This window comes from Finegoldia sp. BIOML-A4 (assembly GCF_009679635.1).
GTDB classification, from domain to species: domain Bacteria; phylum Bacillota; class Clostridia; order Tissierellales; family Peptoniphilaceae; genus Finegoldia; species Finegoldia magna.
Window position 1 is genome coordinate 57,672 of sequence record NZ_WKZC01000004.1, and the last position, 57,671, is coordinate 115,342.

The following is a 57,671-nucleotide window of genomic DNA, read 5'->3' on the forward strand; positions in this document are numbered from 1 at the left end:
GCAAACCTAAAAGCTAACAAACCTAAAAAAGTTTACATTTTAGGTGGAGAAAAATCCGTTAGCAATTCTGTAGTAAATCAACTTAAAAGTTTGGGAATAATCGTTGAAAGAATTGCTGGACATGATAGATACGAAGTTAATTCTAAAGTAGCAGCAAAAACACATAATCCAAATACAAAACAAAAAACAAATATACTTATAACTTCAGGCGAAAATCATAGTGATGCTATATCATCTGCTGTTTTATCTCAAAACAAAAAAGCTCCTATACTTTTCGTTAGAAAAAATGAAGTTCCTACATCTATAAAAGGTTATTTGTTATCTTTAAAGAGAAACAATGCTATAGGAAGTATAACAATAGTTGGTGGTAACTTATCAGTATCTCAACAAGTAGAATCTTACTTAAGAACTTTTAGCAATAATGTAAGTAGGATTGCTGGTCGTGACAGATACACTACTAACCTAAAAGTTGCAAAACAAGTTAACCCTAACGCAAAAAGAGTAATCGTAGCTGAAGGTAATGGTTACAACGATGCATTATTAATGTCACCTGTTGCTACAAAGTTAAATGCTTCTTTAATATTGACAAAACCTAACGATGTAACAAGAACAAAAGATTATTCTTCAAACGACAAAAGCTCTACTATGGAAGCATTCTTTAAGAACAACAAATCCATAGACCAAGTTATAGTTTGTGAAGGAAATCATTCAATTTCCGATTTCGTATCATCATCTATATCTGATTTGTTAGCAGGTAAAAATCTTAAAACTGCACCAAAAGCAGATGCATTATACAAAAAAGAAAAAGCTGAACTAAGAAAAAGTAAAACTGAAAAATCTAAACCTGTAGATTCATTACAAGCTCAACTTGCAAAAGCAAAAAGAGTATTCACAGTAAGATCCACAGCTTACACTTCTGATCCTAGAGAAAACGGTGGATGGAATGTAACAGCAATCGGAACTAAAATTAGACGCGGTGTTATCGCAGTAGACCCAAGAGTTATTCCTTTGAGAACAAGAGTATATGTAGAAGGATATGGATTTGCTACAGCAGAAGACACTGGTGGAGCTATTAAAGGAAATAAAATTGATGTAGTTATGGATACTAAAGCTCAATCTCGTAACTGGGGAGTTAGAAACGTCAAAATCTACATCTTATAATAGAAACTATTAAGCACTGATGTATCAGTGCTTTTTTAATGTAATTTTTTACAATGATTTTGAGACACAATGTCAGTTTTCAGTCGTTACCAAATAAATTTTAAGCGATTTTTCATAAAAACCAGTAATTATTACATTTTTTTAATAATTAAGTTTTTCAGTGGCGTATTTCATCTTTTTCCCTAAAAGTTACAAATTGGTTACAAACTATTCCCTATTTTATGGGAAGTGTGATTTTCAAGTAATTCACAAATTTTTCAATTTGTAAATAGTTTTGAGCAAATTTTACATAAAATCTAGCACATTGTGCAAATTAAACCAATAAATGTCAAATTTGTTTGAAAGTTATGAAAAATTCTTGTAAACTATTAGAGTAATTTGAATAAGTTACAAATTGGTTACAAAAATAATGAGCAATTAAAATTAGCTCATTGAAGTATATTAGGAGGATACATGAATAATTTTAAGAAGCCACTTCTTGTAATGACTTTGGCTGTATCATTATCTTTGGGAGCAAATGTTTCATTTGCAGATAATGAAAATAACAAGTCAGAAACAAATGTTAAAGCTATATTAGATAATTCAAGTAAAACTGAAACAACAACTAAGATACAAGTAAAGCTAGATGAAAATAACAAAGTAATATCTAATAAAAATCAAAATAATACAGAAAAAAAAGAAGCTGAAGTCAAATCACAAAAAAGTGCAAAAACAGAAAGAATAGACGCAAAAAACAGATTTGAAACAGCTAAGAAAATCAAAGAAAAAGAATTCAAAAATGCAGACACTGCTGTAGTTGTGAATTCAAACGAATTTTCAGATTCAATCAGTGCAACAAACATTTCAAATGGTAAATCACCTATTCTTTACACTGATTCCAACAAACTAGACAACTTGACAAAAGAAGCTTTGAAAGGTGTCAAAAAAGTCTACATAACTGGTGGCGAAAAAACTATTAGTTCAAAAGTAGTTGACGAATTAAACGGTATGGGAATTGAAGTCATCAGAGTTAAAGGCAAAGACAGATACGAAGTCAATGCAAAATCAGCTACTACGTCTCAGCCAGTTTCTAACAAGAAACAAAACGTAGTTATCGCATCTGGTGAAAACTTTGCAGATTCTATTTCTTCAACTTCTTTAGCTAAGAAAAAGAACGCTCCAGTTCTTTTAGTTAAAAAGAATGAAGTGCCAAAATCAATCAAAGAATACTTAAATTCTTTCAGCAAAAAAGGCCTTTTGGGAGACATCACTATAGTAGGTGGACAAAATTCAGTTTCAAAAGCTGTTGAAAATGAACTTTCTAAACTTGCAAAAGTTACTAGAATTGCAGGATCTGACAGATACCAAACATCTGTAAAAGTTGCAAAACAAGTCGGTGTAAATTCTGAAAGAACAATTGTAGCTAGTGGAGAAAAATTTGTAGATGTACTTGCAGCATCTCCTGTAGCTCAAAAATACAACGCCCCAATAGTTTTGGTTAAGAAAATGGACGTTCCAAGAAACGAAGATTACAAAACACAAGAACAAAAATCAAACTCTGTGGAATCTTTCTTCAGACAAAACAAGTCAAACATCATGTACACAATGGTATTTGGTGGAAAAAACACTATCGATAATTTCGTAGTAAATGGAATTAAAGATTTGTTAGCTGGTAAATCACTACAAGCAAAACCAAAAGTAGATGCATTAGTAAATGTACCTAAAAAAGAACAACCAAAACAAACTAATAAATTAGACAAAATCGTAAATCTTGCTTACAAACAATTAGGTAAGCCTTACGTTTGGGGAACTCGTGGCCCTAGATCATTTGACTGTTCAGGACTTACATCTTACCTCTACAGACAAGCTTATGGAATTTCAATAAGCCCAAGTTCAAGAGCACAAGCTTCTTATGGACACAAAGTTTCCAAATCAAACTTGAAAAAAGGCGATTTGATGTTCTTTGCAACAGGTGGTGGCGGAATAAGTCACGTTGGAATTTACGTTGGTAACAACAAATTAATCCACGCTTCTACACCATCAACAGGAGTTATCTTATCAGATATCAACTCAAGATATTACCAAAGAACATTCGTTACAGCAAGAAGATTATTAGGTTAAATTCAAAAGCAATGGTTCATCGGAATCATTGCTTTTTTGATTGTCTATTTGAATTTTATTGTTTCATCATTGAAAACTCCAATTGAGTTTTTGATTTTCAAACTGTACACGCTATCACCTATTGAAACGATCATTGTATCATCTTTTGCATCTTCAAAAAATACGAGTTTATCTTTTTCTAGATTATAAGCAATCTTATTGTCCAACCAAGTCATATATTTCTTAGATACTTTAAATCTTTTCAATACATTTTCATAACCTTTTATAGTGGATTCCATTATCAACTTATCATTCTTGTACAACCTTGAATTTCCAGTTTTAAAATCGTACAAAGAATAGAAGACATCTTTATTATTCATCACAACATCAATCGGAAACTCATCTTCTTTCAAATCTCTACTGAAGATTTCCTTATCGTCCATATCTTTGACAGTTAATTTGTCCTTCTCATAATGCATATACATTACAGACTTATCGTTTTTGATTAATTTTCCAATTTTGCCAGTAGATTCAAATGCGTCATTATTATTCTTGAAAATCTCACATTCAAAAAATTTAATTGGAGAATCAGAACGCAAAACCATAGCATACACATTTTTATCCGATAACTTAGCATCACTAATATGCTCTGTTGATGTGAGGTTTTTCATTCCATCATCACTTTTAATCATCAACTTAGAAGCAAAAGATTCATCTGATTTATAAAGGAGATAATCTTTATTATCTACATCGTGGATTCCATATCCATCATCTAGTTGTACCAATTCGTCCTTGGAATCGTCGTAAATAAAGTTCTTGCCATCTTTTAACACGACAATTTTATCTCCATACAATTTCTGAATAAACTCAGAGTTCTTTAACTTATCTGTGTATTTGTTGTGAGAATCCATTTTTTTGATTCTATCTACTTTTACGCTGGATTCTACGCCCTTGTACACTTCTTTTTTCCCACACGATACAAGCATCATCATACATAATGCAACCATCAAAAATTTCTTCATAAATTCCCTCCCATATTAATAAAATATTTCTACTAATATTTATTAATTAATATATACCCAGAATTTACAAAAAAACGATTAGCGTAAATTTTTATAAAACTTTTCGGTTTCTTTTACAGTTGGGAAATTAAACACAAGGTTTTTATTATCCTTAGTCTTAATCCAAATTGCTCTTGGATTGTCATTATGAATGTACACATCACAGTTTCCAATTCCTTTTATTGAAAACTTTCCATAGGAATAGTGTTTCAATGATGTTCCATTTAACCTAACTCCATCTGTTTTGTTGACATCTTCGATTAGCTCAACTTTTTCGATTAATTTTTTGTCAATTACAGTGGTGTAAACAGATTCAGTGATTGTAAGAGTGCTTGGCGTGTTATCAACAGTATACGTTTTTGGTAAACTCATACTTATCATCAAAAATTCGATTGCAATCAATAATACAGCCGTCAATGCGTAGAGTATTTTGCCTGATAATTTTGCCCTGTTAAAAGTCATATTGCCATTTCTTACGCTAACATCTTCAACCATAAGCCTGTCATCTTTTGGATTGTAATAACCCCACGGATCGAAGAAATCTCCATTGTACAAGTCGCTATTAATCGCAGTTAAGTTTTTTGCTATGGTTTGATATTTAAAAAGAGCCAATATTATCGCTAACGTGTACAAAACAATGTATGAAAAAATCGGGAAAATTCTGTAAATATCTTTTGATGAGTAATAAGCTACAACAAATCCTAAAACGATAAACATAATATATATCGCATACATTGTTTGTTGCACTTTTATGATGCTTTCTTCATTCAACTTTAAGTTTTCATCAGAATTAGTCGAATAAACTTTGGTGTTTTTCCTTCCCAAAAACCATCCCGTTAATATCGTACTTACACTCATTGCTACCAGCAAAAAAATGTATACGAAAAACATCTCACTATTTTTGAAAAAAGCTACCAACAGTACGATTTGAACTACCAGCGGAATTATCCAGGCTTTTAGTTTGATTTTCTTTTTTTCAATATCTCTTGAAGTCTTCAAATCATACGTCAAAATACTACTCTCGGTAGATATATTATTGTCCTTTTTGTATTGTCGTATTTCTTTCATTGCGTTGTATTCGATAATATTTGCACTCACAAGATAAACAACTATTAAATTGTAATACACAAGCATTATCCAATCATAATCAAGTAACACAAGAAAAGATAAAACAATGCTCACCGCAAATAAAATATTCAATTTTTTCTTAGTTTTTCCCAGCAAATCGACGATGAACTCATCATCTTCATAACCTTTTGGAAAATTTGTAAACAACATAAATGTATCGTTTATTTTCAATGTATATATGTTAAATCTTCTTATGATGAACAAAATAAACACCAAACTAAAAAATAAAATAAATTGCAACATCATTTTATAATTTCCTCCACTATATTTTTAATATCCTTTTGTGATTTGCCGCGAATTTTCGCTTCCATCAACAGTAGTTTCAATTCATCTTCAAATGAATTTCGTGAATAACCTTCGTCCACGCAAATCTTCGCCCCAACTCTTCTATCTATTACAATTATTTTTTCATCCTTCAAAATATTGTAAGCTTTGCTAATCGTCATAGGATTAATTCCCAAATCATTTGCAAATTGTCTAACAGAAGGAAGTTCGTCGCCAGTTTGTAAGTTACCATTGGCAATTTCTCTAATAATCTCGTTTCGAATTTGAGTGTAAATTGGAACATCACTCGTCGTATTTATATTAATCATTCTGTCCTCCTTGTATTACTTATTATAATACAGATTAGACACAGATGCAATATTTTTTCAAAGAAAAAAGAGCGCATCGAAATGCACTCTAAATCATTACTCGTATTTAGTAGTAAACCAATCATACTAAGAATATCATACGGAAAAAATTGATTTGATTTCAAATCGAGAAATCCGTTAAAAATTGCACTGTTTGAGTGAAACGAGTTTGCAATTTTAGGATTTTGAGATTTAGAAATCAACAATTTTTGAAGTCTAGATATTCGTGTATGATGGTTTATTTACACAATAAATTTCTTCTATAAAACTACATCGCACCGATTAATTTGTTAAACGTATCCTTGTCGATTTCCCACACTCCTTCGTATGGTTTTTCAATGTAGTATTTTTTGTTTTGATACAAATACAACGTCATTTTTTCGTCTTTTCCGTAGAATATTTCCATTTTTCTAAAATCTTTTGTATTCGCAGGTGTGTCGTTGTTTGATTTTTTTCTAGTTGGTTTTGCTTTTTCTTTTATCAATTTGATTGTGTCTACGATATCTTTTTTCGAAGTGATGGATGCCGTTGGTCCTTCCTTGTTTTCTTCGATTTTTGTAACTGTGATTACTTGTGAATCATCTATATTTGGAAGTGTTATTGGATTTGCTTTTTTGCAAGATACCATCACCAACATCAACACCATAACTAACAATACTAATTTAAATTTGTTTTTCATAATTACCTCAATTCTAAAATTTGTTTTGATTTTTCTAATAATCTGTGTGCTTTTTCTTGTGGATTGTCGTCATTCATCAACGCTCTTACGACTGCTATCCCACTTGCACCACTGTTTTTTAATACATCTATGCTATCCTCATTTAAACCGCCAATAGCGACAGTTTTTATGCTTATGCTATTGTTGATATCTCTTAGAGTTTCAACCGATGTTATTTTCGTTTTAACGTGGGTTTTCGTCGGATAAATCGCCCCAACTCCAAGATAATCTGCGCCTTCTTTTTCACATTGTATAGCTCTGGCAACACTTTTAGCAGTTGCACCAATAATGTAATTATCTCCAAGAATTCTTCTTGCATCTTTTATTTCCATGTCTTCATCTCCAAGATGAACTCCTGCACACTCGCTTGCCAAGCAAACGTCAATTCTGTCGTCAATTAAAAGCGGCACATCAAACTTGTCACAAATTACCTTCACTTTTTTCGCCAAGTCTATGTATTCTCTTGTAGAGATATTTTTCTCCCTTAGTTGTACCAGTGTTACTCCACCTTTAAGAGAATCTTCAATTTTTGTTAAAAAAACTTCCTCATCTTTAACATTTGTCCTATCAGTAACCAAGTACAAGCTAAGATTCAACTTTTCTCGCATCTATCTTCTCCTTTATTTGTTCCCATTTTATTTTGGATAAATTATCATACAAACCGATTTTGAAAGAACTAAGTCCAACACTTTTATCCACCATTTCACAGCTAATATTCATCATGCTAATTGCTAGAACACATGCTTCTATCGATTGAGATACGCTAAGTGTACACGCTATCAAACTTCCCACAACACAACCTGTCGCAGTGATTTTTGAAAGCCTTTCATCGCCATTATTAAGCAGATAAATCTCATCTGAACACACAATATCCGTATGCCCTGTTGCCACAACCATTGAATGGTACTTTTCGTGCAAATTATTACAATAATTAATCACATCGTCTACTTCAAGCTTTCTTGAATCCACACCTTTTGTACTTAAATCTTTAATAACCAGTGATTTTATCTCGCTGTAATTTCCTTTTATGCAAGTTATTATGTATTTTTGCAAGATTTCTAGTGTGAAATCAAGCCTTAATCTTGACGCACTCACTCCAACCAAATCCAATGTAATTGGAATGTTGTTTTCATTTGCAATTCGTAGGGATTTTTTGATTGATTCTATTCTATAATCCGTGATGTTTCCTAAATTTACCAACAGAGAATCAGAATTTTTCGTAATATCTTCGACTTCTCGTGGATTATCTGCCATAAACGGACTTTGGTTAACACTCAGAACTGCGTTTGCCATATCATTGATTGAAATCGCATTCGTAAGGCAATGAATCAGATTATTATTGTTGTACAAATCAGAGTAAATCTCTGACATTTTTTGTATTAAATTATCCATTGATACTTTCCTTTAATTTATCTAGCATTTTATTTTTTTGCATAGCCTTTAAAAATGCGAATGCTACAGTCGCTCCCATTAAAGTCGCAAGTACAAATGATGGCGTGTAGAAAAACAAAGTCAAATTGCTTTTTCCGAAGAAAAACTTCATAACAGGAACGCTTACGATCGATCCTATTATTCCAGTTCCAATAACTTCTCCAATACAAGCCATAATCAATTTGTTCGTTCTTTTATACAAAACTCCCGACAAAAACGCCCCAAACACAGCTCCAGTCAGCGCTAACGGTGGAATTGCCATTAGTGACATTCTGATTATCCCAATCAACGTCGCACACAAAAGTGCATACCATGGTCCCAAAAACACCGCACACACGATATTTACAAAATGTTGTGTCGGACAAAATCCAACCACTCTCAAAATTGGAGATATCACAACTCCTATTGCGACAAATATTGAAAGCATTATCATTTTAATTAAAGTAGTATTTTTTCTTGTCATAAACCATCCATCCTTCACTACCTTATATATTACCATCAATCAATATTTCTTTACAATAAAAAATATAGCAAATTATTGCTTAAAATAATTTGCTATATTTTCTGCTGCTTTTTCATTCATTCCATCAACTTCGCAAAGCTCTTCTACACTGGCTTTTTTTATTCTGTCAAGAGTTTTAAAATGTTTCATCAAAGCTTTTTTCCTTTTTTCTCCGATTAAGGCTATATTGTCTAATTCAGATTTCTTGAAGTTTCTTTCGTGAAGTTTTCTGTGATAATTAATTGCAAATCTATGTGTTTCTTCTTGAATCGCAAACAACAACCTGTACAAAGGAGTGTTCACTTTCAATCTGATTTCGTCGTTTTCGTAAATTATTCCACGCGTCCTATGCTTATCGTCTTTTACAAGACCCAAAATCGGGATATCCAAGTTGAATTCGTCCAACACTTCTTTTGCGATGTTGACTTGACCTTTGCCACCATCCATCAAAATTATAGAAGGCATTTCATCAAAGCTGTTGTCTTTTTTATCAGAATCCAAAAGTCTTCTGAATCTTCTCGTCAATACTTCCCTGTGCGATGCATAATCATCGGCACCTTCTACAGTTTTTATTTTAAATTTACGATAATCTTTGGAAGATTTAGCCCCGTTTTTGAACACAATCATACTTCCCACAGAATCTACACCACTTGTGTTGGAAATATCGTAGCATTCAATTCTATCAATTGGTTTAACCCCTGTGATGTCTTGCAAATCTAAGATTGCATTCTCACGATTACGTTCTCTTTTCAAATGTCTGGAAATGTATTTGTCCAGTCCTTCTTTTGCGTTTATTCGAACCATTTCCAAAAGGTCAGTCTTGTTACCTCTTTTAGGAATTTTGATTTCGACCTTGGAACCTTTTTTCTCCGTCAGCATTTCTTCGATAAGCTCTCTGTCTTCGATTTCAATATCGGTTAGGATTTGTTTCGGAACGTAAGTCAAATCAATGTAGAATTGTTTGAAAAATTCTCCTACAATGTGTTCATTTGATTCTTCGTATTTATTGTCGATAATGAAATGTTGTCTTTCAATAATTTTGCCATTTCTCATGAAAAATACTTGAACGCATACAGTCTCCGCTTCTCTAGCCATGGATATCATATCCAAATCCAACCCCTTGGTGTTGGTGATGTTTTGTTTTTCCAAAATCACTTGAATATTTGCAATAGAATCTCTGAGTTTCGCTGCCAATTCAAAGTTCAAATTCTTGGATGCAGCCATCATTTTATCGGTCAATTTCTTAGTCAAGTCATCTTCACGACCATTCAAGAAATTTTCCACTTCTAACAATTCTTTGTTGTAATCTTCTTCGTTAACATCATAAACGCACATTCCGTCACAACGATTGATATAATAATTCAAACAAGGTCTCTTAAGCTTTTGACCCTTATCAAAATTCAAATTACACGTTCTGATTTTGTACGTTTCATGAATTAAATCTATAATATCATTAACTGCATAAGCATTAGGAAAAGGCCCAAAATACTTCGCCTTATCCTTCAAAACACGTCTAGTTTTCAAGACTCTTGGAAACTTTTCGTTCGTGATTTTGATGTATGGATATTGCTTATCGTCTCTTAAAACGATGTTGTATTTCGGGCTGTTTTTCTTGATTAAGTTTGATTCCAGAACCAAAGCTTCACATTCATTATTCACGATAATATATTCAAAATATTCTACGTGACTTACCATTGCAGCGACCTTTGCGAGTTTTTTTGATGAATCAAAATATTGACCCACACGTCTTCTCAAATCAATCGCCTTGCCAACGTAGATTATCTCGTCGTTTTTATCGTGCATAATGTACACGCCTGGTTTGTGAGGTACTTTTTGCAGTTCTTTTTTTATATCAAACATTTCTATATTGCTTTTGTTTGTTGTTCAAGATATTCTAAGTCAGATCCTTCCAAGTATGGTGATAATTTTTCGTAGCATTCCTTATTGTAATTGTTCAACCATTCTAATTCGAAAGGAAGTAATTTTTCTTTAATAATAGGTCTTGTGTCAATTGGACAAATAGACAGCGATTCAAATCCCAAGAATTCTCCAAATTCAGATTCTCCAACTTTGATGCAGTGCATAATATTTTCGATTCTAATTCCGTGTGAACCTTCGATGTAAATTCCTGGTTCGTCACTTGTAACCATTCCTTCGTCCATGTCGATATCATTATTTACGGACGAAATTCTTTGTGGTCCTTCGTGAACACCAAGGTAGAATCCCACACCGTGACCTGTGCCGTGTCTGAAATCCAACATTTCTTGCCAAATAGGTCTTCTTGCAATTGGATCTAAGCTCGATGATTTTGTTCCTTTAGGGAAGATTGTAGTCATTAAATTGATGTGTGATTTTAATGTTAAAGTATAGTGTAGTTTTTCATCATCAGTCAATTCACCAAGAGCAACCGTACGAGTAATATCAGTAGTTCCATCCAAATATTGCGCACCACTATCAACCAAGTACAATCCCTTCGGTTGTAAAGTCACTGGATGATCAACTGATGGTTCGTAATGAGGAAGTGCAGCATTTTCTCCATATGCAGATATAGTACCGAAACTTAAATCCATGAACAAATCGCCTTGTTCTCTGAAATATCTCAACTTATCTGCTGCACTCATTTCAGTAACATTTCCAGTTGGAGTACCTGTTTCTACCCAATTGAAAAACTTAACCAACGCAACGCCGTCTTTGATGTAAGCATTCTTTTGATTTTTAATTTCTGTTTCATTCTTATGAGCTTTCATCAAAGTTGTAGGTTGAATTCCTTTTGAAATTCTAATATTTGAATTAATTGAATTGTAAATTCTTACATTTGTCTTAGAAGGATCCAAGAATAAAACACTTTTTCCTGGAAGCTCACTCAAATCTTCGAAGACTTTTTCGTAAGCTTTTACAGTAACACCTTGTTCTTTTAATAATTCAATCAAATCATCGCCGATTTTTTCATCATCAATGTACAAATTAGCAAAATCTTTTCCAACCAATGCATAACTTATGATAACAGGATTGTACAATACATCGTTACCTCTAATATTGTAAAGGTAGCAAATATCATCCAAAGAGCCTATAAAATTGTAATCACAATCGTTAGAATCCATAAAATATCTTAACTCTTTTAATTTTGTCTTAGTATCCTTGCCACAATATTTTACATCAAATGCATAAGCCTTTGAGTTTGGTTTTTCTGGACGATCTTCCCAGATATCACCAACAAAATCCACATCAGTGATTATCATTCTATCGCCAAGATTTTCCAACCATTGATAATAATCATTGTAGTCCAAAGTAAGACCATCAACTCCTATTTTCCCACATTCGCCGACATTTTCATTCAAATATTCAATTAAAGTTGGAACCCCAGGTTCACCCATCTTCATCAATTCTACAGTAGACCCTTCAAGTTCCTTAGCAGCTTGAATAAAATATCTTCCATCAGTAAACAAAGCCGCTTTTTTCTTCAAAATTACAGCAGTTCCTGCACTACCACTAAATCCAGTAATATATTTTCTAGTTTTATAATAATCTGCTAAATATTCAGATGTATGAGGATCGCTCGATAATACAACATACGCATCGATATTTCTTTCACTCATTTTTTTTCTTAGCTTTTCTAATCTTTCTGTAATCATAAATTACCTCCTCGTAGTTACAATAATTATATCATAAAAAATAACGATGTTTATTTTCACGCTAACAAAAAAACTAGGTAAATTAATACCTAGTTTGTAAAATATGCTAATAAAAAAATCAAAACCAATTAGCACAAATATCTGTCTCCAAAAATAAACAAATTCAAAGCTTATGAAGCTAAAATCTCAAACTCGTGCTATGCACTCAAACAATGAGATTTTTTAACGCTTCATTTCGCTAGAATTTGTAATTATTTTTTACGAATGATATTCTTTGCTAATACGGTTTTGATTTATATTCTAATATATTACCAATACCTCTAACTGGTTTTTGATATTTATTACCAAAATTATCCGCAGTTAAACTCAATTGATGTTTTTTACTACATAAAAACTTTTCTATACATTAAATCTAAAATGAACTACATCTCCATCTTGCATCAAGTAGTCTTTGCCTTCCAATCTCATAAGACCTTTTTCTCGGACTGCAGGCATAGATTTTAATTCGATCAAATCATCGTAATTTACGATTTCTGCTCTGATGAATCCTCTTTGAATATCTGTGTGGATTTTACCAGCTGCTTGTACTGCAGGAGTATTTTTCTTGATAGTCCATGCACGAGTTTCATCTTCACCAGTTGTCAAGAAGCTCATAAGTCCAAGCAAATCGTAACTTTGTGTAATCAAATCATCAATCCCTGATTTTTCAAGTCCAATTGCTTCCAAAAATTCCTTCTTGTCTTCTTCGCTATCCAACGCAGAAATTTCCGATTCAATTTGCGCAGAGATTACAACTACTTTTGCATCTTCTGATTTGGCAAAATCTTTTACTTTTTGAACCATTTCGTTGTTTTCGTAAGCATCTGCTACTTCGTCTTCACTTACATTGCACACGTAAATTATTGGCTTTACACTCAAAAGATTGAAGCTTCTCATAAGTTTCATTTCATCTTCGTCCAAATCCAAGATTCTAATTGATTTTCCTTCTGATAAAACGTCGTAGATTTTTTCAAGAAGATCCACTTCTTCCTTCAAATCCTTATTACCTTTCAAAGCTTTTCTGGATTTTTCTAATCTTCTTTCAACCATTTCCAAATCAGACAAAATAAGTTCGTAGTTGATGGTGTCGATATCTCTAAGTGGATCCACTGAACCATCAACGTGAACTATGTTTTCGTCTTCAAAACATCTTAGAACTTCAACAATAGCATCGGATTCTCTAATGTTTTCCAAAAATTTATTTCCTAAACCTTCTCCCTTACTTGCGCCTTTTACAAGACCTGCAATGTCGTAAAATTCGATAGTTGCTGGAATAACTTTCTTGGAATTAAAAAGTTCTGCTAATTTATACACTCTTTCATCAGGAACATTTACAAGTCCGATGTTAGGATCTATCGTACAGAATGGATAATTCGCCATTTCTGCACCTGCTTTTGTTATCGCATTAAAAAGTGTGGACTTTCCTACATTTGGAAGCCCCACAATACCTAATTTCATATCATTCACTCCTTTTAACTAACTCAAATTTTACCATATACCATATTTTTTGTAAATTATACGCATTTAAAAAGAGCCCTTTTTCAGAGCTCTAATTTAAAAATTATTTAGTTTGGCATTTTTGATAATCTTTGGATAGTTTTTGTAGGAATAGTTCATGTCTACTCCGCCTTCTCCAGTATCTGGAACGCCTTTTATTTTTGATTTATTTGTGAATTGCCACATTCCATAATCTGGTGTGAAACAGTTAGGACTTGTAACGTGCCAATGTGCAATCCAAATATCGTAATCTTTCAATCTATTTTTTTCGAATTGGTTGTTAATCCAATATCCTGAGCTGTACAATCCTGTGTAGTATCCATTCTTTTCAAGAATACTCATAAAGGCAATCGCCATATCTGTTTTTGTTTTTGTTGGAATTCTACGTTGTGAAGGATCTTCGAAGTCCAAATATACTGGGTATTCGAATTGTTTTTTGCCCAATATTTTCAAGTATCTTACAGCTTCTTCCTTAGCTTCTTCAACATTTACAGCGTATGAATACCAATATGCTCCAACGTTTAATCCAGCTGCTTTTGCATTTCTGTAGTTTTGTTGGAATTTTGGATCTTCACCACTGTATCCGGAACCTGCTTTTAATATTACAAAATCCATTCCGTTTTGCTTAGCTAATTTCATATTTACATTGCGGTTGAATTTTGAAATGTCTGCTCCTTGTTGAAATACTAATCTGTATTTGTTAGGATTAAACATTCCAAAATCATCAATTTTTGCATATCCTTTAAATCCATTTATATCCAATTGCATCCATCCATTATTTAAAATATTTATAACTTGCATAACTGTTGAAGTGTTGATATCTCTTACAGATTTTGCAGAACTATTTGCAGCATTGTAAAGTTTTGTTGAGTGTTTTGCAACCACGAAATCGTGCAAACCTATCGCTTTATCTTCTTCGATAATATCTGATTGATCTTTTACAACTGGTGGCTTTGGTTGTGGTTTTGCTTGTGGTTTTTTAACTGGCTTTGCTAATACATTTTTTACTGTGCCATAAACATTATTGTCTATAGTTCTATATCCACCAACAATATATACATCCTTGATCGACTTTTTGAAGTTATTCAAGAATGCTATGACACTTGTGTCTAGTTTACTTCTTGAACTCAATAAAATCGGTGCATTTAATTTTTGAGCCAATGGACTTATAGCAAGTGCATCTGCAAAATCTTCACCACTTGCGATGAACACTTTGTCCTTGTTCATAGAATTAGCCACTTTTACAGATCCATCGTATCTGTTTCTGCCACTAATTCTACTAACATTTTTGCCAGTGACTGATTGAATATATCTAACTGTAGCTGATGAGATGGATTGTCCTCCACCAACAACTGTCACTTTTCCTATACTAGATTTATTTCTAAGTAAATAATCTCTTGTTTGTCTGGACAAAGTTTTTCCAGAACTCAACAAAATCTTAGCGTTATTTGAATAAGCGTAAGAAGATGCGTAAAGTGGGTCACTGAAGTTTTCTCCACTTGCAATAACTACGTTCTTTTTCTTGCTCATAGCTGCAACCTTTGCGCTAGTTTCGTATCTATCTCTTCCGGCAATTCTAGTAACTTTATTTGAGTATTTCTTTAATATGTTTTCAATTCCAGAACTAATTGATTGCTGACCACCAAGAAGATATACTTCTACAGGATTAAGCCTTTGAATTTCATTTCTTGTAGCTGTTGGAAGAGAATCTTTTTCTGTGTACAAAATAGAATATTTTCCATCAGACAAAGTCGTTGCACTCAATGCATCGGCGTATTTTTGTGCATTAACAACAATAACCTTCTTAGCATTAGTGAATTGTTCTCTTGAAATTTGTGCAGCAGATTCGTATCTGTTTTGACCTGCAATTCTAGAAGGAATGATTTGTCCAGCAGAATTTAATGCTTTTACTTCTTCATCTTGCGCTTTTTTATCATCAGCTTCTTCAGAAACTTGTTCTTCTGAATTTTCCTTTGATACAGATTTCTCAGGTTTAATAGGCGAATCTTCTAAGACTTCTTCTGTATCTTTTATATCTGATTTTTCAGATACAACTTCTTTTTCAGTCTCTTCTTCATCTTTTGTAGACTCTGAAGCTTCTTTTTTTTCTGATTTTTCCTTAATATCTTTATTTGAATCTGTTGATTTTAAATCTTCATGATTCAAATCACCATTTTCCTTTTTTTCATTTTGTAAGTTGTCTACGTTAGCGTATCCCAATTTAGCTTTCTTAGTCAACTTACTTTGATTATGTGTGCTAATTGATGTATATTTGGCACTAAGCTCGTTTTCTACATCTTTCTTATCATTTTCTGTTTGAGCCATAGATCCTGTTGAGATCATTAATGACACAGACAGTGCGACAAACGATACCTTAGCAATATCTTTTAAGTTCTTCATAGATACAACCTCCTAATATACATACATAATAACATAAAAAGTTACAAAATGGTATCAATTTTGATAATTGTTGACATTCAAAACGAATTAATAAAATTTCTTAACAATTTAATAGGATTTAAACAAAAAAATCCCCTGAGTAAAATTTACCCAGAGGAAAAATTCTTAGTCTAATTCAGCAATTGCTTCTATTTCGATTATTGCTCCTTTTGGAAGAGCTGCAACTTGAACTGCACTTCTTGCCGGCTTATGATCTCCGAAAAATTCTGCATAAACTTCGTTCATATCAGAAAATTGTGATAAATCTTGCATGAACACGCCAACTCTTGCGATGTTTTCAACTTTGCCGCCTTCAGTTTCGATAATATGTAAAATATTATCTAATGATGCTTTTGTAGCTTTTTTTATATCAGTTTGTAACTCTCCATCAACGATTGGAAGTTGTCCTGATACATAAATTGTTTTGTTAGCAGATGTTGCTTGTGAATATGGTCCAATTGCAGCAGGTGCTTTGTCTGAATGTAAAAATTTCATACTGTCCTCCTAATTCCACAATCTTTCTATGTCGTAGAAAGAACGTGCTTCTTCTGTAAATACATGTACTATAATATCATTAAGATCTAGCAAAATCCAGTTACCTTCGCTGTAACCTTCTTTTCCTAAAATCTCAAAACCATTTTCGTCGCACACTTTTTCCACTTCATCAATAATAGATTGAGCGTGGTTAGGTGCATTGGCAGTTGCAATCACAAAATAATCTGCAACAGCTGAATCTAACTTCAAAGTTACAATGTCTTTTCCAATCTTATCGTCTATTGCTTTTTGAACTAACTCTAATTCAGTCATCTATACTCCCTTCAATAAATAATTTCTGACATTAACACTAGTGATAGATATTTCCCTCTCACCTTCTATAAGATATTTTATCGTATCATCTAGTGATTTGACAATTGCTTTATTCAAATTTATTTTGGATAATCTTCTGATTTCATCAACGCCATCATAATCTCTCTTATCTTCGGTCTTATCAGCCAAGTAAATTATTTTTTCGAAATCAGTCATATTAATTCTTCCAGTTGTGTGAAATTCTATCGCATCCAAAATTTCTTCGTCATTTACGCCGTATTCTTTGCTAGCGACAATTCTACCCAAATAGCAGTGCAATAACTTAGGATTTTCCATATCAGAATTTTTCCCTCTCAAATCTCTAAGCTCTTCAAATTCTTTCTTGTACTTATCCAAATACATTTCTTCGTTGTTTTTTGCACAGTCGTGAAGAAGCGCCGCTAATTCTATTTTTGCATAGTCTTGATTGTAAAGCTTTGCTAATTCAATAGCTTTGTCCCTCACTCTCAAAACGTGTTCGTATCTTGTTTTTTTGAGCATTTTACTCAAATTATTTTCTATTTCTTTAACTTTCATATAATTTGTTTCTCACAATATATTCAAAAACTTGATTTGGCACGAAATACCTAAAATCCTGATTTGTTTGAGCTTTCTCTCTGATTTTTGTAGAAGAAATATCTATAAAACTTGTGGGAATTTTCTCCACAAAATATCCCTTTGATTTTAAATCATCGATTTTTATATCTAGTTTGGACATCTCTTCTTGTCTTCTAATACAAGACAAAATCTTAGTATTTTTCAAAAAATCTTCTGCATTCTCCCAAGTTTCCACACTCATCAGCGAATCTTCGCCCATTATGAAATAAAAATCATGATCGTAATTTTCTCTCAAATATTTCATAGTTTCCCATGAATATGTCACGCCTTTTTTGTTGATTTCATAATCACATACATTAAACTTCTTGTTATCTTGTGTGGCAATCTTCACCATTTCAAATCTTTTTTGTTTGTCTGTGACATTTTTATCTTGCTTAAAATTCGGATTACCAGTAGGAATAAACCACACTTCATCCAAATTTTTGTAATTAATAGCTTCCATAGCTAATATCAAATGTCCTATATGAATGGGATCAAAAGTCCCACCCATTATTCCGACTTTAATCATCTAAATCTATTACCTTGTTTTCAGATTCTCTGTAAATTGTTAGAATATTTCCCATATATCTTACAAATTCACAGTCAAGTTTTGTCAATATTTCGTCTATCAACATATCTCTATCGTCCAAATTATTGTTGAGAATTTTAATCTTCATGACTTCTCTCTTGTTCAAAGTATCATCGATTTGTTTCAAAGTATTTTCTGAAATTCCACCTTTGCCAATATTTACAAGTGGTTTGTAACCATGAGAAATCTTTTTTAATTTTGCTCTTTGTTTTGGTGTTATCATTTTATCTCCTATTCATAAAAATCAAATTCCACATCACCGATAATTACATTATCTCCATCTTGAATTCCAAGATCTTTTAATTGTTCTATAATTCCCTTGTCTTCCAAAACTTTTTGCAAGTGATTTACTGATTCGTACACTTCAAAGTTTGTTCTGTAAATTAAGTTTTCAATCAACGGACCTTCGACAATGTAGTTTTCGTTTTCTTTTCTAACTTTGAAATCAGGTTCTTTTTCCTCTTCAAAGTAAACATATTGTTCATCCAATGTAGAATAATCATCTTCTATGCTATCCAAAGTATCTGCAATCAAATACATAAGTTTGTCCACATTCTCAGTTGTAGCAGCACTTATTTCTACGATTTCATCAACTTTGTCAGAATATTTTTCTCTGAATTCTTTTATATTATCTTCTGCCCCTAGGTCAGTTTTATTCAAAACCACGAGCATTTTTTTATCATTCAATTTGATATTGTATGAAGCCAATTCGCTATTGATAAGTTCAAAATCTTCGATTGGATTTCTACCTTCGCTACCAGAAATATCCAACACATGAACTAAAATTTTAGTTCTTTCGATGTGCTTTAAGAAATCATGACCAAGTCCCAATCCTTCACTTGCTCCTTCGATTAATCCAGGAATATCTGCAAGTACGAAACTTTTTTCTCCGACTTTGCACACTCCAAGATTTGGCTCAAGTGTTGTGAAGTGATAATTCGCAATTTTAGGTCTTGCGTTTGACATTATCGACAAAAGTGTAGATTTCCCAACATTAGGAAGCCCAATTAATCCAACATCCGCTAAAAGTTTCAATTCTAACTTAATTGTTTTTTCTTCACCTTTTGTTCCAGGCTCTGCAAATCTTGGCGCTTGTCTTATAGATGATTTAAAATGAACATTTCCCTTTCCGCCTTTGCCGCCTTTGCAAATTACAAATTCTTCCTTATCGTGTTTTACATCGTAGATAACCGTATCTGTATCGTAATCTTTAACCAAAGTCCCAACTGGAACTTTAAGAATTAAATCTTCACCTTTTTTTCCAAATTGTTTTTTGTTTCTGCCGTCGCCGCCATTTTCAGCTTTGTAAATGGATTTGTAACTGTAATCCATCAAAGTTTTAATGTCTTTATCTCCGACAATTATAATACTACCGCCATCTCCGCCGTCGCCACCTGCAGGGCCTCCTGATGGTTCGTATTTTTCTCTTCTAAATGCAACAGAACCGTCTCCACCTTTTCCAGCTTTTAGTTCTATCTTCGCTACATCTATAAACATTTTTCACCTCTTTACTAATGCTCACTATACTTGTAAGTTTACATTATTTCCCACTAAAAAAGCAACACCTTACGATTATAAAAAGGAAATCCAATTTATAATCATAACAAAGGTGTTGCTAAAAAATTAAGCTTCTTTTGGATATACAGAAACTTGCTTTCTGTTTTTACCAATTCTTTCGAACTTAACTACTCCGTCAATTTTAGTGAAAAGTGTATCGTCTCCACCCTTTCCAACGTTGTTGCCTGGATGTATTTTTGTTCCTCTTTGTCTAACTAATATGTTACCAGCTAGAACGTATTGGCCGTCACCTTTTTTAGTTCCTAATCTTTTGGATTCGGAATCACGACCGTTCTTAGTAGAACTTACTCCCTTTTTACTAGAGAATAATTGTAAATCTAATTTTATCATCATTACACCTCCCGATAGTTAATTTTCAAGTGTTTTATATTTTCGTTTCGTATTGATTCCAGAGCGAATACCAATGATTTCATCAAAATATCCACCTGAATCATTTCAGTCTCATTTAGTAAGTCATAGTTTATTTCGAAGAAAGCATCTCCGCTTTCAAAATGAAATTTCAACTTATCAGAGTCAAGCTTAAGTATTTCAGTAAATGTGTTAACAGTATTAATCAGATAAACACTGATAGCGCTACAGACCACATCATTTCCATAGGATCCATGATCAGCATGACCAGTTGATTTGACTTTTACAAATTTTTCGTCTTTTCTAAAAATATCGACAGTTACCATTAAGCATCAATTTTTTCGATTTTAACTAATGTATATGGTTGTCTGTGACCTTTTTTCTTTCTGTAGTTTTTCTTAGCTTTGAACTTGAAAATAACAATTTTCTTGTCTTTCTTTTGATCCAAAACTTCAGCTGAAACCTTAGCTCCTTCTACTACAGGGCTTCCAACTTTAACATCGTCTCCAGCTACCATTAATACTTGATCAAATTCGATTTTATCGCCTGCTTCAGCTTCGATTTTTTCAACTTTAATGACATCTCCTTCAGAAACTTTGTATTGTTTTCCACCAGTTTTAATAATTGCGAACATTTAGTGCACCTCCTCATTTTTAAGACTCGCCAAATCTAGGTACTTTTGAAGTTTGAAAACCCGATTCGAGCGGTTACACACCAAATAATTGTACAGTAATTTCATTTATTTGTCAAGTTTTACTGTGAATTCTAATAGATTTAAATTGCTAAATCCATGAAAATTTATATTCGGTTCACAAAATTCATTTTCAATAAAATCTGATAACTTTTTGTTGTCACCTTCTCTGACACAATCCACAATAACCATTCCCACCATTTTCTTCAAATAAATCATCTGATGGAATTTCTTCAAAGCTTTTGTGTTTAGTTCGTGAAAATAATCCTCACTCATTATCATTTGAGAAGAATTCACATCCACAACCCACATCGCCTCAGTTTTCTGGATGACAATTTCTGCGTTATTGTCCAGTTTTATTATTTCTGAATTTTTATCTATTATATCACGACTTATCAAATTATCATAGGTATAATCGTAATTTTCATCAAATTTTACATTTAAAATCCCCTTGTACTGTCTGTAAACTATTCTGTCATTAGTTATCAAATAATCCACATCTTCTTCTTGAATTATTTTATCCACTGGATTTTTCTTGTACAAAAGTTTTGGAATCGGAAGGAATTTCTTCTCTGTTTCAATGTAACGTAATTTATTTACAATAAAATTCATTTCTTTTTCTTGTTGTGACTTTTCTTGTTTGAAGAAATCTTCTCCTACAATTCCTGTGAATGTGTATTTTTGCTTGAATTTATCGATATCTTTGTATTTTTGTTTTCCTTCAAATGTTAATTTGTCGCCGTTTGTGTATTTCAAATTTTCTGTTTTAATCGTAATTTTCGTTGTGAATTTGGGGTATTTGTCACCAATTGATTCTTTCGTCATCTGAACTATTATTTCATCAGATGGTTTCAAGTTTTTGGTGAACTTTGTATTATTCAGAAATCCTGTTTTCTTTTTGTCGTATTCTATAAAAAACGCGTCGAGTTTTTTATCGTATTTTGTGATTTTGGCTACGTAGATGTTACCAAGTTCACTGTCGTAATCTCCCAATAATTTAAGCTCATCATCATAATATCCCCAAGTGTTTTTGTCTATGAATAGATATTTCATCTTTTGAAAATCCTATCGAAAAATCCGATTTTCGCTTCTTTGTCTTGTTTGTAATTTTGGATAATTTCAGTTAGTTTTTCATCGACATTTTCAGAATAGGAATTAATTTTCTTCTCGTATTCTTTTGTGAACTCTAATTTTCCAATGTATTTGTAATCAGATTTCCTTTTGGATGATGAATCCGTAATTTGAAATAATTTTTTTGCGTGAGATTTTTCTTCATTTCCCCACATTATTTCTTCATCAAATTCTATTCCAATATCTTCAGTGAATATTACAATGTCAAACTCACTTAATTTATCCAATAAATTTTGGTAATCATCAATTGTAGCAGAATATTTGTCGGGTTTTATGGTTGAAGGTATAACATATCTATCTTCTGTGATTTTGACCATGGATTTCTTGTAATCAACCACATTACTCAACACATCCAATGTGTCATAAACGCAGTAATCCTCCACCCCTAATGCGTATTCTATTTCTCTTGAATTTTCTGAATTTACTATTAAAATTTTTCCGTCTAATAAATTACAAAGGCTTTGTATCAACAAAGCCTTTTTTTGTAATTGTGAATTAACGAGTACTGTTTTCATACATATCATTCTCACTCTCAGTATTTTCTTGTTTTTCGTCTTTTTCTTTTTTTAATTTCAACGCTTCTGCCATTATATCTCTTGTCATTGGTCCATTATTCGTGCTCGTTCCACCTTGCATAATAACTGTTGCCACTGCAACTTTAGGATTTTCAACTGGAGCAAATCCAATCATCCATGCATGGTTGTCATATGTCTCTCCAGTTACTGGATTAACCCCAACTTGGGCTGTTCCTGTCTTCACTCCCGCAGAAACTGGGAAGTTTTTAAAAGTATTTTTTTCGTAGCCTTCAGTCGTAGCCAAGTGAAGTCCTTTTCTGATATATTCCAAATTTTCGTAATTTTTCAATTTGATTTTTTCGCTTTTCTTTTCGTTTTTAAATAGCGATGTGGAATTGTCATTGGATTTTACTTCATTTACAAGCGATAATTTGTTCAAGTATCCATTATTTGCAAATGCAGACATATATCTTGCCATTTGAAGTGGCGTGTATGCGTTCTGTCCTTGACCGATAACTACGTTCAACATATCACCGATATTCCACTTTGATTGGCTCAAATAATCGAATTTGATTTTATCGGCGAACGAATTTCTCTCTCCGTCTAGTTTCTTTTCTGCATCAAATCCCAAACTATTCAATGTATTTATAATATTGCTTCTCGTTTGAAGATTTTTATCATCTGCTAATAGCACTATTTTATCGATTTTTGATTTCATTTCCTTTGGAGTAAATACTTCTCCTTCTTTTATATATTTTTCCGCATTTTTTTCCAAAAATCTTCTGAATATTGCTTTGAAGTTATTTTCTTTTATTTGTGGGTCTGGAACTGTTCCAGAATTTTCTGCTGGAATATTGATATCTATTCCAGTTTTACTACCTAGGCCAAGTTTTCTTGCAGTAGACACCAATTCATCAACACTCAATTGATATCCCAAATCTCTGGAACGTCTTTGATCTTTTCCAAGTGCTAGAGAATAATAATAGTAGTTACAACTGTCTCTTAGTGCTTTCATCACATTGTCGCTACCGTGAGTTCCTTTGTGTTCATTCCATATCCAACAACCGAATATAGAACCGCCGACATCTACGTATCCTCCGCATTTTATTTCATGATAAGGATCAAATCCACCCTCTAATGCTGCAAGAGAAGTATTAAGTTTGAAAATAGAACCTGGTTGCATCGCAGCTTGCATTGGAATGTTATACAGAGGTCGTGGGGATATTGGATCTTTCGGATCTTCTGCTTGTAAACTTTCCCAATCAGTTTGTGAAATCCCAGTTGAAAACAAATTTGGATTATAAGATGGGAATGAAGCCATCGCAAGTATTTCTCCAGTTTCAACATCTACTGCAACTGCTGCACCACTTTTTGCGTTCTTATATCCAGCTAAAGTTTTGTCTCCCCATTCGGATACATAAGTTCCTCCAGAGCTTACGGCTTTTATAGATTTTTTCAAAGATTCTTCGGCAACTCTTTGAACATTAGTGTCAATACTCAAATACACATTGTCGCCAGGAATTGCTTTTTTCTCAGACAAAGTTTCAGTTCTATTTCCTTTGCTGTCGACCATAACCCTCAAAGATCCGTCTTGTCCTTTTAATGCATCTTCCTTGCTTTCTTCAATTCCAGTTTTACCAATCAAAGCATCCTTGCTGTAGCCTTTTTGTTTTACGTATTCTTCAATTTCTTTCTCAGTAGAAATCTTTCCGATATATCCCAACACGTGACTTAGTTCTTCACCATTAGGATAATATCTAACTGACCTTGTCGCTACCTCTATTCCTTGGTTTTTTCCAAATCTTTCCTCGATGCTACTCACGGATTCTTCCGTTAAATTGTAGCTTAGAGCGATTGGCTCATAACCTTTTTGTCCTTTATTTTTTAATTGATTGTAAATACTTACGATGTTGTAGGCATCGTATTTTGAATATTTTTCGCATTTATTTTTCTTCAAAATTTCTTCATACAAAAGCTTAACATCAGAATTTATTTCCTTGTCGTAACTCTTGTAGAAATCTTCCATATTTTTTTCGTAAATGTACTTCCAATCATTAACACTAATCGAAGGATTGATGTTGTTTTCAGTGTTTACCGATTGAGCAATAAGTTTGATTTCGTCATCTGTTATGAATTTGAACGATAAATTATTCGAATTCAATAAATCTGCAACGTGTTTGTATGGATCTGTAGACTTTTTACTTTCTGTGACAAACTTAGCCTTAACTTTTGGATTTTGCTTGTCTTTCTCATCCAAGCTAAACTCTACATTTGTTTGTATTCCATTTTTTTTGAGTAAGTTTAGGGCTTTTTCCAACACAACAGTTTTCTTGTCATCTTCTACATCAACTTTTTTCAAAAGCTCAACTATAGTATTGTCTTTTACAATATTTACAAAATCGTCAGCAGCTTCTGTTTTAAAATCAATTTTGTTGGACAACTTCATCATTTCAACTTTTTTCTCCAAAAGTTTTTGGTTGTCTTTTAGTTCCATATCTTTCAGAACGATATTATCTTGAAGATTTTCCTTTTCCAATTCCTTGTAAACCATCGACCTAATGACGCTGTCATTCAAAAGTTTTCTGATAATTGATTTGTCTTTTTGAATTATCGTAGCTATCGCAGAATTAACATCTGAAGTTTCCTTTAATCCGTGTTTTTTTAGTAATTTCACAGTTTCTTTGTCATTTGTATCGAACTTTGTATTATCTTTACGATCCAATTTCAAAGTCAAACCTTTTGAACGAAGTGCATTCAAGCAATAATCCAAGACTGTTTTCTTATAAATTCCTTGATTAGTTTCTTGTGTGTAAGTCTTGTCGATCAGATTTGCCATTATGTTTTTATCCATGACAATTGATGCCACTTTGTCAAGCGGTGATTTATCTTCTTTCAAATAATCGTCCGTATTTCTGTAAGTAAAAGCGTTAAGTGCGATTGGAAAATCTTCGGTATTCATCGAACCATCTTTTTCCAAAATTCTCGATAAATTCAACAATGCATCATTACTATCGTCAAGCTTCATTTGTTTGATTTGATCTTTGTACAAATTAGCAACATAAACATTTTTCGTCGTCGCTAACAATTCTCCGTTTCTATCGTAAATATTTCCCCTAGGAGCAGGGATTTTAACTTCACGAAGTCTATTATTCTTGGCAATATCCCTGTAGTAGTTTCCTTTAATTAATGTCAAATGCATCAATTTCAAAGTAAGTACGGTCATCATTATCGCCAATATCACAATAATTATCGTAAATCTATCGTATTTTTCAAGTTTTTTTAAAAATTTATTGTCAAATTTCTTCATTTTGTACCTCAAATAAACTTAAATTTTGGAAATTTAAATATCTTTTTGAACAATTTGAACAAAACATAATACAATAGAACATTTAAAATCATTTCGATTAAAATCGGTCCTTTTAAATAAGCTTTATTGAATCCATTTCCTGTAATATAGAGTACAAAATAATGAACGAGAGTGTAATACAAAGTCACAAAAAACGTAAGTATCATACCACTTCTTGGATCTTCTTTGTTAATTCCTGCTTCGCTATTTCCAATTAAAAATCCTGATGTAAAATAAATCAACGCTCTTACTCCAATAACTGGACTGAATATCGCATCCTCAATTAGCCCAATTATCATACCGTTTAATGAGCCTGTATACGCACCAAATCCAATGGACAATAACACTACTATCGGTATGGAAATATTCGTGTACACGTTGAATACTGAAATTCTGGAAAGAAGTGTCGCTTGGATTATGATGTCCAACAAAACTATCAAAAATATTTTTAACTTGTTCATCTAATTCACTCCTTGTCCATCAACTATAAGAACGCGGTACATATTGTTAAAGTTGATTTGGGATTTGCATTTAATAATTTTGGTGAAATTATCCTTTGTCTTGATAACTTCTGTTACTTCTCCGATTTTGATATCTCTCGGATACACTCCTCCAAGTCCCGATGTTGTAATAATATCTCCAACTTTTACATCAGCATTAGAATCGTACATGTATCCTTTAAGAATGTCTTGTTCTTTTTCATTCAAAATCCCAACATCTTCACTTTTTGCAAGTCTAAACCCAACGTTGTTTCCGCTATTCATAATAGTGTCCACTTTGCTATGGTTAAGTCCAACCTCCGTTACAACTCCAACTAAACCTTTTTCGATTCCATCATTTGAAGACACAGCCTCTATCACGATGTCACCTTTTTTGATTTTATCCATTGAGCCTTTATCTATACTAAATCTAGTAAAAATATTCCCAGGATCTTTTCCTGTTATGAAAGCTTTTGTTTTTATAGTCCTATCCTTACTCAAAAGTTCGTATTCTTCTTGCAAATATCTCTTGTCACTTATAACTTTGTTCAAATTATCTACGTTTTTTCGTAGTTTTGCGTTTTCTACCGTTAATCTTTGATTATCTTCACGCATTTTTTTAGTTCCAAAAACATAATGAACTGATTCCTTGAATTTGGAGCCTATCACATAAAACACTTTGTTAACAGGAGTAATCACTGTTCCTATCGCGTTTTCTCCAATAGACATGTAGGTTTTATTATTGTTTGATATTGTAATAGTCAATATGAGAAACAAAGTCACCGCAAAGAAGAACACTTTTTTTCTAAGCTTATTATTATATCCAAACTTAGCCAATTATTTGTCTCCCTTCTTTAAGAATTTACCAATACCAATTCCTGTGCAATCCATCGGACTATCCACTTTCAACACTTTGATTCCCAAAACATTTGTGATGTATTCATGAATGTAGTCGATAAGACTCACTCCACCTACAATGTAGATTCCTTCTGCAATAATTTCGTTTGCAATATCCGGTGGAGTTTTCTCCAAAACTTTTCTCAACGCTTCGATGCACATATCTGCTATCGGCACAATCGCAGGAGTAATATCCTTCGCCCTAATCTCAACAGATTTTGGCATCGTGGATATCACATCAGTTCCCCCAACAATCATCGTGTTGTTTTCCCTGTCAGAATTCAATGTCGCAATCTTAAACTTAATCGCTTCTGCTGTTGAAATACCGATGTTAACTCCAAATTTTTTCTTCAAAATTTGTTTTATTTCTTGGTCAATATCTTCTCCACCACTTTTGATGCAGTAGCTTGTAACAATTCCACCCAAACTAATCACAGAAGCTTCGATTGTACCTGCGCCAATATTTAAAATAATGTGTCCCGTTGGTTCATCTACATCGACACCCAATCCTTTAAGAGAAGCTATGTTTTCTTCAACCAATTTTACACTTCTCGCTCCAGAATTTAGCGCCAAATCTTCCACGCTTCTTCTCTCAACATCCGTCAAAGATGCAGACACCGATACACACACTTCTGGTTGAAAAACCGAAAAATTTGGTCTCGCTTTTTTAATAAAATACGAAAGCATGCTAACAGTCGATTCAAAATCAGCTATAACGCCGTTTTCAATCGGACTTATTGCTACGATATTGTCCGGAGTTTTTCCAATCATGCTTTTCGCTTCAGTTCCCACAGCGACAATATCGTAATTATTTATATCTATAGCTACAACGCTAGGTTCGTTGATTATTATTTTCCCATTTTCATCGGAAATAATGGAATTAGAAGTTCCCAAATCAATTCCCAAACCCTCTTGTTGAAATTTAAATAATTTCATTTAAAAATACATTCCTTTCCTCATACTCAGACTATCATTTGAGCTAACGATAATATGATCTAACACTTGTATTCCTACCAAATCCCCCACTTTATCCAATCTTTTTGTAACTTCAATATCCGCATTTGATGGAATAAGAGAACCTGAAGGATGATTATGTACTAAAATAATCGAATTCGCTCCCTTCTTAATAGCAGATTTAAAAACTTCTCTAGGATGAACGATAGATTGATTGATAGTGCCTTTGCTAATAAGCTCTTTGGAAATAATTCTATTTTTAGTATCGAGAAGTAGTGCATAGAAGTTTTCCACATCACAACTTCCAATCTCATTACAAAAAATCTCTGCAACGCTATCTGGATCGTTCAGACTGAAACTATCCATTGCTTTTCTCAAAGCAAGTCTTCTTCCTATTTCAATTCCAGCCAAGATTGATGTAGCCTTTGCCATCCCAATTCCCTTTATCTTCATTAATTCCTCAACGCAAATATCCTTATAATCATTTTCATTAATATAATCAACGACTCTTTTGGAGAGAACTTCTACTCCCTCTTCTTTGATTCCAGTCTTCAATATAATTTGCATCAATTCTTCATCACTCATTGAAGAAATACCATTGATTTTCATTTTTTCTCTGGGTCTTAGGGACTCATTCATTTCCTTAACTCTCATTGTTATCTCCTATTATTAAACAAATAATTTTTTTGCTTAGAAAGTGCATTTGTTAGGTAATTTGAAGTAAGCCCAACAAATACACCTGTAAATATACTCAAAAACACCAAAATTGGCAAATAAACCAAAATTCTAAGATTGTTCAGCATAATTGCACACACCAATACTTGCGATAAGTTGTGAGTAAAAGCTCCGAACAAGCTAACTCCAATCAACGAAAAATATTTTCTCAAATATTTGTTTACCAAATACATCACAACAAGGGAGCTTACAGCTCCTGCCAATGAATAGAAAAAGCTTATAACAGCCCCTGTGATTAGCATTAGTAAAAATGATTTTAAGATTCCTATTACAAGAGAATCTCTAAAACCAAAAACAATTAAGCATGTTAGTATTACAATGTTGCTAAGCCCAAGTTTTGCACCAGGCATTACGATTGGAAGTGGAATCATTGACTCAATCAAGCTTACTACCAATGCAACTGCCGTTAAAATAGGAATATGTAATCTTTTCATCAATAATTCACCACATCAATATCATCTTTGTTTTGCTTGTTAGCCTTAATTTCTACAACTAATTTATTCGGCAAACAAACAATAACATCCCCTGGTTTATCTATCTTTCCTTTTAGCATACACAACTTGTCCGGACAATCGGATTCAGTAATTGCAACACTGTATCCATTAATATGAACAACGTTGTGACCGTATTTATTATCGATTTTATAATCATAATGATCGATTGGAAGTGTAATTTGTTTGATTTCTTTTCCATTCACTTGAATTGAAACGTATTTGTCTTGTGAATTTACATTATTAATATTTAAAATCACAAACAATACAGCTGAAAAACACAACAAAAATCCAATCAAAATTTTATCGTATTTAGTCATTAAATTCTCCTTTAAACTACCTTATAGTTTATCATTTTATCGTGTATCTTTTCAAGATTAAACAAAAATGAAAATTCATTTGCAAATAAAAAAAGAACCTCGAAACTCAAATGCTTCGAAGTTCTTCAATCAAAATTTTTATGATTTTAAATCAAAATTTATTTTAATGAGTTTTTCCACCTGTAACTTTGATGTCTTCATCATTGTCTATTACAGCTTCAATTGCTTTTTCCAATGCTTTTGCAATTGTATCCAAATTCATTGAAGCAGTGTGTGGTTTATCTAAAACTTGTTCTGGTAAAAATGGAATGTGAATAAATCCAGTTCTCATATTAGGATATTCAGTAGCTCTTACATGAGCCATTCCGTATGCAACATGGTTACAGATGAATGTTCCTGCAGTGTTTGACACAGATGCTGGAATGTTTGCTGATTTAATGTTTTCAACTATTGCTTTGATTGGTAGAGTCAACAAATATGCATCAGGGCCATCTTCGGCGATTTTTTCGTCGATTGGTTGGTTTCCTTCGTTATCTTTAATTCTACAATCATCAACATTGATTGCAACTCTTTCTACAGTAATGTCTTCACGTCCACCAGCTTGTCCAACTGATATTACAACATCTGGTTTAACTTCTGCGATTTTTTCTTTCAATTTATCTACACTTTTTCCAATAACTGTAGGAATTTCTATTTTGATTATTTCATTTCCTTTAATTGAATCAGGTAATAACTTAACCGATTCTATTGCAGGGTTAATTTTTTCTCCACCAAATGGATCAAATCCAGAAACTAAAATTTTCATAAATTTACCTCCTAAAATGCTAATATCATTAATAATACAACATGAACAAATACTAGAGCTAAAGCAACAGGAAGTTGTGCTTTAATAACTCCATTTTTATCTTTCATCTCTAAGATTGCAGCTGGAACTATGTTAAAGTTTGCCGCCATTGGTGTAATCAAAGTACCGCAGTATCCAGCAGTCATACCAAGTGATGCTACAACAGCAGGATTTGCACCTTTTGCCATCAATAAAGGAACACCAATTCCTAGAGTAATAACAGTAAATGCAGCGAATGCATTACCCATTATCATCGTAAATACAACCATTCCAACGATATACGCAACAGCAGCTGCAAATACTCCCGCATCGCCTACAATTCCAGCAGCCAAGCTACCTATTAGCTTACCTACCCCAGCAGATGCAAATATAACTCCCAAACCACCTAATAATTGTGGTAGTAATGATGAAGATCCAACTTGCATCAACATTTTTGTAGTGTCTTCTGCAGTTTCTTTTGCTTTTGGCTTTGCGATAATAATCGCAATAATCAAAGCCAATAATGATGAAATAGTAAGAACTTGTGCAGCTGACAATGAGAATATTCCATCAGTGTTTTTCAAAGGAATCTTAAAAGATTTCAATTGCGATAAAAGCATCGCACTAATTCCCATTACTAATGCTGGAATAAAAATCTTGCCTCCAACTTTTTCAGCATTTTTCATTCTTTCTTCTTCTGTTAGTTCTTTAAATTCTGCTGGTTTGATTTGATTTGCAATTGATAATACTCCCAAGAATAAAAGTATAACACCTACAATTATTCCACCAGATTCTACATTTCTTACCAAGAATCCTCCACCAGCAAACAATACTCCAAGTAATATCCAGAAAAGCATTGTACCTATCTTTGCTTCTTTGTTGAATCTTGCACGGATACCAGTCATTATGCAGATAATTCCACATAAGATGTATGCTATCTCATCAAGAACAACCTGATTATCTACAAAAAAATCAAACATTTTTTATATCCTTTCTAAGTTTCATTTCAAAAACAGCACATTGTATAAGTGCAATAATCAACATACTAACCCCTGCAAATATAGACCATTTTGCTATTTCTGCAGTTTCCAATGGAAATCCTGCATCTTTTAATGTAGTTTGCATCAAAAGTACACCAGATGCCAATGGAAATATATTTTGTCCGTAGAAGTTACCGTAGTTTTCAACAGCAGCAGCTAAACCCTTCAACTCGTCAAGTCTTACTTCTGTCAAATCAACTTTCTTTCTTGCAGCACCTTCTGCCATTGGTAAAATCAATGGACGTATAAATTGAACGTGTCCACCAAGTCTTAAAGAAAACGCAGCAGCTATCCATCTAATGAACAAGTAAATCCACAAAACAGAACCTGCACTAGCCATTTTGAATTTGGAAATAAAATCTCTAGCCTTTTCCTTAAGTCCGTATCGTTCCATAATTGCGATAACAGGAAATGAAATCAAGAACAAACTCATCAGTCTATTATTGACAAATCCTTCTCCCATAATTTTCAAAGTGCCCGTTAATCCAAGACCTCCCGCAAGACCTGTAACAAGACCTGCCAAGAGAACTATTCCCAAAACATCTAGTTTTAGTGCGAATCCAACGACAATAATTAATATTCCTATGAAAACTAAATATTCTCCCATATTGCTCTCCTTAATTTTTATTAGCCAAACAAAATTTGACTTCTTAAAATTATACCCAATACTTTTTTATTTTAAACTTTTAATTAATTTTTATTTTCAATTTTGATGTTGTAGTGTCTTTATTTGTTATGTTTTTGATAATTAAACGTAAAAAAACAGACCGTATAAAACGGTCTGTAAAATATTAAGCTTCTTTAGCAGGAGCTTCTTGAGCTTTTGCTTTAGCTTGTTCTTCTTTTATTTTAAGTCCTGGATAAATTGCTTTTGTAGGACATTTGTCTACTGCTTTTTGAACTTGTTCTGGATCTAATCCTTCTGCATTGTTGAAGTGAGCTAAGTTATCTTCAACGCTGAATCCATCTGGACACATCTTAGCACAAATTCCACAAGCAATACATCCAACTTTACAGTATTGTCTTACATCTTTACCTTTATCGTGACTGTTACATCTTACATAAACGTCTTGATCGTAATCTACAAGTTTAATAATATTTCTTGGACAGATTTCAATACATTTTTTACAAGATGTACATTTTTCTTTATCTACTAATGCAATGCCATTTACAATGTGAATCGCATCGAAGTCACACACATCTACACAGCTTCCGCAACCCAAACATCCGTCTGGACAAGTTTTGCTTCCACCTTGAAGATTGTGGTTAACTCTACAATCCATAATACCTTTGTATTTGAATTTTTCAGTAGCGTATTCTGGAGTTCCTTGGCACATTACACATGCAACTTGCTTTGCAGAATCTACTGCATCAGCTCCCATGAATGCTGCTAGTTTGTCGGCAGTTTCTTTTCCACCAACTGGACAAGAATTACAAGGTGCTCCTTTGTTTACGATGGCATCTGCAAGTCCGTCGCAACCTGGAAATCCACAGGCACCACAGTTTGCGCCAGGTAACATTTCTCTTACTTTAAGTACTCTTCTATCAACTTGAACTTCGAATTTTTTAGATGCAAAACCCAAAAGCAATGCAAATAAAATTCCTAGTGCTCCTAAGATTATAAATGGAGTTAAAATTGTCATTTATTACCTCCTATACCAATCCGCCGAATCCGAAGAATGTCATCGCCATTAATCCAATAGTAATAAACGCGATTGGTACACCTTTAAAACTTTCAGGAATATTTTTGTTCAATGCGATTCTTTCTCTGATTGCAGCTAATAAAGTTATCGCTAAAATGAAACCTAGTGAAGCACCGATAGCACTTGCTAATGTTTCAATTAAGTTGTATTTTTCTTTTACGTTTGCTAATGCAACACCCAATACTATACAGTTTGTAGTTATAAGAGGCAAGAACACACCAAGTGCGGAGTACAAGTTTGGACTCATTTTCTTTAATGCCATTTCTACGAATTGTACCAATGTCGCAATAACCAATATGAACACTATCGTTTGTAAGTATTCAATGTGAAATCTTTCTAGTATTTGAATTTGTAGAACGTAAGTAACGACAGATGCTATTGTAATAACGAAGAATACTGCCATACCCATACCAATAGCTGTTTCTGTTTTTGAAGACACACCTATCAATGGGCAAAGTCCTAAGAATTGACCAAATACGTAGTTGTTTACTAATAAGTAAAGAACTATTATTTTAAATATATTTGCTAACATTAGTCTTCACCTCTCATATTGTTCTTCTTTCTTTCTTGTCTTGATAAGAAAGAATTGTAAGTAGCTAACAATATTCCAAGTACCATGAATGCTCCTGGAGCTGCTGACATAATACCAATTGGAGGAATATCTCCTATTACAAGTTTTCCTAAGATTTTTCCTGAGCCTAATAACTCTCTGATGAATGCAACCAAAATGATTACAATACCATATCCCAATCCATTTGAGATACCATCTAACAATGATAAGAATACACCATTTTTAGATGCGAAAGATTCAGCTCTCGCTAAGATTATACAGTTTACTACGATTAGAGGAACGAATGCTCCTAATGAACTGTATAGTGCTGGAACAAATGCTTCAAGCATCATTGAAACTAATGTTACGAATGTTGCAATTACAACGATATATGCCGGAATTCTAACTTTGTCCGGAATAAAATTTCTAAGTAATGATATTACTATGTTTGAACAAATCAAAACGAATGTGAACGCCGCAGTCATACCAATTGCGTTTTCTACTGATGTTGATACACCCAGTACAGAACACAAACCTACCAATTGGATTAAAACTGGGTTGTTCTTAAGAATGCTGCTTTTGAAAACTTTAGCCGCTTTACCTTTTTCCATAATTTCCCTCCTATTTTAATCCCGCATTAGCTTTTTGAGATACGTTCAATGCGTTTTTGGCTGCTGTAGTGGAATAAGTCGCACCACTTAGAGCTTGAATTTCGTTGTCAGCTTGTGGCTTTTTCACAGCTGCTAATTCTTTTTCCATAGATTTTCCAATAACTGAATCTACGAATTCTGGATCTCCAATTCTGCTTCCAATTCCAGGAGTTTCTTGTGATTCAAGAATTGAATATCCTACGATTTTGTTTTCATTGTCTACACCAACTACGAAAACAACATTTCCTGAATATCCACCTACGCCTGTTGCTTTATATACATGACCTACAGGTTTTCCACCTTTGATAGCTTCTTGTATGTCATCTAAGTTTTCGTCTTTTGCTTTTAAATCTTTAATTTTTGCTTCATCAAGTGGTTTAAAAGATTCCGCTTCAGGAAAAGCTACTTTTAAAGATTTTTGATAATTTTCTAGTCTCTTAGCTTCTATTATTGGTTCAGTAACTTGGTTTGCAAATGCAAGTACTACCGCACTAATTGCTGTGATTATAAACAATCTAATAGCTAAATTTATTGAACTTCTCATATTCCTTGTTTACCTCCTCTACCAATTGGTGTTGGAACTGTATATTGATCGATAAATGGTACAGCACAGTTCATGAAGATTATCGCATAAGATACACCTTCTGGAAGGTTACCAAATTGTCTTATGATAGCTGTAAAGAAACCACAACCAATTGCAAATATAATTTGTCCTTTTGGAGTAACTGGACTAGTTGAATAATCTGTAGCCATGTAGAATGCACCCAAGATTAAACCACCAATAAATATGTTCATGCATGCATCTTGAATTCCTACGCCGCAAATAAGTAATGTTACAAATGTTGTTGCGATGTAAACTAATGGAATTCTAAGATTAATTACTCTTCTGTATAATAGATAAGCCACACCGATAAGTAATGCCAACGCACTAACTTCACCGATTGTACCACCCAAGTTTCCTAAAAATGCATCCATAAAGCTAACTGGTTGACCACCTGATAAAACAGTCGCATAAGTTTCTGCATCCACTGCTTTTTGTGTTAATGGAGCAGTGTAGTTACTCATTGCTTGTGCCCAACTTGCCATTATGAAAGCACGTCCTGCTAATGCAGGGTTCATAAAGTTTGATCCAATTCCTCCGAATAATTGTTTTACAATTATAATAGAAAATACCGATCCTATGATAATCATTGGAATTGGTAGTGTAACTGGCACGTTAAATGCCAACAATATACCTGTAACAACAGCTGATAAATCGCTAATTGTAGAAGGTTGTTTCATTATTTTTTGATAACAGTATTCTGATAAAACGCAAGCTGCAACTGCTGCCAATACCAAAACTAAACTTCTCATTCCGAATTCGTAAACACTCACTATCAAAGCAGGAACTAAAGCAATGATAACATCAAGCATAATTCTTTGAATAGATACTGCACTTCTTTGATGAGGAGCAGCTTCTACGATTAAATGAGATAAGTCGTATTCTTTTTGTACAATTTCTTTATTTTCCATAGACTATCCCCTTTTCCTTTGTTGTGCTTTTAATTGAGTCTTTGCGTGTACAATTGCTTCAACTAATGGTCTGTTTGATGGACAAACATAGCTGCAAGTACCACATTCTATACAATCATTCAAATGCATTTTTTCTGCTCCTTCAAAATCACCGTTCAATGATTTTAATTGTAAGAACAATGGCAATAAGCCGATAGGACATACATCCACGCACTTAGCACATTTAATACAAGGTTCTGGAGAAGCAAGAGTTGCATCTTTTTCATTCATAAAAATAATTCCGCCTGTTGTTTTAACAGTTGGAGCATCCAAGTTGTATTGGCAAGCACCCATCATAGGTCCACCAACGACAATCTTATATGGAGTTTCTTTGAATCCGTCACAATAATCCACTAAATCTTTGAACTTAGTACCGATTGGAACGTAAATATTCTTAGGTTCTTTGATAGCTGAACCTGTCATAGTAACTATTCTGTGAGTCAAAGGAATACTGTGAACTACAGCATCGTAAATCGCCATAGCACTTGAAATGTTCAAACCTTGAACTCCTCTTTCGTTTGATCTTTGAGCTTTAGAAATTTTCTTACCAGTAATTGCATTGATAAGTCTTCTTTCGTCCCCTTGTGGGTATTTAGTTTTAACAGCACAAATCGAAATATTTGTTTCATCTTTTGCAGCATTTTTCAAAATTCCGATTGCCTTTTGTTTGTTATCCTCAACCCCTATGTATCCTTTGTCACAATCCATCAATTTCATGATAATTTTCAATCCACCGATTGCTTTTTGAGGATATAATTCCATATTAAGTTGGTCACTAGTTAAATAAGGTTCACATTCTGCCCCATTCAAGATTACTTCTTCGATTTTTACATCTGGTTTTTTCTTCATCTTAATGTGAGTAGGGAATCCTGCTCCACCCAAACCTACTATACCAGCTTCTTTTATTCTTTCTAGGATAACTTCTTTTGATAATTGTGTGAAATCATCATTTGTTTCAGTGTATCCTAATTCGTTTAAACCGTCTGATTCGATTACTACAACTTCACCTTTTTGACCATTTGACAATACCATCTGCTCAATCTTCATAACCTTTCCACTAACTGAACTGTGAACAGGTGCTGAAATAGTCGCTTTAGATTCACCAATTTTTTGGCCCACTTTTACCTCATCTCCTACTTTTACTGTAGGTGTACAAGGCGCACCAATATGTTGATGCAATGGAATATAAACCATTTTAGGTTCAAAATTTGTATCTAAAGGACAATTTTGAGTATAGGATTTATGATCATCCATGTGAAATCCGCCTTTAAAAGTCAGATTTTCTAAACTCATTTTTTCACCCCTTTAATAAAATAAAAAATGGTGCAGAGAAAGAGACTTGAACTCTTACGGGATTACTCCCACTGCCCCCTCAAGACAGCGTGTCTACCATTCCACCACCCCTGCGTGATAAAGACCTTTTCTACAAAGGTCTTTTAATATTTGTTAATAATATTTTTGATTAATTTAATGTAGTTTTTCGCCCAAACTTTGAAATTTTTGTGCATATTTTCTTCTAGCTTAGTATCTTCGTAGAAGATCTTGTAAATATTGTATTGATTTTCAACCTTTACAACATAATATTTCGTCTCAGAAGATGGAATATCGTCTAAAGTTTGACCATCTTTTGAAAAAGATTCGTTAGACAACCACTCTTTTACATTTCCAATTCCGCCGTTATAAGCTGCAATCGCCAAATCGTGATTTTTGAAATGGTGCAACAAATATGACAAATAAGCCGTACCCATTTCAATATTTTTGTCAGGTTTTTTCAAATCTTCCACTGTAAAGTGAGTATTTCTCATATTGTTAATACTTTCAGCAGTATCTGGCATCAATTGCATAAGCCCCAAAGCTCCAGCTTTTGATTTTACACTTGGATCAAAGTTAGATTCAACTTTAATCACACTCATAACCAAAAGTGGATCAACGTTGTATTCTTTTGCGTATGTATTAACCAAATCGACATATTTCACTGGTCTTGTCATAGTTGAATAAGCGCTCACGCCAAATCCAACTAAAAACACAATCACAATAATAGAAATAATCGTGATTAAAAATCTTTTAATAAATTTCATAATTTTTTCCTATCTATTAGTTTGTCAACCGTAAGCATTAGATCAGTTTCAGTCGTGTTGTTTACAATAACTTCGTCAAATTCACTAATTTTTTTCTCATAATCAAGTTGAGAATTAATTCTTGTAACTGCAGTATCGTAATCAAAGTTATTCCTATCCATTATCCTTTGAATTCTGATATTTCTATCAGCTACAACTACCCAATCTTCGTCGACATCGATATATTTGTCAATCAAATTTTTGCTTTCCAAATACATAGAAATTTCTAGAAAAATCAAATCAGATTTTTCCTTCTTAATTCTTTTTACTACTCTTAATATTATATCAGTATGTGTCAATTCTTCAAGTTTTTTTAGTAATGTTTTTGAATTAAATACAATGTTGGAAAGTTTCTTCCTATCGATGTTAGAATTTTCGTCTAAAATTTGTTCGCCAAACTCATCTATAAGCTTGTAATAAAGATCTGTTCCTTGTTCATAGATTTGGTGAGTAATCTCATCCAAATCTATTACAACTAGGCCTTTTTCTTTTATTCTTTTGCACACCGTACTTTTTCCACTGGCGATATTGCCGCAAACTACGATGATTTTTTTATTTTGCATCATACCAATTATCTGCACTGTTAACATCAATCTTCATGTCGACTTTCAAATCAACAGCATGTGTCATAACATCTTTCATAATTTCTAGAACTTTTTCTCTTTCATCTTCTGGACAATCAACAATAAGCTCATCGTGAACTTGCAAGATTAACTTGGCTTTTAGATTTTCTTCATTCAATCTATCGTAGAATTTCACCATTGCTACCTTAATTATATCCGCTGCAGATCCTTGAATTGGCGTGTTAAGTGCCACACGTTCTCCAAAGCTTCTGACATTGTAGTTTTTGGATTTTAATTCAGGAATGTATCTTCTTCTTTTCATAATAGTTTCAACGTATCCTTTTTCCTTACCAATTGCGACAATATCTTCCATGTATTGTTTGATGCCTTTGTACGTATTCAAATAATTTTCGATATATTCCTTGGCTTCTTTTCTAGTTATGTGCAAATCTTTACTCAGAGAATAATCTCCAATTCCGTAAACAATACCGAAGTTTACAGCCTTTGCGTTGGATCTTTGAAGTGATGTTACCTTGTCAAAATCGACTTTGAACACTTCGCTGGCAGTTTTTCTGTGAATGTCTGCTCCATTTTTGAATGCATCAAGCATCACTTCATCGTTTGCCAAATCAGCCAATACCCTTAGCTCTATTTGAGAATAATCCGCATCCAACAGTACACTTCCTTTGCTTGGAACAAATGCTTTTCTGATAAGTCTTCCTTCTTCAGTTCTGATAGGAATGTTTTGCAAATTAGGGTTAGTAGAGCTAATTCTTCCAGTTTGCGCGATAGTTTGTTGGAAAGTCGTGTGGATTTTGCCGTCTTCTTTAATTAAATCAACCATTCCGTCGATATATGTTGTTTTGAGTTTCGCAATAGTTCTGTATCTTAAAATGTAGTCGATGATTTCGTGTCTACCACTTAAAGCCTCCAAAACTTCTTGGTCTGTCGATGGCCCAGTTTTGTTCTTTTTTATTACAGGAAGTTCCAAATCTTCAAACAACACTTCTGCCAATTGCTTTGATGAATTGATGTTGATTTTCTTGCCGATAAGTTCCTCAACACTGTCCTCGATTGATTTTATCTCATCTTCGAAAAGTTCTCCCATCTCAACCAAAGTTTCTTTTTCTACACAAACTCCCGTAAATTCCATGTCACACAACACTTTTATCAAAGGAATTTCAACATCTCTGTAAAGATGCATCATATCCTCTTCTTCGATTTCAGAAATCTTTTCGTACAATTTATTTGTGAACATCATGTATTTTACTACGTAATTGTCGATTTCTTTTTCGTCTGATTCCAAAATAGTCTTCTTGGATCTACCTTTACCAGTAATATCTTCAAGAGACTTGAAATCATAACCAATAATTTTAGGATCTGACCTTTCCATACTATAACTTGTCTTTGAAGGATCGAGCAAATATTCTATAATGACAACATCATCGTAATTGTACGAAATGTCGATACCATAACGCATCAAGTGATAAATACATGGCTTGATATCAAATGACAGCTTGTTGATGTCTTTTGATTCAAATTCTTCCTTAAATGATTTTACAATGTCTACGTTTCTAGTTATATACACCTTATCAGTATAAATCGCAAAAATCTCAGGCTCATTGTCGACATAGTAATCATCGTTAAACAATGCAAAAGTAAACTTTTTATTTTCTTTAATATAAGCTTTAATCTCATCTACATTTTCATCTAAGTTTTCGTATTCAAACTTTACACTAGATTCTTCGTTTGGAAGTTTTTTGATAAAACTATTGAATTCTAGTTTTGTAAGAACTTCAATCAAATGATTCTTATCAGCTTCTTTTATAAAACAATCATCAATTCCAAATCCCATTAAATCTTTTGGAACATCTGTGTTTATCGTTCCAAGTTCTCTACTCAAATAAGCGATTTTTTCTCCATCAATGACTTTTTGCTTAGTTTTCTTGCCGGAAATTTCATCGACATGTTCGTACAATCCCTCAATACTTCCGTATTTTTGAATGTATTTAAGAGCAGTCTTCTCTCCAACTCCATCAATTCCCGGAATATTGTCCGATTTATCTCCCATCAAACCTTTCAAATCAATCATTTGCTTAGGAGTAATTCCGTATTCTTCTTTTAAAGTATCCACATCGTAGATTTTCGTTTCAGTAATTCCTCTTTTTGTAAGAACAACTTTCGTATTATCGTCTATTAGTTGCAGATAATCCTTGTCCCCAGTCAACAAATACACATCGTAGTCTTTTGATGAAGCTTGTTTTGCCAAAGTTCCAGCGATGTCGTCTGCTTCATATCCTTTTAAATCAATGTATGAAACTCCCATTGCTTTTAGCAATTCTTTAAGCATATCGAATTGTGCGATAAGTTCTTCTGGAGTTTCTTGACGATTGCCCTTGTATTCAGAATATTTTTCGTGTCTAAAAGTTGGCTCTTTTCTATCAAAACATACAACCACAAGCTCTGGATCGAGTTTATCCATCACAGAATAATACATATTCATAAAACCAAACACACCATTAGTATGCACTCCGTCTTTTGTAGTCAAATCTCTGATAGCGTAAAAGCCTCTGAATAAAAGCGATGAACCGTCAATAATTAAAGCTTTTTTTGACATTTTATAATCCCTTGTTTTCTTTTTCGATGGCCATTATCTTATCCACTCTTCTTTGGTGACGACCAGCTTCGAATTCATTTTCCAAGAAAGTTTTGATGATAAGTTTCGCAACCTCATCTCCAATTACGCGCGCTCCGATGCAAAGCACATTTGCGTTGTTGTGATTTCTACTCATTTTCGCACTGTATACATCAGACACACATGCTGCTCTTATTCCTTCAAATTTGTTCGCTGCCAAGCTCATTCCAATTCCTGTTCCACAAATCAAAATCCCTAAATCAGAATTTCCTTGTTGGATTTCTTCGCAAACTTTCTTTGCATAATCTGGATAGTCTACTGAATCAGCTGAATTTGTTCCCAAATCCACAACTTCATTTCCCAAACTTTTTATATATTCAACCATTGAATCTTTTAATTCAAATCCACCGTGATCGGCTGCTATTGCTATTTTCATAAAAACCTCCAAATATTTTATTAATTACATTTTATAATATGTTTATGTATTTATCAATTATTTGAAGAATTACACATTTTATGATAAAATATAGTTACAAAAATATGGGGATGTCTTGGTTTCGACAGGGATATTGAAGTTTGAATAGCGAGTCGTTTTCGTCTATAAACGTAAAAAAAGGACAACTAAATATAAACGCTGAAGATAATAACTTCGCATTAGCTGCCTAATAACGGCGGCCGATTCAAAAACTAGAAAATCGTCCTGCGTTTTCTTTTTGAATCTCAACTAATTAGCAGGAACATCTCGTATATTTTCCTTTGGTGTATGAGATTATTTAAGAGGATATATCGATCATAGTTTTGTCAATTAAATTTTGATCGACGAATAAAACTTAATTGACTGCACTCGGAGAAGTTCTTAGGGATATATTTTTGGACAGGAGTTCGAATCTCCTCATCTCCACCACTAAAAAAGGGTAGCCTTACATAGGCTACCTTATTTTATTTGCTTTTTATTATTTCAATTCATTAATTATTACCGTTGAGTTGTCTCCTGCAAACACGTTGTGTTTCAAATTAGTTTGCGTATCAATGTATTCGATGCATTTGTCATCGTAAGTAAAATCAAATTTGCCTGATTTCTTGAAAATTTCTTTTCCTTCTGCGTTGTAAATTATAATCTCTCTTTTGATTCCACCGCTGTACTCACTTTTTACATTTTTCTTAAATCTTTGAAATCCTGCTGATTTGAACACTAATGCACTGCACGACGCCAAAAATATAAGTACAACTACCAAAATAATCCATATTTTTTTCTTCACATTTTTCGTTTTATTTTCTTCTGGCATTTTATTCCCCCTTTTTGATTTTCCAAATTTTTATGAAACGCTTTTCAAATTATAAAAGAACGTTTTAAAATATCGTTGTTATTTGTCGTGCTAAAATACTTTAACACTATATGATTTATTCGTTAAATATTTCGTTTTTTATTTGACTAAACGATTCCAATATTGATATAATATTATTATAGCAGAAACATATAAGTTTTTGTACAAATTACAAAAGGAGTGATTTATTATGGCAAACGGAGTACTTCATATTCCAGGTTTTATTCACTTTGGAGAAGGAGCTTTTTCAAAATTAAGTGAATTAAAAGGTAAGAAAGCAATCATAGTTACAGGCGGTAATTCTATGAAGAAAAACGGTTTCGTAGACAGAGCTTGTGAAGAATTGAAGAAAGCAAACATGGAAGTATGTGTTTTTGATGGCGTTGAAGAAAATCCATCAGTTACAACTGTTGAAGCAGGCGCTAAGAAAATGCAAGAATTCCAACCAGATTGGATTGTAGCATTAGGTGGCGGTTCTGCAATGGACGCTGCAAAATGTATGTGGGCTTTTTATGAACATCCTGAATTAAAATTCGAAGACATTATCGAACCAGGATCACTTCCAGAACTTCGTAAAAAAGCAAAATTTGTAGGAATTCCATCAACTTCTGGTACAGCAAGTGAAATCACAGCATTCTCAGTAATCACTGACACAGAAAAACATATCAAATACCCATTGGTATCTGACCACATCGTTCCAGACATCGCTATAGTAGATCCAGTCCTACCATCTAAGATGCCAAAATCAGTTACAGCAAATACTGGTATGGACGTTGTAGCACACGCAACTGAAGCATTAGTATCTAATATAGCTAACGATTATACTGATGCACTTGCAATTCACGCATTGAAATTGGTATTTGAATATTTGCCAAAAGCTTGTGAAAATCCAGATGACATGGAAGCTCGTGAAAAAATGCATAATGCATCAACAATGGCAGGTATCGCATTCACATCAGCTTCACTTGGTTTAGTTCACTCATTAGCACACAAAATTGGTGGAGAATTTGGAATTACTCACGGACTTGCTAACGCAATTCTACTTCCATACATCACACAATTTAACAGAAAAGCTACTGATAAAGTTGATTGGATTGAAAAAGAATTAAACGTTGAAGATTATCCTATCGCTGTTAGAGAATTAGCTAAAAAAGTTGGCATTCCACCAACATTGAAAGAAGTTGAAGAAAAATTCGGATTTAACAAAGAAAAATTTGACGAAGTATTAGATGAAATGAGCAAGAACGCTTATGAAGATCCATGTACTTTGACAAACCCACGTGAATCAAATCCAGAAATAGTTAAAATGATATTTACTCACGCTTACAACGGTGAAGATATAACAGAATAATATAACTCAAAAAATCCTGCGTAATGCAGGATTTTTTATTGCTTTTATATTTGATTTTCCAAATACTCTACGAATTTTTCAATTTGCTTTTTTACATTTTCGTCTAACTTTTCAATCCACCTTTTAGGAATTGTAGAATATCCATGAATTGATCCACTTATACTCCCAGCAATTGCAGCTATCGTGTCAGAATCTCCCCCGTGATTTACAGCATTTATAATACAATCTTCAATTGAATTTTCCTTAGCCCAATGAATCGCATTATTGAAAGTGTTCACGATATATCCTGATGGTTTCGACAATTGCGTATCTTTTAGTTCATGAGTTTTTCCGTTGATATTATCTCTGATAATTTGTGTGTATTCTTTTAAAATTCTGTCACACATTTCGTTATTGTGAGTGAGTCGTCCTTGTTTTATATTCAAATCTTTAGAAGTTTCATTATCTAGCAGTGCACAAGGAAGTGCTCTCATCAAACTTCCATTTCCAAGCGCTGTATCATCTTCTTCGATAAATATTTCGTACTGAATGTAGTGTTCGATTGCACGTCTACATTGATTGCCAATACCTCTTGGATGAGTATAGTACCACTCCACGAAATTTTTCATAGTATTTTTTTCAAAATTATCACGGTCATTTTCCATCAGAGAATTCATAACACAAATACTCATATCAGTATCATCAGTGCATTCTCCTGGATTCAAATCAAGCCAACCACCTCCGACAATATCTGTAACCTTACCGTATTTTTCAGAGATTTCCTCTTCTGTCATAAATTCCGTCGTAGCACCCATGCTATCGCCTATCGCAAATGCATACAACGCTCCTTTGATTCTATCTTTGTAATCAGAGTTCATTTTTTCATCCCCTTTTGTATATTATATCTCAAACCGATATCTTATTGAATTTATCAACCATAAAAACATTTACATAGTATAAAAATATGATAAAATAATTTTAGAGGTGAAAAAATGAAATTTACAGAATACAAATACACTAGACCTAACTTCGAAGAAGATAAGAAAAAGGTCGAAGATTTTATCAAAAGATTTAACGATTCCACAACTTCTGAAGAACAAATCAAAATCATGGAAGAAATGGACAAATACAAGAAAACATTAAGCACTAATGTCAACCTTGCCTACATTCGTCACACGATCGATACAAATGATGACTTCTACAAAGAAGAACAAGATTTCTTGGATGAATACATGCCACATTATTCAGTGCTTGACACTAAAATGTACGAAGAAATCGACAACTCCAAATTCAAAGACGAATTGGTTAAACATTTCGGACAACATTTATTTGACTTAATAAGCTGTCAATTGATTTTTAATGAAAAGGCTGTTCCTTTTAAGCAAAAAGAAAACCAATTAACTACTAAATACAACAAATTAATAGCATCTGCTCAAATCGAATTTGACAATAAAACATTGACATTGTCACAAATGGCTCCTTACACACAATCAAAAGATCGTGATGAAAGAAAAGCTGCCACAAGAAAAATCTCAGAATTTTTCGCAGAACATGAAAAAGAAATCGACGATATTTACGATGAAATGGTTCACGTTAGAACAGATATGGCTAAAGCTTTGGGATTTGATTCATACATTGAATACCAATACAAATCATTAATGAGAACTGATTATGACAAGAACGATGTTGCAAAATACAGAGAATTTGTCAAAAAATACGTAACACCAGTTTATCTTGAATTGAGAAAGAAACAATCTAAGAGAATTGGCATTGAAGATATGAAAGCTTACGATAACAACGTAATGTTCACAGATGGTAACGCAAAACCTCACGGAAAAAAAGACTTCTTGGTAGATAACGCTAAGAAAATGTACTCAGAATTGTCACCAGAAACTAAAAAATTCTTCGATTTTATGTATGAAAGAGAATTATTCGATTTGGAAAGCAAAAAAGGAAAAGAAGGTGGCGGATATTGTACTACAATTGAAGATTATGAATCTCCATTCATCTTCGCAAACTTCAACGGAACTACTCACGATGTCGAAGTAATGACTCACGAAGCTGGCCACGCATTCCAAGCATACACTTCAATGGACGGAAGAATTTTCGAATACATTTGGCCAACATTTGAAGCATGTGAAATCCACTCAATGAGTATGGAATTTTTGACATGGCCTTGGATGGAATTGTTCTTCGAAGAAGAAACTAACAAATTCAAATTCTCTCACTTAGATGGAGCTATCAGTTTCATTCCTTACGGTGTAACTATCGACCATTTCCAACACTTCGTATACGAAAATCCAGATGCAACAGCTGAAGAAAGAAAAGCAAAATACCACGAAATAGAATTGATGTATCGTCCAAACTTGGATTATGATGATGAATTCTTGGAAAAAGGAACTTGGTGGTACAGACAAGGTCACATCTTCAATAACCCATTCTATTACATTGATTACACATTGGCACAAGTTTGCGCATTCCAATTCTTATTGAAATCAAGAAAGAATCGAGAAGAAGCATTCAAAGATTACCTTGAAATCTGTAAAGTTGGTGGAAGCCAATCATTCTTCGGAATAATGAAAGCTGGTAACATCAAAAACCCAATGAACGATGGAGTTCTTGAAGAAATCCTTCCACAATTATTGGAAATATTAGACGAAATAGAAAAAGAATTATAATTTTGAGAGTGGACTATGTCCACTCTTTTTTTGTATATAAGAATTGTTTTTTTTATAAAACGTTATATAATTAAATTAAATAAAAAGTTTGGAGGCTTTTATGAAACGTAGCAAATTATTTGTAATTTTTTTATGTGCTGTAATGACGTTCTCATTCACAATGTGTAAGAGTAAAACTATGTATTCTTACAATCCGTATTCTGAAAGATACGGCATTGATTCTGATGATGATTTGAAAAAGGCTATGCAGTCCATGAAAGAAAATGAAGATTATCCAATTTACAAGGATGGTCAAGAAGAATCCAAAATCCACAGACAATATCTATTGGATTTGTATGATAAAAATGATTTGTCAGCTATAAAAACCTATATTGATAACAATAAATTAATATTAGGAAAGAATTAGAAAAAGGCGCTCAATTTTTGAGTGCCTTTTAAAATATATCTGATATTACCGATTTTATGCTATCAAATTGTTTGATTTCGAGATCGTATTTTTTTGTTAGTTTCGTGTTTTGTGAGATGTAAACTTTTTTGTATCCCAATCTTTCGATTTCTTTTAATCTGGTTTCTATTTGTGGAACTCTTTTGATTTCTCCTGTCAATCCAACTTCTCCAATGAACACAACATCAGATGGAATTGGTTTGTTCATAAGTGATGATGCAATTGCCATTATTATGGACAAATTCACGGATTGTTCTTGGATTTTGATTCCTCCTGTGGTTTTGATGATGACATTCTTGTCGTACATATTCATTCCAGCGCGTTCTTCCAAGATAGAAATCAACGTATTCAATTGGTCTTTACGAAGGCTATCCCCTATTCTTTGAGGATACGGAGTGAATGATTTGGACACCAATGCTTCAACTTCGACAACCAAAATTCGTGACCCTTCTTTTATTACAGAAAGCGCTGCACCATTTACATCTTTTTTCCTTTTCGTGACGAAATAATCTGACGCATCTGTGATTTCTTTTATTCCATCTTCTTGCATATTAAACAGTCCAATCTCTCCAGTTCGACCGAATCTGTTTTTAGTAGTTGTCAACAATCTCAACGGATCGTCACTTTCACCTTCCAAATAAAGCACAGTATCCACCAAATGTTCAAGCGTTCTAAGCCCTGCCATTTCGTCTGATTTCGTCATATGACCAACCATAATCGCAAGAGTTGGTTTTTCGGGATTTTTGCAAATTTCTACAATTTTATTCGCACACTCTACAGTTTGCACAGGAGAACCTGGACGTGAAGTGTATTCACGAAGCTGGAATGTTTGAATACTATCCAAGAAAATCACATCCGGTTTTATTTTGTGAATAGAATCCAAAGCGTTGTCCATGCTTGTCGTTGAAATCAACCAAATATTTTCCGGGATTTTCTCCATAGTTCTCATCGCACGTTGTTTGATTTGCGATGTGGATTCTTCTCCAGAAATGTAGAGAACTTTTATATTTTTAGAAGCCAAATCATTTGCAAGTTCAAGTAGCAAAGTTGATTTTCCAGCACCTGGTCTTGCAGTTAGAATTGACACGGAATCTCTGACAAGTCCTCCACCAAAAACTCTGTTTAATTCAGTAATCGACGATTGAATTCTCTCTGATGAATCTATCTTTACATCGACCAATTTAACCGCTTTTGAAGATTTGCTTGAGCTTGTTGTTGTAGTATTCGATTTTTCATCTACGATTTCTTGTTCTTGCATAGAACCCCAGCTGTTACAACTGGGGCATTTTCCTATCCACATGGCTTGCTCGTAGCCACAATTTTTGCACACGTATTTTGTTTTCTTTTTCATATTATTGTTTCACAGTCTTTTTGCGTCTTACATATCTTCTAAAGCTAACCTTGTCGTTAACCACAGTTATAGTTGTTTTTCTATTTTTGTCGATATCTCCGTTCAGAATCTTGTCGGCAAGTTCATTTTCAATATCCGTTCTGATAAGTCTTTCAAGAGGTCTTGCTCCGAATTTCTTGTCGTATCCTTTGTCTACAAGATAATCCAAGATTTTTTCGTCATACGAAATTATCAAATCATTCTTCGCCATTCTCTCAACCAATTCATCCATCATTAATCCAGCAATTTCTTTTACATTTTCCTTGTTCAAATTACTAAACACGATAACATCGTCTAATCTATTCATAAATTCTGGCTTGAACATCGACTTCATTGCATTGTTGATAGTTTCTTTGTTTCTGTTGTATTCATCAACTTCAACATCTTCTGCTGTATTAAACCCAATTGCGTTTTTGCTTTCAAGTTCACTTGCGCCAATGTTTGATGTCATTATGATTACAGTATCTTTGAAATTAACAACGCGTCCTTTGGAGTCTGTAAGTCTACCGTCGTCCAAAACTTGCAAAAGCGTGTTGAAAACATCTGGATGCGCCTTTTCGATTTCATCAAACAATATTACAGAATATGGTTTCGTACGCACCATATCAGTTAATTGTCCACCATCATTATGACCAACATATCCTGGAGGAGATCCTATGAGTTTTGATACGGAGTGTTTTTCCATATATTCTGTCATGTCAATTCTAATCATCGCATTTTCATCATTGAACAATTCCTTAGCAAGTTTCTTTGCCAAGTATGTTTTACCAACACCAGTTGGTCCGACAAACACAAATGATCCAATTGGCTTGTTAGGATTTTTGAGTCCGACACGTGCTCTTTTAATTGCATTAGAAATAGAATCAATGGCCTTGTCTTGTCCGATGACAACTTTTTTCAAATTATCAGCCAAGAACAAATATTTTTGTGATTCTGATTCTGTTAGCTTAGACACTGGAACTTTTGCCCAACGTGACACGATATTCGCTATTTCATCGAATCCAATTTCCAATTTGTTTTCGTCTTGGTCTTCTTCTTCCATTTCTGCTTCTACTTCCTTGATGGCATCTCTTTTTTCTGCTGCAAGTAAAAAGTCAGAATTTTGAATAGCTTCTTGTTTCTCTGCTTCTAATTCTTCTAGAATTTTCGCATAATTTTTGCCACCAGTGAAGTTTTTCACTCTAACCATCGATTGAGCTTCATCTATCAAATCTATCGCCTTGTCTGGCAAATATCTGTCGTTCAAATATCTGTGCGATAATTCAACACTCGCTTTGATTGCTTCGTCACTAATTAGAACGTGATGGTGTGATTCGTATTTGTCCTTCAATCCTTCAATAACTTGTATAGAATCCGAAACAGAAGGCTCCTCTACCATGATAGTTTGAAGTCTTCTCTCAAAAGCTTGGTCCTTTTCGATAGTTTTTCTGTATTCATTGATAGTTGTAGCTCCGATTATTTGCAAATCGCCTCTCGCCAACGATGGTTTCAAAATATTTGATGCATCCAACGCACCTTCTGCACCACCTGCGCCCATCAACGAATGAAGTTCATCTATAAATAAAATTTTGTTTTCAGAATTTGACAAAGTATCGATAACTTTTTTGATTCTTTCTTCAAAATCTCCTCTGTATTTTGTTCCAGCCAACAACGCCGCCAAATCCAATGACAAAATCTCCTTGTCCTTGAAAATATCATTAACATCTCCGTTGACAATCTTTACAGCCAAGCCTTCCACGATAGCAGTCTTTCCGACACCAGGATTTCCAATCAACACAGGGTTATTTTTCTTACGTCTAAGAAGAACTTGAATAATCCTTTCGATTTCTTCCTCACGACCGATACAAGGGTCGATCTTTCCTTCTTTTGCCAATTCGTTCAAATTCTTAGTGTACTTTTCAATTTCACTTGGCTTAGAAGAACTAGCTGATGTGTCGTTGACATCTCCTTGTTCTCTCTTCATCTTCATAAAGAAGTATTTGCGAAGTTCCGCTGTCAATTTCATAGTATCCACGCCTGTTTTTTTCATCAAATGATTAGCGTAGTTAGAACTATCCATGCAAAGCGCTGCCATAATGTGTTCTGGAGTAATCGCCCTTTCTCCGTAAGTGTTGGACAATCCCACAGCTTGAGTGATTATTTCTTCAAGTTTCGGGCTAATTCTTTGATTAGTTTCCTTGCTGTCTCCATAACCCAACTCATCTATAATTAAATTTCTAATTTTTTCGTAATTTCCACCGTGTTTTTTCAAATATTGAGACGCCTTGAAATCAAACTTGAACATAGCAAGTAGCACATGCTCCACTCCAAGATCCGCGTGCTTCAAACTAATTGCCTCATACACAGCCTCAGTTCTTAAATTATAAATATCTGATTTTCTCAATTTTTCACCTGTCTTTCCAAAGTATCCTTGATGATTTCGCTTCTCAACACTCCAATGTTTTGATTCAATTTATTGTTTTCGCGAAATTTTTCAAGCCTCAACTTATTTGTCTTATCGTACAAGTCCAGAATATCATCTACATTGAAACCATCGACTATGCCAAAATCGATAGCTATCAGTAAATCTCCAATCCTGTTCATTCCTTCAATTTCATCCAAAACTCTTGAATATTTTAGCATCGACACACTTCTCAAAAGGTCATCCTTAAACTCAGGATTATTTTCGAATAAAATGCGTCTGTTTTCAATTTCCTTTCTAGAAATCGAATCAATCAAAAGCGTCATATCATTAATAATATATTCTGGATCCATCAAATGACCATTAGTCGTAAGCCTGTAAATCGAACTTTTCGTATTAGAATTGAAGGCTTTCTCAAACATATATCCTCTGTATCTTGCAACATCTTGAATATCGTCAATCTTGTTGAAATACTCCAAAGCCTTCAAGTTCATACACACGCTCACATCCATCATACATCCCGAATCGTAGAAATCATCTGACAAATATCCAAAATCAATATCAAAAGCAAAGTTCAATTTATCATTCAATTTTTCTTCAATATTCAGACATTTTTCGTAAATATCTCTCAAATTTTTCCCAAAATCGTAAGCAGTAATGCAAATGTGGTCATTATCTGCCAAAGTAAACACGCATTTTTTATCGCTATTTATGATAACTTCAGGAGACACATCCTCATAATAAGCACTAGAAATATATCCTTGTTTTCTCAGATAATCTCTGTTCGTACTTTTAGTATCCTTAAAAGAATAAACGCTAGACTCCTTCAAATATTCCAGATTATTCAATTCTTTTTTAATATCTGATTTCATATCGTCGCAAGAATCCGTATCTATAACCAACATAAAATTATAGTCCGACAAATTTCTTCTCAACGACACATCAGATTTCATTACAACACTTGAATTATTCATAACATTTTTCCCTGTATTCTTGTAATTTCAATTCCAAATCGTCAATTTTAGTTTGAATATCGTGACACTTTTCAAATTCCTCATTATCCATTGCAATGAAAAGCTCATCAGACAATCTATCCAACTTCTCCAAAATTTCCTTAGCCTTTTCAAAATTCTTAGGGAATTTGCCCCTGTAATATTTTGGATAGCTTTTCGAATTTCTCTTATCCATGATGAAATCCCTGAAATGATCATAGCAATATTTGCAACCAATCGATGAATAATTCTTCAACTCATCAAACGGCATATTGCACACTGGACACACACTTTTATCGTCAACATCTTTCTTTGAAGATTCTTGTACCTTTTCAAAAGGCAAATGCTCCACCACATCAGAAATTTGCTTTGCGATTTCTTCAAAAAGCTCCTTGTTTTTGTTCAATTCTTGATCAGAATCAAACTTAAAATCAGAATTCGAAATAATCTCATTCTTCAAATTATTCATATATTCTTCATAGCAATCATGACACAAATTCACATCACGAGCACCAAATGGTCCCACGATCTTCACTTGAATAAAAGCAGGTTTGCCACAATTATCGCAATTCATATAATCACCTCTATCTCATAAAAGCCAATAACATATTCTTCAATAAATCAGCCCTCAGAATATTCCTATCATTAAAATCCACCTTCGACAAAGTATTATCCTCCAAAGCGTGAACCATAACCAAAGCTTCCCTTTCAGTTATCAATTCCTCATCCAAAAGCATATTAATAATATTATTCGACTTATCCTTTGTAATTCTATCTCCAATAACATTTTCGACAATCTCCTTAATCGGATTACTGTCTTTAATTGTTAATTTTATTATTTTAACATATCCACTTCCACCGCGTCTACTTTCAATATAATAACCCTTGTACGGAGTAAATCTAGTAGTCAGAACGTAATTAATTTGCGATGGAGCACAATTAAACTGATTGGCAAGATCATTTCTTCCGATTTCGATGAAATCATCGTCAGTGTTACTCAACAACTGCTTCAAAAAAGCTTCAATGCTGTTACTAAGCCCTGCCATACTATCACCTCTTTTGACTTTCTCTGACTAATTGCATAAAAAAATTTATCTTTCTTAAATTATACCATCTTTGACCTTTCATATCAACAACAAAATCCTACAACATTTTTAATATTTTCAAAATAAAAAGGAAAGCTATTAAAACTCTCCCATTAAATTATATTCCTACAAAAACCTCTACGATTTTTTCTATTTTTTCGAGAACAATTTGTTTTTTCTTTTCTCTTGCACCTTGTCTACGAGAAGTCGGTGGCAAGATTTTATCCAATCCAGTACCAGCGTAATCAACAAAACCTTTCGCTATTGACTTATTGATAAAATGATATGCTCCTTCTTTTAACTTCTCTTCTTCAACAAGCAATTTCACATTCTTTTCTTTTTCTTTTTTGGCAAACGAATAGAAAGTTTCCAAAATATCATCATTATCCTTCAACTCTGACAATTTTGTTTTATTGATAAAATCCATCACCAAATCTTCCTTAGCTCTCGTTCCCAAACTGGATCTTATAACTCTTCGAACTTCTGCTTTTAAGTTTTCAACATCCTCATGTTCTTTGGATTTTTCCAAAATCAAAGCCAAAATATAATCCAAGTTTATCTCATCAGTTTTCAACAAATCTATTTGGAATTCCACATCCGAGAAATCCACCTGTTGTTCTTCAGAGTCTTTGGAATTTCTTGAATTTACAATATTTTCTCTAATATCAACATACACACTCTTCATGTCTTGCATTAATCTATCAGAAATAATCTTGTCGAAACTTTCAAACTCATCGAAATTTTTGAGAATATTTTCAGACTTCAACAACTCTCCAAAAAGTTGTACAAATTCCTTCTTGTCAGCCTCCAAGAAAATCTCGGTTGGATCTGGGAATTTTGCAACAATTTCACTGCAAATATCCTTGTATCCTCTGGTTACTTTTCCAGTTTCCTCATCTGTAAAACCTTCCATATATTCTTCGTAGCTTTTTTCAAGAATAATATTTACACTGTTTTCATCGCCAAAAGTTTTTATAGCATCTTCTGTCGCCTTTTCCAAATCTCTGAAACACACAATATTTCCAAAAGTTTTAACCTTGTTCAAAATACGATTAGTTCTCGAAAAAGCTTGGATTAATCCATGATATCTTAAATTCTTATCGACAAATAAAGTATTCAAAGTAGGAGCATCAAATCCTGTCAAGAACATCCCCACAACAATTAACAAATCCACTTCTTTTCTTTTAGTCTTATATGATAAATCCTTGTAGTAATTTTGGAATTCATTTCCATCAGTTGAGAAATTTTGTTTAAAATAATCATTGTAATCTGAGATAGCTTTATCCAAGAACTCCTTAGCTGATAAATTCAACGCAGAAACATTGAAATCCTCGTCCTTGATATCACCAATAGCACTTTGCTCCTCATTAGCAGCAAAACTAAAAATAGTCGCCACTCTCAGCTTCTTATCTTCAGACAAATCTTTTTGTTGTCTTTCAAACTCCTCGTAATACAACTTCGCAGCATCAATACTTTGAACAGCAAGCATAGCATTAAAACCGTTAAGCCTTCTATCTTTCAAATCATAAAACTCATTTCTGTGAGTTTTAGTATTGTATACATCCAAAATATATCTAGTGATTTCTGAAATACGTTCTGGATGAAGAAGCATCTTCTTCTCAACCTTTTTAATTTTATCTTCATCAACTTCTTCTTCAGCTGATTTGAACTTAGGAGTAATATTGTTGTAATCCACCTTGAACTTTAACACTTTTCCATCTCTAATAGCATCCGTAATCACATAACTGTGAAGTTGTGCCCCGAAAATCCCCGCAGTAGTACTACCATTAATAGAATTTTCTGCAAAAATAGGAGTACCAGTAAATCCAAATTGGTAGTATTTCTTAAAAGATTTTTTTATATTTTTTTGAGCATCTCCGAATTGTGAACGATGACATTCATCGTAAATAATCACGCAATGCTTATCGTAAATCTCATGATTGGGATTTTTCTTTACAAACTCATTCAATTTTTGAATAGTAGTTACAACAATTCTGTTATCCTTCTTTTCGATAGATTTTTTTAATTCTTTCGTATCTTTGGATCCGTTCACACTATCTGGTTGAAATCTTTGATACTCCTTCATAGTTTGATAATCCAAATCTTTTCTATCAACCACAAAGAATACCTTATCAATAAATTCCAAATCAGTCGCAAGTTTAGCAGCTTTGAAAGAAGTCAAAGTCTTACCAGAACCTGTCGTATGCCAAATAAATCCTCCTGCCTCAGGCCTACCTGCTTTCTTTGCTTCGTAGCTGGATTTTATCTTCCACAAAATCCTTTCAGTAGCAGCAATCTGATACGGTCTCATAATAAGCAAAGTATTATTCACATCGAACACACAGTATTTTGTGATAACCTCAAGCAAAACACGCTTTTCAAAAAAAGTCTTCGTGAAATCTTCCAAATCACAAATAGTTTTGTTCTTAGCATCAGCCCATTCGCAAGTAAACTCGTAATTGTTCTTGTTTTGTGCAGTAGTATTTGCAAAGTATCTAGTATAAGTACCATTTGAAATCACAAAAATTTGAACATACTTGTACAATGAATTATCAGAATTAAAACTCTCCTTGCTGTATCTGTGAATTTGATTGAAAGCCTCATGCAAATTCACCCCCCTCTTCTTCAACTCAATGTGAACAAGCGGAAGACCATTTACCAAAATTGTAACATCATATCTACTTTTCTTCTTACCTTCAGCAGTGATTTGATTAGTAACTTGTAGAAAATTGTTATGAATATTCTTCTTATCGATAATCTTGATATTTTTCACATGCCCATCATCAAATACAAAATCGTAAATATGATTTTCTTGAATCTTTCTAGTCTTCTCAATCAAACCATCATTCGGACAATCCAAGTATTCAACTAAAAGCCTACTCCATTCCTCATCCGAAAACTTAACATCATTCAACCTCTCGATTTGCACTCTCAAATTCTTGTACAAATCCTTGTTCGAACGAGCAATAAGTCTCTCATAACCTTGACTTTCCAAATTCTTAATCAAATTCATCTCAAGTTGACTCTCAGTTTGATAAGATTCAGAGACACACTCCACTTTTTTATAACTAGACAAAATAATACCATTATTCATCTCTGCAATAGTCGACGTATTATAATTTACAAACTTATCAGACATAATCTCCTCCTATCTAGGAAAACTTAATAACCTCTCCCTATAATATTCATATTCCTTCTGTCTTAACTCAATCTCCTTAGGTATTCCTGTTGAAATATCATTAATTAATTCATCAAACTTATCCAAAATGGACACGACATGCTCTTGAACAGCAAAAGGTGGCACCGGGATTTTAAATTCTTTTATTATAGAATCTGAAATTGAAGGATAACTTGTTCCTTTTTCATTAATATTAACAAATTCTAAAAATTTACTAGTCATTATATTATAATAAATCCACTTCGGTAATATCTTTTCCTCATCTGCCCTTAAAACACAAAAACCAGTACTGCACAATTGCCCATCATATTCTTCTTCAACGAAATAATATCTTTTTAGCAATGGTCTTGTAGTCCCAAACAATATATCTTTTTCCTTAATTAACTGCCTTGCTCTACTAGGCGCATTATTTTTATTCACTAAGGTTGTTTCTAAAATTGAATTGTTTTCTCTGTCTATAGATGATAAATCAATATAAGTAAATACTTCTTTATCGTTCCATTTAATATTTTTTGTTTCTTTTAAATAGTCCGATAATTTTCCCATCGTAATTTTAAAGCAATCAATTTGTGCAAGTTCACAAGCTTCTTCAAGCAATTGATAATATCTATTAGATATTACCTTGCTTGCTTGCTTGCTTGCTTGCTTGCTTGCTTGCTTACCACATTTCCGTCAAATGTCAAGAGTTTTTCACGGAAATATTCATATTGTTTTTGCCTTTGTTCAATCTCTTGTGGTAACAATCCTTCAGTATCAGTAAGAAAAGCTTGGAACTTATCCAACACCTCAACAACCTTGTTTTGAATTTCAAGTGGAGGAAGAATCACTTTTATCTTTTTCATTTCTTCAGTAGAAATTTCAATAACTTTAACTCCTCGAGCATATTTAATTTTTTGTTTCAAAAACGAACTACATCCATTAAATAAATGAGATAAATATTTTGGATTTTCTCTATGTTTAAAAATAGCAGTGTGACCTCCTGCCACAACCTGTGAGTTGCCAAGATATGCAACTGTCTTCATAACATCATCTATATTTTCTGATGTTCTAGCAATAACTAAATCTCCTTTATTAACTTTTTTTAGTTTTTCTGCGTCATTCTTACTAACTTTTACAATTGGCTCATTTACAAATACACTATATTTAGTATAGATATGTCCATAATGAATTGCGCCAACTTCTCCATCGCTGGTAAACATAGTCTTTGGCATTCCTGAACCATTTATAAATTTACCTACTTCTCCTAAAGTAGTAAATCTTAACTTATAAGAATTTATTTCAGGATTTTTGCACAATTTATTCAAATAATCCTCACTTAATAGCATATCCCTGTAGTATTCGTATTGTTTAGTCCTATCCTGTAATTCAGCCTGTAATTC

General features: G+C 33.3%; 57 protein-coding genes, 1 tRNA gene, 1 other RNA gene and 1 other annotated feature (2 of these 60 cut by a window edge). Of the genes, 6 read left to right on the top strand and 53 right to left on the bottom strand.

Features of this window, described 5'->3' with window-relative positions:
- Both GKG01_RS04690 and GKG01_RS04695 read left to right on the top strand, forming a co-directional pair.
- On the top strand, positions 1-1,161 hold the 3' portion of the coding sequence (locus GKG01_RS04690) for a cell wall-binding repeat-containing protein (RefSeq protein WP_154271658.1). Its footprint begins 546 nt before the window's first position; 1,161 of the gene's 1,707 nt are visible here — the last part of the coding sequence; the start codon falls outside the window, past its left edge; the stop codon is at positions 1,159-1,161.
- A 453-nt stretch (positions 1,162-1,614) separates the two neighbouring features.
- Entirely contained in the window at positions 1,615-3,261 is a 1,647-nt protein-coding gene (locus GKG01_RS04695; RefSeq protein ID WP_154271659.1) for a cell wall-binding repeat-containing protein, read from the top strand.
- A gap of 44 nt (positions 3,262-3,305) precedes the next feature.
- On the opposite strand, the gene GKG01_RS04700 is transcribed toward GKG01_RS04695, so the two are convergent.
- The 43 genes from GKG01_RS04700 to rpiB all read right to left on the bottom strand — a co-directional run bounded on the left by GKG01_RS04700 (position 3,306) and on the right by rpiB (position 41,904).
- Complete coding sequence (locus GKG01_RS04700; RefSeq protein WP_154271660.1) at positions 3,306-4,262, bottom strand: hypothetical protein; 957 nt, start codon at positions 4,260-4,262, stop codon at positions 3,306-3,308.
- A 78-nt stretch (positions 4,263-4,340) separates the two neighbouring features.
- Positions 4,341-5,675, bottom strand: a complete 1,335-nt coding sequence (locus GKG01_RS04705; protein ID WP_154271661.1) for a PH domain-containing protein — start codon at positions 5,673-5,675, stop codon at positions 4,341-4,343.
- Complete coding sequence (locus GKG01_RS04710; protein ID WP_154271662.1) at positions 5,672-6,022, bottom strand: GntR family transcriptional regulator; 351 nt, start codon at positions 6,020-6,022, stop codon at positions 5,672-5,674. Before GKG01_RS04710 ends, GKG01_RS04705 begins: the two co-directional genes overlap by 4 nt.
- Positions 6,023-6,329: 307 nt before the next feature.
- Entirely contained in the window at positions 6,330-6,740 is a 411-nt protein-coding gene (locus GKG01_RS04715) for a DUF5301 domain-containing protein (protein WP_094206841.1), read from the bottom strand.
- Between the two features lie 2 nt (positions 6,741-6,742).
- Positions 6,743-7,387 carry a thiamine phosphate synthase gene (thiE, locus tag GKG01_RS04720; protein WP_154271663.1) on the bottom strand — a complete coding sequence of 215 codons (645 nt, stop codon included), beginning with the start codon at positions 7,385-7,387 and terminating at the stop codon, positions 6,743-6,745.
- A complete protein-coding gene (gene thiM / locus GKG01_RS04725) occupies positions 7,365-8,171 on the bottom strand; it encodes a hydroxyethylthiazole kinase (protein WP_154271664.1) in 807 nt (268 codons plus the stop codon). The genes thiE and thiM overlap by 23 nt, the downstream gene beginning before the upstream one ends.
- Positions 8,164-8,673 carry an energy coupling factor transporter S component ThiW gene (thiW, locus tag GKG01_RS04730; protein WP_154271665.1) on the bottom strand — a complete coding sequence of 170 codons (510 nt, stop codon included), beginning with the start codon at positions 8,671-8,673 and terminating at the stop codon, positions 8,164-8,166. The genes thiM and thiW overlap by 8 nt, the downstream gene beginning before the upstream one ends.
- 72 nt (positions 8,674-8,745) lie before the next feature.
- Positions 8,746-10,572, bottom strand: a complete 1,827-nt coding sequence (gene uvrC, locus GKG01_RS04735; protein WP_154271666.1) for an excinuclease ABC subunit UvrC — start codon at positions 10,570-10,572, stop codon at positions 8,746-8,748.
- Between the two features lie 2 nt (positions 10,573-10,574).
- Positions 10,575-12,344, bottom strand: a complete 1,770-nt coding sequence (locus GKG01_RS04740) for an aminopeptidase P family protein (protein ID WP_154271667.1) — start codon at positions 12,342-12,344, stop codon at positions 10,575-10,577.
- 399 nt (positions 12,345-12,743) lie between these two features.
- Positions 12,744-13,841 carry a redox-regulated ATPase YchF gene (gene ychF / locus GKG01_RS04745; RefSeq protein WP_094205333.1) on the bottom strand — a complete coding sequence of 366 codons (1,098 nt, stop codon included), beginning with the start codon at positions 13,839-13,841 and terminating at the stop codon, positions 12,744-12,746.
- Positions 13,842-13,937: 96 nt separating this feature from the next.
- The gene (locus GKG01_RS04750; protein ID WP_154271668.1) at positions 13,938-16,280 is read right to left on the bottom strand and encodes a cell wall-binding repeat-containing protein; all 2,343 of its coding nucleotides are present in this window, start codon (positions 16,278-16,280) and stop codon (positions 13,938-13,940) included.
- 165 nt (positions 16,281-16,445) lie between these two features.
- Positions 16,446-16,814 (bottom strand): Rid family detoxifying hydrolase, encoded by a 369-nt coding sequence (locus tag GKG01_RS04755; protein ID WP_094223227.1) that lies wholly within the window; start codon positions 16,812-16,814, stop codon positions 16,446-16,448.
- 9 nt (positions 16,815-16,823) lie between these two features.
- The gene (gene rsfS, locus GKG01_RS04760; protein WP_002835520.1) at positions 16,824-17,126 is read right to left on the bottom strand and encodes a ribosome silencing factor; all 303 of its coding nucleotides are present in this window, start codon (positions 17,124-17,126) and stop codon (positions 16,824-16,826) included.
- A complete protein-coding gene (gene yqeK / locus GKG01_RS04765) occupies positions 17,127-17,702 on the bottom strand; it encodes a bis(5'-nucleosyl)-tetraphosphatase (symmetrical) YqeK (RefSeq protein ID WP_154271669.1) in 576 nt (191 codons plus the stop codon). It abuts the gene before it with no gap.
- Entirely contained in the window at positions 17,692-18,291 is a 600-nt protein-coding gene (gene nadD / locus GKG01_RS04770) for a nicotinate-nucleotide adenylyltransferase (protein ID WP_154271670.1), read from the bottom strand. The genes yqeK and nadD overlap by 11 nt, the downstream gene beginning before the upstream one ends.
- Complete coding sequence (locus tag GKG01_RS04775) at positions 18,284-18,574, bottom strand: YhbY family RNA-binding protein (protein WP_002835523.1); 291 nt, start codon at positions 18,572-18,574, stop codon at positions 18,284-18,286. The genes nadD and GKG01_RS04775 overlap by 8 nt, the downstream gene beginning before the upstream one ends.
- 8 nt (positions 18,575-18,582) lie before the next feature.
- Positions 18,583-19,848, bottom strand: a complete 1,266-nt coding sequence (obgE, locus tag GKG01_RS04780) for a GTPase ObgE (protein WP_154271671.1) — start codon at positions 19,846-19,848, stop codon at positions 18,583-18,585.
- A gap of 126 nt (positions 19,849-19,974) precedes the next feature.
- Complete coding sequence (rpmA, locus tag GKG01_RS04785) at positions 19,975-20,259, bottom strand: 50S ribosomal protein L27 (RefSeq protein ID WP_035109683.1); 285 nt, start codon at positions 20,257-20,259, stop codon at positions 19,975-19,977.
- Positions 20,260-20,261: 2 nt separating this feature from the next.
- Positions 20,262-20,603, bottom strand: a complete 342-nt coding sequence (locus GKG01_RS04790; protein WP_094205326.1) for a ribosomal-processing cysteine protease Prp — start codon at positions 20,601-20,603, stop codon at positions 20,262-20,264.
- On the bottom strand, positions 20,603-20,911 hold the full coding sequence (gene rplU, locus GKG01_RS04795) for a 50S ribosomal protein L21 (RefSeq protein WP_094208313.1): 309 nt from the start codon (positions 20,909-20,911) through the stop codon (positions 20,603-20,605). The genes GKG01_RS04790 and rplU overlap by 1 nt, the downstream gene beginning before the upstream one ends.
- A gap of 12 nt (positions 20,912-20,923) precedes the next feature.
- Positions 20,924-20,996: a sequence feature (ribosomal protein L21 leader region), on the bottom strand.
- A gap of 20 nt (positions 20,997-21,016) precedes the next feature.
- Entirely contained in the window at positions 21,017-22,021 is a 1,005-nt protein-coding gene (locus tag GKG01_RS04800) for a ribonuclease E/G (RefSeq protein WP_154254410.1), read from the bottom strand.
- Positions 22,018-22,614, bottom strand: a complete 597-nt coding sequence (locus tag GKG01_RS04805) for a cell division inhibitor (protein ID WP_154271672.1) — start codon at positions 22,612-22,614, stop codon at positions 22,018-22,020. Before GKG01_RS04805 ends, GKG01_RS04800 begins: the two co-directional genes overlap by 4 nt.
- A complete protein-coding gene (locus GKG01_RS04810) occupies positions 22,595-25,921 on the bottom strand; it encodes a penicillin-binding transpeptidase domain-containing protein (protein ID WP_154271673.1) in 3,327 nt (1,108 codons plus the stop codon). Before GKG01_RS04810 ends, GKG01_RS04805 begins: the two co-directional genes overlap by 20 nt.
- Positions 25,922-25,929: 8 nt before the next feature.
- Positions 25,930-26,421, bottom strand: a complete 492-nt coding sequence (gene mreD, locus GKG01_RS04815; RefSeq protein ID WP_002838856.1) for a rod shape-determining protein MreD — start codon at positions 26,419-26,421, stop codon at positions 25,930-25,932.
- Positions 26,422-27,276, bottom strand: a complete 855-nt coding sequence (gene mreC, locus GKG01_RS04820) for a rod shape-determining protein MreC (protein WP_154271674.1) — start codon at positions 27,274-27,276, stop codon at positions 26,422-26,424.
- A complete protein-coding gene (locus GKG01_RS04825; protein WP_154271675.1) occupies positions 27,277-28,272 on the bottom strand; it encodes a rod shape-determining protein in 996 nt (331 codons plus the stop codon).
- A complete protein-coding gene (radC, locus tag GKG01_RS04830) occupies positions 28,273-28,944 on the bottom strand; it encodes a DNA repair protein RadC (RefSeq protein ID WP_154271676.1) in 672 nt (223 codons plus the stop codon).
- 2 nt (positions 28,945-28,946) lie between these two features.
- Positions 28,947-29,459 carry a Gx transporter family protein gene (locus GKG01_RS04835; RefSeq protein ID WP_002835538.1) on the bottom strand — a complete coding sequence of 171 codons (513 nt, stop codon included), beginning with the start codon at positions 29,457-29,459 and terminating at the stop codon, positions 28,947-28,949.
- The gene (locus GKG01_RS04840; RefSeq protein WP_094209445.1) at positions 29,459-29,836 is read right to left on the bottom strand and encodes a NusG domain II-containing protein; all 378 of its coding nucleotides are present in this window, start codon (positions 29,834-29,836) and stop codon (positions 29,459-29,461) included. Before GKG01_RS04840 ends, GKG01_RS04835 begins: the two co-directional genes overlap by 1 nt.
- Positions 29,837-29,999: 163 nt before the next feature.
- Entirely contained in the window at positions 30,000-30,641 is a 642-nt protein-coding gene (gene pcp, locus GKG01_RS04845; protein ID WP_094224398.1) for a pyroglutamyl-peptidase I, read from the bottom strand.
- Between the two features lie 11 nt (positions 30,642-30,652).
- Positions 30,653-31,639 (bottom strand): DUF979 domain-containing protein, encoded by a 987-nt coding sequence (locus tag GKG01_RS04850; RefSeq protein WP_154271677.1) that lies wholly within the window; start codon positions 31,637-31,639, stop codon positions 30,653-30,655.
- On the bottom strand, positions 31,632-32,306 hold the full coding sequence (locus tag GKG01_RS04855) for a DUF969 domain-containing protein (protein ID WP_002835543.1): 675 nt from the start codon (positions 32,304-32,306) through the stop codon (positions 31,632-31,634). The genes GKG01_RS04850 and GKG01_RS04855 overlap by 8 nt, the downstream gene beginning before the upstream one ends.
- A gap of 184 nt (positions 32,307-32,490) precedes the next feature.
- The gene (locus GKG01_RS04860; RefSeq protein WP_094206815.1) at positions 32,491-33,342 is read right to left on the bottom strand and encodes an RnfABCDGE type electron transport complex subunit B; all 852 of its coding nucleotides are present in this window, start codon (positions 33,340-33,342) and stop codon (positions 32,491-32,493) included.
- Between the two features lie 10 nt (positions 33,343-33,352).
- The gene (locus GKG01_RS04865; RefSeq protein ID WP_094205310.1) at positions 33,353-33,934 is read right to left on the bottom strand and encodes an RnfABCDGE type electron transport complex subunit A; all 582 of its coding nucleotides are present in this window, start codon (positions 33,932-33,934) and stop codon (positions 33,353-33,355) included.
- On the bottom strand, positions 33,934-34,563 hold the full coding sequence (rsxE, locus tag GKG01_RS04870) for an electron transport complex subunit RsxE (protein ID WP_094206814.1): 630 nt from the start codon (positions 34,561-34,563) through the stop codon (positions 33,934-33,936). The genes GKG01_RS04865 and rsxE overlap by 1 nt, the downstream gene beginning before the upstream one ends.
- Positions 34,564-34,573: 10 nt before the next feature.
- Positions 34,574-35,146: an FMN-binding protein gene (locus tag GKG01_RS04875; protein WP_154271678.1), complete on the bottom strand. Its 573-nt coding sequence runs from the start codon at positions 35,144-35,146 to the stop codon at positions 34,574-34,576.
- A complete protein-coding gene (locus GKG01_RS04880) occupies positions 35,143-36,114 on the bottom strand; it encodes an RnfABCDGE type electron transport complex subunit D (protein WP_094206812.1) in 972 nt (323 codons plus the stop codon). The genes GKG01_RS04875 and GKG01_RS04880 overlap by 4 nt, the downstream gene beginning before the upstream one ends.
- 3 nt (positions 36,115-36,117) lie before the next feature.
- The gene (gene rsxC / locus GKG01_RS04885; RefSeq protein WP_094205306.1) at positions 36,118-37,446 is read right to left on the bottom strand and encodes an electron transport complex subunit RsxC; all 1,329 of its coding nucleotides are present in this window, start codon (positions 37,444-37,446) and stop codon (positions 36,118-36,120) included.
- A 28-nt stretch (positions 37,447-37,474) separates the two neighbouring features.
- Positions 37,475-37,560 (bottom strand) — tRNA-Leu (locus GKG01_RS04890).
- 29 nt (positions 37,561-37,589) lie between these two features.
- Positions 37,590-38,231 (bottom strand): lytic transglycosylase domain-containing protein, encoded by a 642-nt coding sequence (locus tag GKG01_RS04895; RefSeq protein ID WP_002835551.1) that lies wholly within the window; start codon positions 38,229-38,231, stop codon positions 37,590-37,592.
- Positions 38,228-38,836 (bottom strand): dephospho-CoA kinase, encoded by a 609-nt coding sequence (coaE, locus tag GKG01_RS04900; protein ID WP_241684742.1) that lies wholly within the window; start codon positions 38,834-38,836, stop codon positions 38,228-38,230. Before coaE ends, GKG01_RS04895 begins: the two co-directional genes overlap by 4 nt.
- Entirely contained in the window at positions 38,823-41,450 is a 2,628-nt protein-coding gene (polA, locus tag GKG01_RS04905; protein ID WP_154271680.1) for a DNA polymerase I, read from the bottom strand. The genes coaE and polA overlap by 14 nt, the downstream gene beginning before the upstream one ends.
- Before the next feature lies 1 nt (position 41,451).
- Positions 41,452-41,904: a ribose 5-phosphate isomerase B gene (rpiB, locus tag GKG01_RS04910; protein ID WP_154271681.1), complete on the bottom strand. Its 453-nt coding sequence runs from the start codon at positions 41,902-41,904 to the stop codon at positions 41,452-41,454.
- Between the two features lie 106 nt (positions 41,905-42,010).
- Here rpiB and ssrA point away from each other — a divergent pair.
- Positions 42,011-42,372: a transfer-messenger RNA gene (ssrA, locus tag GKG01_RS04915) on the top strand.
- 49 nt (positions 42,373-42,421) lie between these two features.
- Here ssrA and GKG01_RS04920 read toward each other — a convergent pair.
- Positions 42,422-42,754 (bottom strand): hypothetical protein, encoded by a 333-nt coding sequence (locus GKG01_RS04920; RefSeq protein ID WP_154271682.1) that lies wholly within the window; start codon positions 42,752-42,754, stop codon positions 42,422-42,424.
- A gap of 229 nt (positions 42,755-42,983) precedes the next feature.
- On the opposite strand from GKG01_RS04920, the gene GKG01_RS04925 reads away from it, so the two are divergent.
- Positions 42,984-44,144 carry an iron-containing alcohol dehydrogenase gene (locus GKG01_RS04925; RefSeq protein ID WP_094206807.1) on the top strand — a complete coding sequence of 387 codons (1,161 nt, stop codon included), beginning with the start codon at positions 42,984-42,986 and terminating at the stop codon, positions 44,142-44,144.
- Between the two features lie 44 nt (positions 44,145-44,188).
- On the opposite strand, the gene GKG01_RS04930 is transcribed toward GKG01_RS04925, so the two are convergent.
- Positions 44,189-45,001 carry an ADP-ribosylglycohydrolase family protein gene (locus GKG01_RS04930; RefSeq protein ID WP_154271683.1) on the bottom strand — a complete coding sequence of 271 codons (813 nt, stop codon included), beginning with the start codon at positions 44,999-45,001 and terminating at the stop codon, positions 44,189-44,191.
- Between the two features lie 114 nt (positions 45,002-45,115).
- Here GKG01_RS04930 and GKG01_RS04935 point away from each other — a divergent pair, with 114 nt between their 5' ends.
- Positions 45,116-46,801, top strand: a complete 1,686-nt coding sequence (locus GKG01_RS04935; protein WP_154271684.1) for a M3 family oligoendopeptidase — start codon at positions 45,116-45,118, stop codon at positions 46,799-46,801.
- A gap of 100 nt (positions 46,802-46,901) precedes the next feature.
- Positions 46,902-47,207: a hypothetical protein gene (locus tag GKG01_RS04940; RefSeq protein WP_094224385.1), complete on the top strand. Its 306-nt coding sequence runs from the start codon at positions 46,902-46,904 to the stop codon at positions 47,205-47,207.
- A gap of 28 nt (positions 47,208-47,235) precedes the next feature.
- On the opposite strand, the gene radA is transcribed toward GKG01_RS04940, so the two are convergent.
- From radA to GKG01_RS04980, 8 genes are all read right to left on the bottom strand, one after another.
- A complete protein-coding gene (gene radA, locus GKG01_RS04945) occupies positions 47,236-48,597 on the bottom strand; it encodes a DNA repair protein RadA (protein ID WP_154271685.1) in 1,362 nt (453 codons plus the stop codon).
- A gap of 1 nt (position 48,598) precedes the next feature.
- Positions 48,599-51,019: an ATP-dependent Clp protease ATP-binding subunit gene (locus GKG01_RS04950; RefSeq protein ID WP_154271686.1), complete on the bottom strand. Its 2,421-nt coding sequence runs from the start codon at positions 51,017-51,019 to the stop codon at positions 48,599-48,601.
- Entirely contained in the window at positions 51,016-52,011 is a 996-nt protein-coding gene (locus tag GKG01_RS04955) for an ATP--guanido phosphotransferase (protein ID WP_154271687.1), read from the bottom strand. Before GKG01_RS04955 ends, GKG01_RS04950 begins: the two co-directional genes overlap by 4 nt.
- Positions 52,004-52,603: a hypothetical protein gene (locus GKG01_RS04960; protein ID WP_154271688.1), complete on the bottom strand. Its 600-nt coding sequence runs from the start codon at positions 52,601-52,603 to the stop codon at positions 52,004-52,006. Before GKG01_RS04960 ends, GKG01_RS04955 begins: the two co-directional genes overlap by 8 nt.
- A gap of 10 nt (positions 52,604-52,613) precedes the next feature.
- Positions 52,614-53,075 carry a CtsR family transcriptional regulator gene (locus GKG01_RS04965; RefSeq protein ID WP_154271689.1) on the bottom strand — a complete coding sequence of 154 codons (462 nt, stop codon included), beginning with the start codon at positions 53,073-53,075 and terminating at the stop codon, positions 52,614-52,616.
- 157 nt (positions 53,076-53,232) lie between these two features.
- Positions 53,233-56,253 carry a type I restriction endonuclease subunit R gene (locus GKG01_RS04970; RefSeq protein WP_154271690.1) on the bottom strand — a complete coding sequence of 1,007 codons (3,021 nt, stop codon included), beginning with the start codon at positions 56,251-56,253 and terminating at the stop codon, positions 53,233-53,235.
- Between the two features lie 9 nt (positions 56,254-56,262).
- Positions 56,263-56,889, bottom strand: coding sequence for a restriction endonuclease subunit S (locus GKG01_RS04975; protein WP_154271691.1), 627 nt, complete (start codon positions 56,887-56,889; stop codon positions 56,263-56,265).
- A gap of 20 nt (positions 56,890-56,909) precedes the next feature.
- A protein-coding gene (locus tag GKG01_RS04980; RefSeq protein WP_154271692.1) for a restriction endonuclease subunit S crosses the window boundary here: on the bottom strand, positions 56,910-57,671 show its 3' portion. 489 nt of this gene lie beyond the right edge of the window; only the last 762 of its 1,251 coding nucleotides appear in the window; the start codon falls outside the window, past its right edge — the gene reads right to left on this strand; the stop codon is at positions 56,910-56,912.

Excerpts from the sequence above, each read along its gene's own strand:
- GKG01_RS04695 (WP_154271659.1), top strand. The coding sequence starts at position 1,615 with ATGAATAATTTTAAGAAGCCACTTCTTGTAATGACTTTGGCTGTATCA.
- GKG01_RS04700 (WP_154271660.1), bottom strand. The coding sequence starts at position 4,262 with ATGAAGAAATTTTTGATGGTTGCATTATGTATGATGATGCTTGTATCG.
- GKG01_RS04705 (WP_154271661.1), bottom strand. The coding sequence starts at position 5,675 with ATGATGTTGCAATTTATTTTATTTTTTAGTTTGGTGTTTATTTTGTTC.
- GKG01_RS04710 (WP_154271662.1), bottom strand. The coding sequence starts at position 6,022 with ATGATTAATATAAATACGACGAGTGATGTTCCAATTTACACTCAAATT.
- GKG01_RS04715 (WP_094206841.1), bottom strand. The coding sequence starts at position 6,740 with ATGAAAAACAAATTTAAATTAGTATTGTTAGTTATGGTGTTGATGTTG.
- thiE (WP_154271663.1), bottom strand. The coding sequence starts at position 7,387 with ATGCGAGAAAAGTTGAATCTTAGCTTGTACTTGGTTACTGATAGGACA.
- thiM (WP_154271664.1), bottom strand. The coding sequence starts at position 8,171 with ATGGATAATTTAATACAAAAAATGTCAGAGATTTACTCTGATTTGTAC.
- thiW (WP_154271665.1), bottom strand. The coding sequence starts at position 8,673 with ATGACAAGAAAAAATACTACTTTAATTAAAATGATAATGCTTTCAATA.
- uvrC (WP_154271666.1), bottom strand. The coding sequence starts at position 10,572 with ATGTTTGATATAAAAAAAGAACTGCAAAAAGTACCTCACAAACCAGGC.
- GKG01_RS04740 (WP_154271667.1), bottom strand. The coding sequence starts at position 12,344 with ATGATTACAGAAAGATTAGAAAAGCTAAGAAAAAAAATGAGTGAAAGA.
- ychF (WP_094205333.1), bottom strand. The coding sequence starts at position 13,841 with ATGAAATTAGGTATTGTGGGGCTTCCAAATGTAGGAAAGTCCACACTT.
- GKG01_RS04750 (WP_154271668.1), bottom strand. The coding sequence starts at position 16,280 with ATGAAGAACTTAAAAGATATTGCTAAGGTATCGTTTGTCGCACTGTCT.
- GKG01_RS04755 (WP_094223227.1), bottom strand. The coding sequence starts at position 16,814 with ATGAAATTTTTACATTCAGACAAAGCACCTGCTGCAATTGGACCATAT.
- rsfS (WP_002835520.1), bottom strand. The coding sequence starts at position 17,126 with ATGACTGAATTAGAGTTAGTTCAAAAAGCAATAGACGATAAGATTGGA.
- yqeK (WP_154271669.1), bottom strand. The coding sequence starts at position 17,702 with ATGAAAGTTAAAGAAATAGAAAATAATTTGAGTAAAATGCTCAAAAAA.
- nadD (WP_154271670.1), bottom strand. The coding sequence starts at position 18,291 with ATGATTAAAGTCGGAATAATGGGTGGGACTTTTGATCCCATTCATATA.
- GKG01_RS04775 (WP_002835523.1), bottom strand. The coding sequence starts at position 18,574 with ATGATAACACCAAAACAAAGAGCAAAATTAAAAAAGATTTCTCATGGT.
- obgE (WP_154271671.1), bottom strand. The coding sequence starts at position 19,848 with ATGTTTATAGATGTAGCGAAGATAGAACTAAAAGCTGGAAAAGGTGGA.
- rpmA (WP_035109683.1), bottom strand. The coding sequence starts at position 20,259 with ATGATAAAATTAGATTTACAATTATTCTCTAGTAAAAAGGGAGTAAGT.
- GKG01_RS04790 (WP_094205326.1), bottom strand. The coding sequence starts at position 20,603 with ATGGTAACTGTCGATATTTTTAGAAAAGACGAAAAATTTGTAAAAGTC.
- rplU (WP_094208313.1), bottom strand. The coding sequence starts at position 20,911 with ATGTTCGCAATTATTAAAACTGGTGGAAAACAATACAAAGTTTCTGAA.
- GKG01_RS04800 (WP_154254410.1), bottom strand. The coding sequence starts at position 22,021 with ATGAAATATCTATTCATAGACAAAAACACTTGGGGATATTATGATGAT.
- GKG01_RS04805 (WP_154271672.1), bottom strand. The coding sequence starts at position 22,614 with ATGAAAACAGTACTCGTTAATTCACAATTACAAAAAAAGGCTTTGTTG.
- GKG01_RS04810 (WP_154271673.1), bottom strand. The coding sequence starts at position 25,921 with ATGAAGAAATTTGACAATAAATTTTTAAAAAAACTTGAAAAATACGAT.
- mreD (WP_002838856.1), bottom strand. The coding sequence starts at position 26,421 with ATGAACAAGTTAAAAATATTTTTGATAGTTTTGTTGGACATCATAATC.
- GKG01_RS04825 (WP_154271675.1), bottom strand. The coding sequence starts at position 28,272 with ATGAAATTATTTAAATTTCAACAAGAGGGTTTGGGAATTGATTTGGGA.
- radC (WP_154271676.1), bottom strand. The coding sequence starts at position 28,944 with ATGAGAGTTAAGGAAATGAATGAGTCCCTAAGACCCAGAGAAAAAATG.
- GKG01_RS04835 (WP_002835538.1), bottom strand. The coding sequence starts at position 29,459 with ATGAAAAGATTACATATTCCTATTTTAACGGCAGTTGCATTGGTAGTA.
- GKG01_RS04840 (WP_094209445.1), bottom strand. The coding sequence starts at position 29,836 with ATGACTAAATACGATAAAATTTTGATTGGATTTTTGTTGTGTTTTTCA.
- pcp (WP_094224398.1), bottom strand. The coding sequence starts at position 30,641 with ATGAAAATTTTAGTTTCTGGATTTGATCCATTTGGTGGAGAAAAAATT.
- GKG01_RS04850 (WP_154271677.1), bottom strand. The coding sequence starts at position 31,639 with ATGTTTGATTTTTTTGTAGATAATCAGGTTGTTCTTGATGAGATAGCA.
- GKG01_RS04855 (WP_002835543.1), bottom strand. The coding sequence starts at position 32,306 with ATGGGAGAATATTTAGTTTTCATAGGAATATTAATTATTGTCGTTGGA.
- GKG01_RS04860 (WP_094206815.1), bottom strand. The coding sequence starts at position 33,342 with ATGACAATTTTAACTCCATTTATAATCTTAGGAGCACTAGGAATTTTA.
- GKG01_RS04865 (WP_094205310.1), bottom strand. The coding sequence starts at position 33,934 with ATGTTAGCAAATATATTTAAAATAATAGTTCTTTACTTATTAGTAAAC.
- rsxE (WP_094206814.1), bottom strand. The coding sequence starts at position 34,563 with ATGGAAAAAGGTAAAGCGGCTAAAGTTTTCAAAAGCAGCATTCTTAAG.
- GKG01_RS04875 (WP_154271678.1), bottom strand. The coding sequence starts at position 35,146 with ATGAGAAGTTCAATAAATTTAGCTATTAGATTGTTTATAATCACAGCA.
- GKG01_RS04880 (WP_094206812.1), bottom strand. The coding sequence starts at position 36,114 with ATGGAAAATAAAGAAATTGTACAAAAAGAATACGACTTATCTCATTTA.
- rsxC (WP_094205306.1), bottom strand. The coding sequence starts at position 37,446 with ATGAGTTTAGAAAATCTGACTTTTAAAGGCGGATTTCACATGGATGAT.
- GKG01_RS04895 (WP_002835551.1), bottom strand. The coding sequence starts at position 38,231 with ATGAAATTTATTAAAAGATTTTTAATCACGATTATTTCTATTATTGTG.
- coaE (WP_241684742.1), bottom strand. The coding sequence starts at position 38,836 with ATGATGCAAAATAAAAAAATCATCGTAGTTTGCGGCAATATCGCCAGT.
- polA (WP_154271680.1), bottom strand. The coding sequence starts at position 41,450 with ATGTCAAAAAAAGCTTTAATTATTGACGGTTCATCGCTTTTATTCAGA.
- rpiB (WP_154271681.1), bottom strand. The coding sequence starts at position 41,904 with ATGAAAATAGCAATAGCAGCCGATCACGGTGGATTTGAATTAAAAGAT.
- GKG01_RS04920 (WP_154271682.1), bottom strand. The coding sequence starts at position 42,754 with ATGCCAGAAGAAAATAAAACGAAAAATGTGAAGAAAAAAATATGGATT.
- GKG01_RS04925 (WP_094206807.1), top strand. The coding sequence starts at position 42,984 with ATGGCAAACGGAGTACTTCATATTCCAGGTTTTATTCACTTTGGAGAA.
- GKG01_RS04930 (WP_154271683.1), bottom strand. The coding sequence starts at position 45,001 with ATGAACTCTGATTACAAAGATAGAATCAAAGGAGCGTTGTATGCATTT.
- GKG01_RS04935 (WP_154271684.1), top strand. The coding sequence starts at position 45,116 with ATGAAATTTACAGAATACAAATACACTAGACCTAACTTCGAAGAAGAT.
- GKG01_RS04940 (WP_094224385.1), top strand. The coding sequence starts at position 46,902 with ATGAAACGTAGCAAATTATTTGTAATTTTTTTATGTGCTGTAATGACG.
- radA (WP_154271685.1), bottom strand. The coding sequence starts at position 48,597 with ATGAAAAAGAAAACAAAATACGTGTGCAAAAATTGTGGCTACGAGCAA.
- GKG01_RS04955 (WP_154271687.1), bottom strand. The coding sequence starts at position 52,011 with ATGAATAATTCAAGTGTTGTAATGAAATCTGATGTGTCGTTGAGAAGA.
- GKG01_RS04960 (WP_154271688.1), bottom strand. The coding sequence starts at position 52,603 with ATGAATTGCGATAATTGTGGCAAACCTGCTTTTATTCAAGTGAAGATC.
- GKG01_RS04965 (WP_154271689.1), bottom strand. The coding sequence starts at position 53,075 with ATGGCAGGGCTTAGTAACAGCATTGAAGCTTTTTTGAAGCAGTTGTTG.
- GKG01_RS04970 (WP_154271690.1), bottom strand. The coding sequence starts at position 56,253 with ATGTCTGATAAGTTTGTAAATTATAATACGTCGACTATTGCAGAGATG.